Source organism: Streptomyces sp. NPDC058678 (genome assembly GCF_042714835.1).
In the GTDB taxonomy this organism is placed as follows: Bacteria; Actinomycetota; Actinomycetes; order Streptomycetales; family Streptomycetaceae; genus Streptomyces.
Genome location: NZ_JBHXSG010000033.1, coordinates 57,672 through 111,920, shown reverse-complemented (window position 1 = coordinate 111,920; position 54,249 = coordinate 57,672). Strand labels below are relative to the sequence as shown.

The window sequence follows — 54,249 nt, the reverse complement described above, 5'->3', positions numbered from 1 at the left end:
CTCAGCGCAGCGCTCAGTACTGCTCGGTCTCCACGAAACCCGCGTCCGCGTCGTCGTCCGCACCGAGTGCGGCGGCGGCGGTCGGGTCGAACCCGGGCGGGCTGTCCTTGAGGCCCAGGCCCATACCGGCGAGCTTGGCCTTGACCTCGTCGATGGACTTCGCACCGAAGTTGCGAATGTCGAGCAGGTCGGCCTCGGAACGCGCCACCAGCTCACCCACGGAGTGGACGCCCTCACGCTTGAGGCAGTTGTACGACCGGACGGTGAGCTCGAGCTCCTCGATCGGCAGGACCAGGTCGGCGGCCAGGGCGGCGTCCGTCGGGGACGGGCCCATGTCGATGCCCTCGGCGTCGATGTTGAGCTCGCGGGCCAGACCGAACAGCTCGACCAGGGTCTTGCCGGCCGATGCCATGGCGTCACGCGGACGCATGGCCTGCTTGGTCTCGACGTCGACGATCAGCTTGTCGAAGTCGGTGCGCTGCTCGACACGGGTCGCCTCGACCTTGTACGTGACCTTCAGCACGGGGCTGTAGATGGAGTCGACCGGGATACGGCCGATCTCCTGGCCCACCTGCTTGTTCTGCACGGCGGAGACGTAACCGCGGCCGCGCTCGACCGTCAGCTCCATCTCCAGCTTGCCCTTGCCGTTGAGCGTGGCGAGGACGAGGTCGGGGTTGTGCACCTCGACACCGGCCGGGGGCGCGATGTCGGCGGCGGTGACGAGACCCGGGCCCTGCTTGCGCAGGTACATCACGACCGGCTCGTCGTGCTCCGAGGAGACGACCAGCTGCTTGATGTTGAGGATCAGGTCGGTGACGTCCTCCTTGACGCCCGGCACGGTGGTGAACTCGTGCAGAACGCCGTCGACGCGGATGGACGTGACCGCCGCACCCGGGATCGAGGAGAGGAGCGTACGGCGCAGGGAGTTGCCGAGGGTGTAGCCGAAGCCCGGCTCCAGCGGCTCGATCACGAACCGGGAGCGGAACTCGTCGACGACCTCTTCGGTCAGGGACGGACGCTGAGCAATCAGCACGAGGTGTTGCCTCCAGTGGTTAGGCGCCCGCTACGTGACGCCGTGGTTACCACGAAGGGTACGGGCGATACGGATGCGACTCCGGGAAATAGCACGTGGAGTGGTCCATCAGCAGCAGTGACGGCGACGGTACCCAAGATCGGCACGGGGACGGCGGCCCCCAGGGCCTCAGCGTGCGGTGCGCCAGTACCTGGGATGGCGCCATGCATGTCACCAGGGGTGCCGTTCGGCACAGCCACCTGGGTGCATCCCCCTCCGGCGGCGGCCTTACCCCCTCCGCCCGCGAGCAGTTGACTCCCGGAGACGTACGACATTCCGCTGCCGCCACCGTGATCCTCGCGCGGGTCACGGCCGACACCTGGCAGCGCCTCGCCCCGATAGCCCTCCCCGCCCGGAAGCACAGCGCGCACCGGGGCCGAGTCCACGTCCTCCAGGACGGCATCGCCCACCAAACCCAGGCGCTCCTCCTGACCGATGCCGAAGCCGCCGACTGGCTCACCGCCACGGCGGACGGAGAGATCTGACCGCGAGTAGCGAGTGTGAGCGGGGATGTGAGGGCGACTCGGCAGGGGAGGGGTTGGGGAGACAGCCTCTCGGGCTCTTCGCCGTCCATGGTCGGCGAAGAGCCACTCCCGACGCCCCATGTGATCTTCGCGCCGTCCTGAGGGTGTCTTGCTGTTCCAGTTGGGGGCAGGCGTACTGGAACGCCCGCCCCCTAAATGGAGAACCCGTCATGACGACCTCCCGCGAGCAGCGGACCGCGTCTGACGACACGCGTGACGCCACGGTGGCCCGTCTTGAGCAGGAGATCGCCCAGCTGCGGCATGCGGTCGACTCCCACGCGACGGTCGACCAGGCCATTGGTGTCCTCGTCGCGGCCCACCGGCTACCGCCGACTGCCGGGTTCGAGGTGCTGCGCGAGGTCTCCCAGCACACCAACATCAAGCTGCATTCGGTCGCGGAAACCCTGATCGCCTGGGCGCTGGGGCAGCCGCTGCCGGAGCCGGTGGTCCTGGAGCTGGACGCTGCGGTGCACCGGCGCTCGCATCGAGGGCAACCCAGGGCCAGTCCGAGTGAAGCGGTCAGGTGTTCAGGGCCTGCTCGATGGTGGGGTGGCAAGGGATGACAGCGTCGACGCCGACCAACTGCAGGACACGCAGGACCGACTCTTGGGCGCCGGCTATGCGCAGCCACCCCTGCGTACCACTCACCTGCTGGTAGGCGGCGACGAAGACGTTGATGCCGCTGGAGTCCATGAAGGTCACACCGCTGAGGTCCGCCACGACGCGTGGCGGCGGCACGGTGCCGTCCTCTGACAGCAGGGCCTCGCTGAGGGCGTCCTTGACGTCGTGGTCGATCTCGCCCTGCACGGTCACAACAAGGACGCCGTCGACCACTTTGCGCTCGACGGAGAGCCGGTCGGGCCGGTCCGCCTTCTGGTTGTCGGTCACCGTCTCCTCGACTGAGCTCAGGCTTGCCCCGTGCGCGGACGATTCTGCCCCACCGCCATGGCGGGAGGCACCCAGCTGGATGTGCCGAACGACACTTCTGTTGCATGCATGATGCCGTCACGGGTACTGGCGCGCGTCAAGGGGGAGTGAGGGCAACACATGGGATCCCATGCCGACGGTGACAGCTGTACCGGGGCGGATGAGCACCTGATGCGCGCCGGCTACGCCCTGGACGGAGACGACGGCTGTATCGCCGATGCCCGCCACCACGCCGTCGCTTTTCTCGACCAGGCCCACGCCGACCATCACCTGACCGTGCCCGCACGCACGAGGGACCTCACTCAGCTGGTGGTCAGCGAGCTGGTCACCAACGCCCTCAAATACGCCCCCGGCCCCGTTCTGATGGAACTGCGTATTACTGCCCACGCCGTGGACGTCGTGGTGTGGGACAGCGACCCCACCGTTCCCGCGGCCCGGGCCTCCGATCCCGGCAGGATCGGCCAGCACGGCCTGGAGATCGTCGAGGCCGTCACCGAGGACCTGTTCATCGAGCAGGAGCCGGTCGGCAAGCGCATTACGGCCCGCATCGCTCTGCCCGACATCCCCAGCGATAGCGCCGCGCGCAGATAGACGTCGCAGCCCGGCTCTCATCCGGCACGGGTGCGGGCCCGAGCCGGGGCCGGGAGCCCTGGCATGTCCCCTTCCGGGGCTCCTCATCGCCTTGAGTGCACTTCCCCAGTCAGATCATGCGGTGCGTCGCCTGGGCGTAGAACGGGCCAAGTCGTCCGCCTGCACGACTCCCACCCCCCTGATGGCATGACGGGCCCACGCGTCATCGCAGGAACGAACATGGCGCCTGCCCCGGGGAACAACCCCGGGGCAGGCGCCATCGCTGTGCCGCCAGTGCCTGCTGGGTGCGCACTGGCCGTTCCCACCTGACCAGCTGAAAAACCCAAAAGGCGGCCCGGGGCGGTCCGGCCGCGCTCCCTTGACGTGGCAGGTGCTGACCACCCTGAGTGAAGCCGCCCGGCCAGGCAGACAAAGAGCAGGGACGTGGTGCCGCAAGCGGGTCACCCGGCCGTGTGGGACAAAGACACCAGAAGGCAGGCGCTCAACGTCGGTGGAGCAGCCAGCCGCCTGGCGCGGTGCGCCGCTACGAGTGTCGTGCGCGAAGTGATGCGTTCTTGGCGTCGTGACATGAAGCCCGAAGATTGGGGGCAAGCGCGATGGAATGCAGGGAAACCAGATGTATGCCACGAGCAACGCACGCGGTCGGCCTGTACAGGAAGGCGCCTCACAGCGGCGGGCCGGGGGAAGGCATCGGCGCCCTGGGCGACGAGGGGGCCGGTGGCATCGCAGGCTTCTGGCCTACCGCGGCGTCGAGCTGCTGCCCTCTTCCGCTCTAGAGGGTGGGGGTGAGGAGTGTTTGCTGCTGGTGCACATCCGCAAGGTGGTCGGGCGGGTGACCTATCGAGCGTGCGAAGAGTGCGCCGAGGGAGTGATCACCGATGTCGTCCTCGACGAACCGTTCCGTGCCTGCGGGCTGGGCACCAGGGCGCTGTCGCATCTGCGCTCCCGGCATCCCGGTGTCACCTGGCACACCACGCTTGAGAAGCGCCTCACTCGCGATCTGCTGCGCCGGATGCGCATCCCCAAGGCGAATGTGGGTGGGACCTGCTCCCACCTTCGGTCTGAGGTCGTCGTTGCCCCTGCCGGTAGTTGAGCGGCGAGGTACTGCGGCGGAACGGTCGTGCACTGGGGCTCGGCGGCGGGACGTGGTGCCGGCGGCAAGAAAAGAGGCGTGTGTGCCGGACGGCGCGGGGCTGGCCGCGGTCCCAGCCTCGACGGCATCTCTCTTGGTCCATGGGCCCAACGCGCCGTCAGCGGTGCATGGCGCACGACGCGAGCTCGCGTATCGGAAACGCCCAGAGCGAGCGCGACCAATATGTTCGGGCCGGCACTCGTGGCTGACCGCTGGTCACCGATGCCGGTGCCGCCGCTCCTGCAGCTTCTTCATCTGCTCCTCAAGGAGTTTGTTGCGCCCCCGGGTCTTGTGGCGCGCCTTGCTGCTCTGCCCGCCCCGGCCTTTGTGTAGCAGCTTGTCAGCCATGTCCTTGGCCCGCTGCCTCATCTCTTCTGCGCCCATGACCGCACCTCCGGCAATGCTGTTGGTCCTCTGCTCAGATTGGCATCCGATGAGGGTTCTCGCATCTGGCAGCGGCGTCATAGTGCCGCGTTCAAGATGCCGATTCCCGCGTTCCATCAGGCCTCTCGCCCGCCGGATCGAGGGCTTGGGCCAACCGCACCAACCCCGCCTGCCAGCGGATGGCATCAATTGCCTCAGTCAGCTGGTCACGCAGCACCCGGCAGCTGCTACCTGAGGCAGTTCGCGTCCTGAATCCCCACGCGCGGTAGGCGGGTAAGCCCAAAAACACGAACGCCGTTGTACGGCCGGCCCGGCGCTCCGCAGAACCTATGCCGTCTCCTCGACAACCCGGGACAGGTACGCCTCCGACCCGCCGGTCACGGGCAGCGTGGTCGAAGAGGGCGTGGCAGATGCCCAGGAGCGGAGATGCCGGGCAGGCCGTGCGGGTGGCCCCCGTGATCAGCCGGTTGTTCTCCAGGGCGTCCGTGGCCGCCGCCTGGACGGCGAGATCACGGGCGAGCAGCCCGGGCGCCTTCATCCGAGGGCGCTCGGCCCTCTTCTCGACGCGGCGGTGAGCAAGGGCCAACGGCCGGCCGCCTAATGAAGCGTGGCCACGAACTTCCCGAGGCGGGCGATCCCCTCGCGGAGGTCGTCGGCCGACGCCGCATAGGAGAGGCGGACGTGGGATTCCGCCGTGCGGACGCCGAAGTCCCGGCCGGGGGTGAGCGCCACGTGTGCCTCCTCGAGCGCGCGTTCGCAGAACTCCCACGAGGTGAGTCCGGTGTGGCCGACGTCGAAGTAGACGTAGAAGGCGCCGTCGGGCGGGACGGGGACCGGCAGGCCGATCCGGGCCAGGCCGTCGAGGACGAGCGCGCGCCGCTCGGCGAACTCGACCCGGCGTTCCTCGCAGACCGCCAGGGACTGCGGGGTGAAGCAGGACAGAGCCGCATGCTGCGCGGGAGTGGAGGCGCACAGGAAGTAGTTCTGGGCCAGGCGCTCCAGCGCCGGCACGAGAGCCTCGGGGACGACGCACCAGCCCAGCCGCCAGCCGGTCATGCCGAAGTACTTCGAGAAGCTGTTGATGATGATGGCATCGGGGTCGTACGACAGCGCGCTGGGCGGCGGCTCGCCCTGGGCGTCGTGGTCGCCGAGGTCGAGGTAGATCTCGTCGACGATGCGCCACGCGTCGCGTTCGCAGGCGAACGCGCAGATCGCCGCCAGCTCGTCGGCCGGGACGGAGGTACCGGTCGGGTTCGACGGGGTGGCGATCATGACGCCGCGGGTCCGGTCCGTCCACAGCGACCGTACCGACGAGGCGTCCAGCTGGAAGCGGGACTCGACGGTGGTCGGAACGAGCGTGACGTCCGCGCCGAAGCTCTCGACGATCTGCCGGTTGCACGGGTACGACGGGTCCGCGATGAGGACCTCGTCACCGGTGTCGACGAGGGCGGCCGTGGCCAGCACCAGGGCGGCGGAGGCACCCGCGGTCACGACGACCCGGGCGGGGTCGACCTCGACGCCGTGCCGGTCCCGGTAGAACCGGGCGATCGCCTGCCGCAGGGCGGGCAGCCCGAGCGCCGCGGTGTAGGTCATCGGCCTGCCGTCCATGGCCTCGCGCATCGCGTCCAGTACGGCCGGGGGCGCGCCGAAGTCCGGTTCACCGAGGCTGAGTTTGACGACGTGGTGGCCCTCGGCCTCCAGCGCCGCGGCACGCTTGCCGAACTCCATGGCGTAGAAGGGGGCGACGGCCTGGGCGCGTTGCGAGATCCTCATGCGGCGGCCTCCGGCTGGATCGCGTGCTGAAGGGGCACAGTTTATGCGCTGAGCTGGGCGCGAACGTGTGTGGGGCGGGTGCCGGCCTCACGGCTCGGAGGTGGCACCCGCCCCACGGTCGGTGATCGGCCCGCGGCCGGTGATCGTGCCGTCAGCAGCAGCGGCTCTGCGGGTGGCTCTCCCGGTGGAGTGTGCGTCGCACCTCGTACTCACGGCGGGTCGGTACCGGCGCGAGCGGGTGATGGCGCCGGTGCCGGTCGCAGTGGCGGTCGTACTCGGCCTCGCCCGTCAGCTCGCGCAGGTACCAGCGCACCGCCCGGGCCCACTGCCGGACGCTCATGAGCGGACTCCCGCCAGTGGTTCGGCGGCCTGCTCGGGCACGTCGATGCGTGACTCGATGTACGGCGCCTCGGTGGTCGGCAGCGGAGACGGGGACCGTACGGCCTTCACGCACACCACCGCCGCGTTCACGATCACCACCGCGACCAGCAGCAGGAAGACGGTGATGAGTACGCCGTCGACGGTGGAGTTGGTGACCACCGTGTGCATGTCGTCGACGGTCTTGGCGGGCGGGAGGATCTGACCGGCGTCGATGGCGTCGGCGTAGCGCGCGCGCTGGGTGAAGAAGCCCACCTTCGGGTCGTCGGAGAAGATCTTCTGCCAGCCGGCGGTGAAGGTGATCGCGACCACCCACGCCAGCGGGACGCCGGTGACCCAGGCCCAGCGCAGCCGCCCGGACTTGATCAGGACCGTGGTGCAGACGGTGAGGGCTATGGCGGCGAGCAACTGGTTGGCGATGCCGAAGAGCGGGAAGAGCTGGTTGATCCCGCCCAGCGGGTCGGTGGCGCCGGTGTGGAGGAAGTAGCCCCAGGCGGCGACGACGAGGGCGCTGCACAGCCAGATGCCGGGCTTCCAGTTGACCCGGCCGAGGGGCTTCCAGACGTTGCCGAGCATGTCCTGCAGCATGAACCGGCCGACGCGGGTGCCCGCGTCGACCGTCGTCAGGATGAACAGGGCCTCGAACATGATCGCGAAGTGGTACCAGAAGGCCTTCATCGCCGTGCCGCCGAAGACCCCGGAGAAGATCTCCGACATGCCGACGGCCAGGGTCGGCGCGCCGCCCGACCGGGCGATCAGGGTCTGCTCCTCCACCGCCCTGGCCGCCTGGGTCAGCTGGTCGGGGGTGATGGTGAAGCCGAGACCGGCCACCGCGTGGGACGCGGACTCGGCCGTCGTGCCGAGCAGACCCGCGGGGGCGTTCATCGCGTAGTACAGGCCGGGTTCGAGGGTGGCCGCGGCGATCAGCGCCATGATCGCGACGAACGACTCCATCAGCATGGCGCCGTAGCCGATCATGCGGACCTGGGATTCCTTCTGGATCAGCTTCGGGGTGGTGCCCGAGGCGACCAGGGCGTGGAAGCCGGACAGCGCGCCGCAGGCGATGGTGATGAAGAGGAACGGGAAGAGGGAGCCGGCGAAGACCGGACCGGCACCCGAGGTCGCGAACTCGCTGACCGCGTCGGCGCGCAGCACGGGGGCGGCGACCACGACGCCGACCGCGAGCAGCGCGATCGTGCCGATCTTCATGAAGGTGGACAGGTAGTCGCGCGGCGCGAGCAGCATCCACACCGGCAGGACCGAGGCGACGAAGCCGTATCCGACCAGGCAGAAGACGAGGGTCGTCGGGCTGAGGGTGAAGGCGTCCGCGAGCGAGGAGTTCTGGATCCAGCCGCCGCCGATGATGGCGAGCAGGAGCAGCGCCACCCCGATGAAGCTGGTCTCGACGACCCGGCCGGGGCGGATGCGGTGCATCCAGAAGCCCATGAACAGGGCGATCGGGATGGTCATGGCGACCGAGAAGGTGCCCCAGGGGGAGTGTGCGAGGGCGTTGACCACGACCAGGGCCAGCACACCCAGCAGGATGATCATGATGGCGAAGACGGCGATCAGGGCAGCCGCGCCGCCCGCCCGGCCGATCTCGTCGCGGGCCATCTGCCCCAGCGACTTGCCGTCCCGCCGCATCGACAGGAACAGCACCACCATGTCCTGCACGGCCCCCGCGAAGATCACCCCGGCGACGATCCACAGAGTGCCGGGCAGGTATCCCATCTGGGCCGCGAGCACCGGCCCCACCAGCGGTCCGGCGCCGGCGATCGCGGCGAAGTGGTGGCCGAGCAGGACCCGGCGGTCGGTCGGCTGGAAGTCGACACCGTCCTCCAGGCGCTCGGCCGGGGTGGCCCGGCGGTCGTCCGGCTTCAGCACGCGGCGGGCGATGAAGCGGGAGTAGAAGCGGTAGGCGATGGCGTACGAGCCGAGCGCGGCCACCACCAGCCAGACCGCGGAGATCTCCTCACCGCGGGCCAGGGCCAGGACGCCCCAGGCGACGGCGCCCATCAGTGCGACGGTGCTCCACAGGAGGATCGACCGTGGCGACAGGCGGGACCGTACGGGCGGCGGCTCCTGTGGCGCCGGGAGAGCGGATTCGGGCATGGCTGACGTAGGCATGGCGGCTCCTCACCTCGGGGGTGATGTCGTGAGAGGACGTGCGTGAAGATCAGCGACAGGGAAGTGACTCCCGCCCGCCCGGATCAGGGATCGCGGTGTTCGTGCCTGGTCAGCGCGTACGCGCCGAGCAGACACAGGCCGCACCCCGGCACCCAGGCGAGCTGGTACCAGTAGAAGAACGGCGTTCCCGCGAGCCGCGGGCTCGCACCGGCGTACCAGGGGACCCACAGCAGCCCCGCCGCGGGCGCGAGGAGCAGAACGGCGACGGCGACGCGCCGCAGCCGGGGATGACCGGTCCGTACCATGACCTGCGCTCCTCTCCCGCTCGCTGTGGGTCTGTGCAAGAGTTGCCCACCCGCCGGAAGTGGTTGACAGCGGATTTCCAGAAGATTTCCGCCGGTGTTCCGTCAACCGAACCAGCCGTCTGCGCAACCAACCGGTGAGATCCAGGCACACCAAGGACGGTGACCCATGGCCGACGGCGCCATGACCGCGACGTTTCTCGCCGTGATCGGCGGAGCGTCGCTGCTCGCCGTGACGGCACGCCGTCTGCACCCCAGCGACCGGCTGCCCTCCCTGGAGGGCTGGGCCCTGGCCGACCGGAGCCTGGGCCCGGTGTGGACCTGGTTCCTGCTCGGCGGCACGGTCTTCACCGCCTACACCTTCACCGCCGTCCCGGGACTGGCGTACGGCAACGGGGCGCCCGCCTTCTTCGCGGTGCCGTACACGGTGATCGTCTGCCCGCTCGCCTTCGTGCTGTTGAGCCGCCTGTGGACCGTGGCCCGCCGGCACGGCTACATCACCGCCGCCGACTTCGTGCGCGGACGTTACGGGTCGCCGCCGCTGGCCCTGGTGGTCGCGCTGACCGGGATCCTCGCGACGATGCCGTATCTGGCGTTGCAACTGCTGGGCATACGCGCGGTGTTGACGGCCGGAGGCGTGTACCCGCGCGGCGCGGGCGGGGACCTGGTGATGGTGGCCCTCTTCGCCGGGCTCGCGGTGGCGACGTACCGGCACGGGCTGCGTGCGCCGGCCGTCATCTCCGCGCTCAAGGCGGTGGCCGTGTTCGTCTCGCTCACCGCGGTCTGCTGGCTGGTCCTCGACCGGCTGGGAGGCCCCGGGCCGGTCTTCGACGGCGCCGCCCGACGGCTCGACGGGACGGACGCGGCGCACTCCGCGCTGCTGCTGTCGCCCGCCCAGCAGCCGGCCTACGCCACGCTCGCCCTCGGCTCAGCGCTGGCCCTGCTGATGTACCCGCACGTCCTCACGGCCGGGTTCGCCGCCGACGGCCCCCGCACCCTGCGCAAGGTCTCCGTGGCGCTGCCCGCCTGGACGGCGCTGCTCGCGCTCTTCGGCTTCCTCGGGGTCGCCGCCCTCGCGGTGGGTGTACGGGCGCCCGAGGGCGGCGCGGAGGCCGCCGTGCCGATGCTGGTCGACCGGCTGATGCCGGGGCCGTTGGCCGGGCTGGTGTTCGCCGCGATCACCGTGGGGGCGCTGGTCCCGGCCGCCGTGATGTCCATCGCCGCCGCCACCGGCTTCGTCCGGAACGTGTACGTCGAGTACGTCCACCCGACCGCCACGCCCAAACGGCAGGTGCGCATCGCCAAGACGGTGTCGCTGACCGCGAAGGTCGGCGCGGTCGCGTTCGTGTTCGGGCTGCGCGACCAGGACGCGATCAATCTCCAACTGCTCGGCGGGGTCTGGATCCTGCAGATCTTCCCCGCCGTGGCCGTCGGGCTGTTCACCGGCCGGCTGCATCCACGGGCGCTGCTGGCCGGCTGGGCCGTGGGCATGGCGGCCGGAACCGTCCTGGTGGTGAAGGAGGGGTTCTCGTCCGTCGTGCCGATCGGCTTCGGCGGCCCGTCCGTGGAGATCTACGCCGGGCTCGTCGCCCTCCTGCTCAATCTGACCGTCGCCGTGGCCGCGACCCCGGCCCTGGAACGTCTCGGCGTCCCGCGCGGCGCCGACCTCACCGACCTACCGACCCGCCTGGCCGTCAGGCGGCGCCCCGAGACGGGAGCGAACAACCCGTGAGACGCAGACAGAACATCCCCCTCACGCTGCCGCCCGTGCCGCCGCCCGCCCCTTCGGCCGATGCCCTCGTGCCCGCGGTGAGCGACCCGGCCGACGTGGAGCGGGAGGCCGCCCTGGCCCGCCTCTTCGAGCTGCACTACGCCTCCATGCTGCGCCTGGCCGTGCTGCTCGGCGCGGACGACCCGGAGAACGTGGTGGCCGAGGCGTACTACCAGATCTACCGCAAGTGGCGGCGGCTGCGGGACACCGCGGCGGCGGAGGCGTACCTGCGCTCCACCGTCTGCAACCTGACCCGGATGCGGATACGCCACCTACAGGTGGCCCGCAGACATGTGGAGAACCCGCCGGAGGAGGTCGTCGCGTCCGCCGAGAGCACCGCCCTGCTGCACGACGACCAGCGGGTGCTGATCGACGCCCTCCAGCAGTTGCCGGCCCGGCAGCGTGAGGCGCTCGTGCTGCGGCATTGGCTCGGGCTGAAGGAGAGCGAGATCGCCGCCGCGATGGGCATCTCCTGCGGGTCGGTCAAGACACACACCGCGCGCGGCATCGCCGCCCTGAGTCACGCGATGGAGGCTCGGCGATGAACGACACGGGTCGAGGCCGCACCGAGAACGACCGCACGGACGCTGAACGCATGGCGACCGAACGCATGGCGACTGACCGCACGGACGCTGAACGTGCGGGCGCTGAACACACGGAGATCGAACGTACCGGAAGCGGACGCACCGCAAGCGGAGGCACGGGGAAGGACCGCACGGAGCGGGACCGCATGGAACACGAGCGCGGCCGGGCGCCGGAAGGCGTCGCGGACCTGGGCCGCACGGAACGAGAACTGAGCGAAGCCCTGGAGGCGCTGGCCGGCGGCGTACGGGCCGCGCCCGACGCCTACCGCACGGCCCGCGGCGAGTGGCTGCGCCGCGAACGCCGCCGCCGGCTCGTCCTCACCGTCCTGATCGCCGTCGTCTTCACCCTGGCCACGCTGATCGGCCTGTGGGTCCTCAACCAGGCTCCGACCGACCCCGGCGTCATTTTCTCCGGCGCCGGAAGGGCCGTGGTCCACGGCGGAACGACGGTCGGGCCGGGATAAGGGGCGCGCGGCACGGAGTTGGGGCCGGCCTGCTTGTCGGTGGGCGGGTCTACTGTCGTGGACACCGGAACCCGGCCTTGATCAAGGGAAAGCAATGACCACACTCGACAACCGTCCGAATACGGCACTTCTCGTCGTCGACGTGCAGAAGGGCGTCGTCGAGGAAGCCCACGAGCGCGACACGGTCGTCGCGAACGTCGGCAGCCTCGTCGAGAAGGCGCGGCGGGAACGGGTCCCCGTCGTCTGGGTCCAGCATTCCGACGAGCAGATCGTGAAGGGGAGCGACGGCTGGCGGATCGTCCCCGAGCTGACTCCGGGCATCGGCGAGCCGCTCGTCGAGAAGAACTACGGCGACTCCTTCGAGGACACCATGCTCGAGACCGTGCTGTCCGGCCTTGGAGTCGGGCGACTCGTCGTCGTCGGCGCATCGACCGACGCGTGCATCCGCTCGACGCTCCACGGTGCGCTCGTCCGCGGATATGACGCGACCCTTGTCAGTGACGCCCACACGACGGACGACCAGACGGCGTGGGGAGCGCCGCCGCCGGACCAGGTCATCGCCCACACGAACCTGTACTGGACCTATCAGACGGCGCCGGGACGGACGGCCGGGACCGTCGGGACCAAGGACGTCGACTTCGGCGGTACGGCCTGACAGATTGGATCTCAGGCGAGTCTTGTGCCTACGGTCGAGACGTCGCCCGCCGGCGGCAGTAAGCAGGGGTGAACATGATTCACCCAAAGAGAGCCGCGCGATCACCGTCCGTCACGACAACGCCCCTTCCTGTTCGAGACGGACCGTGCTGGAGGAGATGACGATGGCGAACATTCTTTTCGTGATGACCGGTGCCGACCGGTGGACCCTGGCCGACGGCAGTACGCACCCCACGGGCTTCTGGGCCGAGGAGGCCACCGCCCCGTACCAGGCCTTCAAGGCCGCCGGACACGAGGTCACCGTGGCCACCCCCGGCGGCGTCGTCCCGCCAGTCGACGAGGGCAGCCTCAGCTCCGACGCCAACGGCGGCCCGGAGCAGGCCGCCAAGATCCGCGCCGTGGTCGAGACGGCCCCGGAGTTCCAGTCCCCGATCACGCTGACCGACGTACGCCTCGACGACTACGACGCGGTCTACGTCCCCGGCGGCCACGGTCCGATGGAGGACCTGGCCGTGAACGCCGACTCGGGCGGCATCCTCACGCGGGCGCTGGGCAGCGGGATGCCGGTCGGCGTGGTCTGCCACGGCCCGGCGGCGCTGCTCGCCTCGGTCAAGGAGGACGGCACCAACGCCTTCGCCGGTTACCGCATCACCGCTTTCACCAACACCGAGGAGCAGCTCGCCGGCAACGCCGAGCGCGCCAAGTGGCTGCTCCAGGACCGCCTGACCGAGGCGGGGATCAAGGTCGAGGTCGGCGAGCCCTGGGCCCCGCACGTCGAGGTCGACCGCAATGTCGTCACCGGCCAGAACCCCGCGTCGGCCGCACCCCTCGCCACCGAGCTGCTCAAGAAGCTGGCCTGAACCCCCTCCCGTGACCACAGCACGGCACGGACGGGGCGGCGGCCGTCCCGTCCGTGATCCCCGCGCTTGTCGCGCTAGGTGCGATCGCCCTTCGGCTTGCCCCGCTGGTCCGGGGTGCCGTGCGGCGGCGGGCTGAAGGGCTGCGGCGAGGTCGCGGGCGACACCCGGGAGCCGGTGTGGGACGCGGCCTGCTCGGGACGCAGGGCGCCCGGGTCGCCTGACGTCGGCTCGGCGCCCGCCTCCAGTTGCTCCAGACGTGCCGTCAGTACTGCGGTCACCGGGACGCGGTCGGCGTGTGTCCGCTCGTACGCCAGCAGCTCCTCGACGTCCTGCGCGGTCAGTGACCGTACGCGGCTCTCCAGGCCGCCGATCGGCAGCTGGTCGTAGTCGGGCAGCGGCAGGCTGTCGCGGCCGGAGTCGGCCATGGATCTCACTTCCCTCTGTTGCCCTCTGTTGCTTCGCCCGCCACGAGTGCGTGAGGGCCCCTGTGAACGCGGTGCTTCGACCGGCTCGGCGCCGTCGGTGCCGGTGTCAGCCCCCGCCCGTCCCGCCGCTGCCGAAGGAACCGCTGCTGCCCTCGTCCCAGCGGGGCCGGTCCTTCGCCTCGCTGGTCCGGGTTCCGGCGTTGCCGTGGCCGGGCAGCTGGTGCGGGGTGAGGCGGTGGTCGCTCCGCGGGACCTCGTCGGGTTCCCGGTGCTCCCGTACCTCTCGCACCGGACCGCCCTCCGGCGGCCGTGGCTGCTCCTCGGGCGTCGGGCGAGGCAGCTCCCGGCGCTTGACGCGGACACCCAGAGCGAAGGCTCCGATCAGCACCGCCACGACCACCACACCCGCCACGACCAGGCCGATGCCGAGAGCGCCCCGGCCTGCGGCGATGTCCATCCATGAGGTATCCATGGCACGCGAGTACCCCTGGGCACCGCAGGTGAACCGACACCCCGCCCGCTCGGGCCGCAGCCCCCGGGACCGCGCCGGAACCCTTGAAAACACCGGGTTTGGCCCGCTCGGCGGCGGCTACCCGACCGAGGTGACATCGACGACATCCCAGCAGGAGCTCTTCCGGTTCCTGGAGGACAGGTTCGCCTGCGCCCAGGCCTGCACCGAGTGCGCACGGGCCTGTGCCCTGCGTGCCAGCCTCGTGGATCCGGACGCCACCCAGGAACAGGAACTCGTACGACGCAAGGGCATCATGTGCGCGGAGGTCTGCGACGCGACCTGCCGGGTGCTCTCCGAGCAGAACCACCTGGACGAGGAGGGAATCCGCGTCCAGCTGGAGTGGTGCCGGTCCGTGTGCCTGGAGTGCGCACACGTCTTCGACCAGTACTCAGGTGCCGAGGAGAGCGCGAAGGCGTGCCGGGAGTGCGCGCAGGCGTGCTCGGACTTCATGGCCACGCTGGTCTGAGAGCCCGGACGACCAGGGCGTCCCAGGTGCCCGCACGCATGCCCATTCCCAATTTCTGAAACACGTTCTACGGTGTGCGCCGTCAGGACCGGCCTGGGAGCCTGGAGGCGCCGTGCATCTCGATCACACGCCCGAGCAGCAGCGGCTGCGCACCGAATTGCGCGTCTACTTCGCCGGCCTGGTGGGAGATGCCACCATCACCGACCGGGCCGCCCAGAAGCGCTTCTACCGCGACACCATCCGCCGCCTCGGCAGGGACGGCTGGCTCGGCGTCGGCTGGCCCAAGGAGTACGGCGGCCGGGGCCTGACCGCGATGGAACAGTTCATCTTCTTCGACGAGGCCGCCCAGGCCGGTGTGCCACTGCCGCTGATGGCCCTGAACACCGTGGGCCCGACGATCATGCGGTACGGCACGGAGGAGCAGAAGTCGTACTTCCTCCCGAAGATCCTCTCGGGCGAGATCGACTTCGCGATCGGCTACAGCGAGCCCGACGCCGGCACCGACCTGGCGTCCCTCAAGACCCGGGCCGTCCGGGAGGGCGACGAGTACGTCGTCAACGGTCACAAGATCTGGACCACCAACGGCGACACGGCCGACTGGGTCTGGCTCGCGGTCCGCACCGACCCCGACGCGCCGCCGCACAAGGGCATCACCATGCTCCTGATGCCGACCACCGACCCCGGCTACTCCTGCACCGTCATCAACACCCTCGCCTCGCACGACACCACGGCCAGCTACTACGAGAACGTCCGCGTCCCCGTCGCCCACCGGGTGGGCGAAGAGAACGGGGGCTGGCGGCTGATCACCAACCAGCTCAACCACGAGCGCGTCACCCTCGCCGCACACGGCACCATGGCGATCCGCGCCCTGCACGACGTCCAGCGCTGGGCCATGGAGACCAAGCTGGCCGACGGCCAACGCGTCGTCGACCTGCCCTGGGTGCGCCGCCTCCTCGCCCGCACCCACACCAGGCTCGACGCGCTCAAACTCCTCAACTGGCGGATGGTGAACGCCGTCCAGGACGGCACCCTCACCCCGCAGGACGCCTCCGCGGTCAAGGTGTACGGCTCCGAGGCCCGCCGGGACGCGTACGCCTGGCTCATGGAGATCGTCGGCGCCGTCGGCGCGCTGAAGGAGGGTTCGGCGGGCGCGGTGCTCCGGGGCGAACTGGAACGCGGCTACCGCTCGGCTGTCATCTTCACCTTCGGCGGCGGCAACAACGAGATCCAGCGGGAGATCATCTCGTGGATCGGGCTGGGGATGCCGAGGGTACGGCGCTAGCCGGCTTGTGACGAGGATTTGTGTGCCGCACCTTCGCCGCCTGGCAACGCGTGCAGAGCACGCCCAACTCGTCGACGAGGTTCTCCCGTTCGCGGCCAAGGCCTGGGCCGACCTGCAAACGCTCGACCACGGCGCGGTCCGGTTCGAACACGACCGCTACCTGAAGATGTGGGCCCTGACCCAGCCAAAGATCGAAGCGGACTTCCTCTTCCTTGACGAAGCCCAGGACACCAACCCCGTCCTGGAACAGGTTTTCAACGCCCAGCGCGGCCACGCCCAACTCGTCATGGTCGGCGACTCGGCCCAGGCCATCTACGGATGGCGCGGCGCCCGCGACGTGATGACCGACTTCGACGCCACCGCTCTCACTCTGACCCGCTCCTTCCGCTTCGGCCCTCTCCTCGCCGAACAAGCCAACCGCTGGCTCGAACTTGCGGAGGCACCCATCCGCCTGACCGGAAGCGAGACCATCTCCACCGAGGTCGGAGACGTGACCAACCCGGATGCAGGGCTGTGTCGCACCAACATCGGGGCCATGGCTGAAGTCATGCGCCTCCTCTCCGAGGGGCGCCGCGTCGCCTTGGCTCGCGGCGGGCACACGCTCGCCTCGCTGGCGCTCGCGGCTCGCGACCTCAAGGAGGGACGCCGCACCAGCCACCCCGAGCTGGTTCTCTTCGTCTCGTGGGGCGAAGTGCAGGACTACGCGACCTATGATCCGGCAGGCGGCGACCTCCAGCCCTTCGTCGACCTTGTCGACACGCACGGCCCCGACGCCATCCTGGCCGCAGTCGACGAGCTCACCGCCGAGGACCATGCCGACGTGACCGTGTCAACAGCTCACAAAGCCAAGGGGCGTGAATGGCCAACCGTCCGGATCGGCGACGACTTCCCACCTCCCAAGGACACCGGCCAACACGACGCCGAGGGCCGTCCCATCCCGGAACCCGTCAACGACACTGACGCCCGACTCGCATACGTCGCCGTCACACGTGCACGCCGCCGACTCGACCTAGGAGGATTGTCCTGGGTCGACACACATCCCGCAGCTTCAAGTCCCAAACGGAACTCATCTGCTGGCGGCCCTTAGCGCGACGAGTCCGTTGGCGGCGTCGACCTGGCACTGGATTGCCAGCAGATTCTTCGTCTGCTGGTGGTACGGCGCGCGCGAGCCCGTGAGCTGCGGCGATTATGTAACGGGCGACTTGCGGCTCGTCTGGCCCGCGTATGGTCCGGATCTTGGTTGTTCCATCGAGTTCGTGTCCGGCTCCAGGGCCTCGCCGTCGCCGAGCGTGCGCTGGAACCAGCCGAACTGCATGTCGTGCACGCGTCCCCGCATGCCCATGAAGTCGGAGTGCGCGCCGAACCCGAAGTTGACGTCACCGACCACGTGCCGCCAGTTGGTGTGGGATCACGGGCCCATGATCAGCGTGGCGGGCCGGCCGGCGCTGCGCATGGCGGTGAAGTTGCCGAGCGTGCCCTGGGCGAAGATGTCGTACCAGCCGCCGAGTTGGAAGGTGGGCAGGTCGACCTCGTCGTGCCGGCCCGTGACACTGCAGGACCGCGCCAAGTCGGGCTCCCGGCGGGACCGCTCGTAGCCCAGCTCGGGCAGGTCGTGCCGGGCGAACGCGGGAAACCGCCCGGCGCGCAGCTCCGCGTAACCGCCGCTTGCCAGGCCGTCCAGATCCCGCACGAGCCCGGTGATACTGCTCACGAGTCCCTCGAGGTCGGTGCGGTGACGGCGCATCAGCGTGTCGGCGCCCTGCATGAGAGACCAGGGCACGGTGATGCCGAGTTCGATCGCGCCGCCGCGCGTCCACAGGCCGTCGTCCGGATCGGACCACGTGATCAACGGTGCGATCGCCTTCAGCTCCGGCGGCTTCGACAGCGCCGCCATCCACTGGGTGTTGCCGAAGTAGCTGCCGCCGCACATGCCGACGGAACCGTTCGCGCCGGGAAGGGCAGCGGCCCACCGCACGGTGTCGTAACCGTCGCTCTCCTCGTACGTGAACGGCTCCCAGTCCCCCTCGGAGGCGAACCGGCCACGGGTGTCCTGGATGACCACCATGAAGCCACGCCTGGCCGCCGCCAGGGGATCGAGCATCATGGCCAGCAGAGGCGACTGCTTGCCGTACGGCAGTCGGCTCAGCAGCACCGGCCACGGCCCCGTACCCCCGGGCCGGTAGACATCGGCGCGCAGCACGGTGCCGTCACGCATCTCCGCCGGAACATCGAACTCGATCTGAATCTCTGCCACGCGCTGCTCATTCGCATGCCCACGACGCTGCCAGGCACATGGTCGAACCTGGTCCCCGTCCCGCACTACACCCGAACGGGGGTGGCTACGGCGCTCTCGGGGCGGTCACGCCACCGCGTTCAGCAGGTCGGCCAGCAGGTCGGGCCGTTCCAAGGCGATGAAGTGGCCTGCTCCCGGCACCTGCGTGAAATCGGCGGCCGGCAGCAGCTCCTTGTCGGCTTGCCGGTCCGATGGCCGCGACCAGTCCTTCTCCCCGTAGACGAGGTGGACGGGTGCCTTGACCTCGGGGTAGCGCGAGCGGGCGGCGATGAGACTGGGCAGGCTCTGGTACACGGCCCGGGCGACGTTCGGGTAGCCGGGGCGGCGGCCCACCTGGAGGAGTTCGTCGACGTAGTCCGCCCGCAGCGCGGTCTTGTCGACCAGCCCGCCCTGCAGGATTCGGCGGAGGGCGGCCTTGGGCTCCACCCCGGCGACCACCGGGCCCACCCCCGGAGTGAGGACACCGCCGACCACCACACGGGCGAGAAGACTGGACCGGGCGATTCCGTCGCGGAAGTCGTACGTGTTCACCGCGACGACGCGCCGGACCCGCTCGGGCAGGTCGGCCGCGGTGGTCAGGGCGAGCACCGCCCCCATGGACTCCCCGACCAGGGTCACGTCGTGGAGGTCGAGTTCGGTCAGGAGCCGCTTGACGCCCGCGCGCATGGCCGGCTCGTCGTACGACGCGCCGGGCACGATCTCGGAGTAGCCCATCCCCGGCAGATCGAGGGCATACACGGTGTACTGGTCCGAGATCAGGGGGATGAGGGAGCGGAAGTGCTCGGCCTGGGTGCGCACGGTGTGCAGCAGGACCACGGGAGCGCCGGTGCCCGCTCTGAGGTAGCGCAGGGTCCCCTCGTCGCTGCGGTGTCCTGCGCGCGGGGCGATGGTGTGGCTGGTGGTTCCCGGGATGTGAATCGTGGGACGTGGCTCTGGGCTGGGCATCTCGCTGGCTTCCCTTTGTGTGAACTGCTGCAGACGGGTGATTCGGACAGGGCCCGCCCGAAGGGGGCGTGACCACGGACCAGCTCTTGGATTCATTGAGAAACCGACCGGTTTCCATCACGGTAAACCGATCGGTTTCCGAATGCAAGGCTGAGGTTGCCATCCGCAGCAATAGGGTCAGCGCACAGGAGGGACGCGAGAGTGCCATCCGCGCAGCGGTCGCCGATTCCGCACTCAAGGGCTACTACGGCACGTCTAAACGCTCCAGCTGCAGGTGTAGGGCTACGCCGCCGTGGCCAGCCGCCGAGGCCAAGGGCAATGCGGCCAAGTGGTCCGGGCCGACTGGATGAGGCCCTGGGAAACCGCGTACCTGCTGTTGGGCGCTGATGTCGACGAGACGACGGCCTTCCTGGCGCGCGGCACGCCCGTCAGCACCCTTACGGCCACCGGGCTCCCCTCGATTGCGGGGGCTCAGGGGCGGGAGCCATTGGCCTGGGGGGGCACGGTCACGGCGCCTGCTCGAAAGGGGATGCGTCAGTGCATGCCTGCTGCGTCGAGCAGGGTGGTCACCGTGGGTGTGACGAGCCCTGTCAGTTTGTCGGCTCCGATCCCCGCGCGGGCGCTGGCGCCGTCGAAGACCAGGCTGAGCTGTCGGGCCAGCAGGTCGGGATGGCTTGCCCCGCCCTGTTCGGCCTCGGCACGGAAGAAGGCGGTCAGATTCTCTTTGATCCGGTGGGCCACCTGGCTTGCAGGGTGGCTCTGGTCTTTGAGCTCGATCTGAGCAGCCAGGTACCGGCAGCCTTGGAAGTCGGGCGCACCCGCCTGCTCCTCCAGCTGGTCGAAGACGTGCAGGATCCGCTCGCGGGGTGAACGGCCGTCGTCCGCCGCCGGCAGGAGCCCGGCCGCGAAGGCAGAGGCGCGTTCCCCCAGGCTCGCCGCCAGCAGTTCGTCCTTGCTCTCGAACAGCTGGTACAGGGAACGCTTCGACACCCCCGCCGCCTTGCACAGCGCCTCGACGCCGATGTCGACACCGTCTCGGTGGGTGAGCGTGGCCGCCGCCTCCAGCAGCCGCTCTCTGGTACTTGACTTCACTACGGTGGTCATGCCGCGAGGTTAACCCGATGTGGACAAATTGAAAACCGATCGGTTTACGGCGCTTTACCGGGGCGATCTCGCGCCGCCCACGGACCTGCGCGTACTACATGGCAGTAACAGGCGAGGAGAAGGCTTCCAGTGGTGGGTCGGGCCGGGACTGTGCGACGTTCGGTGAAACTCCCGGTCATGGAAGGTGCATCGATGACCAGTGGGAACGTGGCCGAGCAGGAGGCTGTCGAGTCGGCAGCGGCTGTGTCGGCGAAGGCGCGCGGCCAAGGCGGCCGTCGCGGCCAGTGACGAGCAGCTGACCGAATGTCGGACCTGGGCGTGGCGATCTCCAAGGCCGTCGCCGACGGTGAATCGGTGACTTGCTCCGGCCTCAACCACGGACTGCACGCCCGCATCAGGCAGCTCTCCGGCCGGTAGAAGGCCGTCGGACTCCTGAAGCGGCTCAACGGGGAGCCGGTGCGACAGAAGCAGAGCTCCGCCCCGATCGACGCATTGGGCGGCGAGGCGGCCGAGAGTCCGGCTCCGGCGCCTGGCGCGCCTCTATGCGCTCGGCCACCCACACCAACCACTACTCCACCGGACTCGCGCTGGCCCAGAACGTTCGCTTCCTCTGAGGGGGCTCGCTCCTTTCAGTGGAACCGCCGCCCCAGGTCGCTGCCGCCGTCCCGGGGCCGGGCCCTCGTGGACCCGGCCCCGGACAGTGCGGTCACGCGTGCCCCGCGGGGCGTGGGCCGTCGTGGGGCTGCGGCGGGACGGGCCGGTTGTTCAGGTCCACCGACAGGAAGATGTCGTTCGCGACAGGGTTGCGCATCTCCTCGGCGAGCTGGCCGATGAGTCCGGCCGTGCGGGCGAGCAGGGCGAAGGCGCGGAGCAGGTCCAGCGGAAGACCGAGGTCGGCGAGTGCGGCACCGCAGACGCCGGCGCCGTTGAGCGGCAGGGTGCTGCCCAGCACCTGGGGGTGGACCCGGCCGATGGCCGCGAACAGCGACAGGTGCGGGCCGAACAGGCCTTCCTCCGTGGCGAGTTGGAACAGCCTCGGAGTGCGGGGGTCACCTTGTTTGTGGACGTGGTGTCCGAGGCCGGGGATGAGCCCCCGGGCCTCTCTTCGGGAGCGTACGGTGGCCAGGGCGAGTTCGTCCCAGCCGGCCTCGTCGGTCGGGTGGCCGTTCTCCAGCGTTGACAGGGCGTCATGCAGGAAGCGGCCGCAGTCCTCGGTCACGCCGAGGAAGCGGGAGCCGCCGCCGAGAAGCCCTGCGGCGATGGCTCCCTGTATCGAGTCGGGGGCTGACAGGTATGTCAGCCGGGCCGTTATGGCGGTCGGGGTGAAGCCGTGGTCGGCGAGTGCGGCGAGCACCGCCTCGAACACCCGTGTCTCCCCGGAGGTGGGGCGGCGCTGCGTGGCCAGCCAGAACGCCAGCTCGCCGAATCCCACCTCGCCCATCACATCGGCCGCGAGGTCCTGGCCGAGCAGGGTGATGCTGTCCAGGGAGGACGCACCGAGGGCGGTCGGGTACTCGGGCGCATTCGGTTTCTCAGGCATTCTCGTCCTCCGGATCGTCCCCCACTCCGTCCTCCAGCCACTTGCGTAGTTCGGTCCGGTGCTCGTCCAACTCGGGCGGGGGCAGGCGGTAGGCGGCGGGCGTCTCGGAGAAGCGGATCGGGTGCCGTGTCGTGGGTACGGCCCGGTCTCCCTCGCCGACCTCGACGACCGGGTCGAGTCCGAAGCGTTCGGCCATCGCGAATCCGCCCTCGATGGTGTTGATCGGTCCGCAGGGGACCCCGGCGTCGACGAGCAGATCGAACCACTCCAGGGCGGTCCTCGTCTTCAGCCGATCGAGCAGGAGGGGCCGGAGTTCCTCCCGTCGCTCGGTGCGGTCGGCGTTGTGCCGGAAGCGGGGATCGTCGGCGGTCTCGGGGATCCCGAGTACTTCGCACAGCTTGCGGAACTGCCCGTCGTTGGCCGCGGTGACGATCAAATCCTGGTCGGCCGTCGGCAGCGGTTCGTAGGGGAAGACGCTGGGGTGCGCGTTGCCCATCCGATGGGGCACGGTGCCGCCGGCCACGTAGGAGGAGCTGTGGTTGACCAGCCCGGTCAGTGCCGACGAGAGCAGGTTCACCTCGACGAGCTGGCCCCGGCCGGTCGCGTCGCGGTGCCGCAGCGCGGCGAGGATACCGATAGCGGCGTGGTTGCCCGCCATCACGTCGAAGACCGAGATCCCCGCCCGGTACGGCGGCCCGTCCGGATCACCGGTCAGGCTCATCAGCCCGGAGATCGCCTGCACCATCAGGTCGTAGCCGGGTACGTTCCGGCCGGGTCCGGCTCCGAAACCGCTGATCGACGCGTACACCACGCCCGGGTTCCGGGTGCTCACCGAGGCGTGGTCGAGGCCGTACCGGGCCAGTCCGCCCGGCTTGAAGTTCTCGATCACCACGTCCGCGCGCCGAGCGAGCTCCCTCGCAAGCCGCGCGTCCGCCTCGTCGCGGAAGTCGAGCGCGAGCGACCGCTTCCCGCGGTTGATCCCCAGGTAGTAGGTCGACACACCGTCGCGCGCCGGCGGCGTCCACGTGCGAGTGTCATCCCCCTGGGGGCCCTCGACCTTCACCACGTCGGCCCCGAGATCGGCGAGCAGCATCGTCGCGTACGGACCGGCGAGGATGCGGGAGAAGTCCGCCACGAGCAGCCCGTCGAGCGGTCCGCGTGAGCCGCCTGAACCGCCGCTCATGGGCTACGCCCCCTCGTTCTGCACGGCGACGCCCTCGCCGCGGTACTCGCTGTAGGTGTACGGGTTCGAGATCACCTCGGTTGTCGGGATCTCCGGCTCCACGGCCTCCCGCCACGCGTCCTCGCCCATGGTGGTCCGCGCGTAGTCCACGGTCGCGGTGACGGCGGTGCGGGCCCGTTCCAGGTCAACGCCGACCAGTTCGTGCGCGTACTTCACCACGGTTCCGTTGACCAGCACGGTGTGCACGTCGGCGCGGGTGGCCTGGTAGACCACGTGCCCGTAGGGGTGCAGGATCGGGTACATCGCCGGGGACCGGTCGTTCTTGAGCAGGACGAGGTCGGCCTTCTTGCCCGGCGTCAACGAGCCGATGGTGTCGCTGAGGCCGAGCACTCCAGCGCCGCCGATCGTGGCCCACTCCACGACGTCCCGGGCCCGCAGGCTGTGGTGCACCACCGTCTCCCCGGCCGCGTGGGCCGCCATGTGCTCCCGCGTCCGGTCGGCCGACAGCGTGGCGCGCATCGCCGAGAACAGATCGGCGCTGAACCACACGCTGGTGTCCATCGACAGCGACACGGGGATGCCGTGGCGCCTCAGCCGCCAGGTGGGAGGGTAGCCCTGGCCGGCGTTGTGCTCGCTTTCCGCCGACACCGAGACCGTGCCGCCCGAGGCGGCGATCCGGTGGTACGAGTCCTCGCTGAGCGTCGCCGAGTGGACATAGGTGACGTCGGGCGTCATGAACCCGTGGTCCCACATCAGACGTATGCCGTTGTCGTTCGTCGCGCCCCAGACGCCCGCGTGGGTGGTGACCGGCAGCCCGAGCTCGCGGGCCGCCTCGAACGCCGCCTTCTCGGGGAAGGCGTCGTCACCGGTGACGTCGAAGGCGAGCTGCAGGCCCAGCATGTCGTCCCGCCCGGAGAAGTGGCGGTCGACGAAGGACCGGAATTCCTTCGAGCGGGCCCACTCCCAGGGGGCGCCGAGCAGGTTGCCGTAGGCCAGCACGAAGCGGCCCGGCACCGCGCGCAGCGATTCGACGGCCGCGTCCCCGTGCTCGGGCGTCTGCAGCCCGTGCGACCAGTCCACCGTGGTGGTCACACCCGCGTCGAGCGCCTCGATGCCGGACAGCAGGTTGCCGGCGTGGATGTCCTCGGGGCGGAAGATCTTGCCCCAGGTGAGGTAGTAGAAGACGAAGTACTGCGACAGGGTCCAGTCGGCGCCGAGTCCGCGCAGCGCCGTCTGCCACATGTGCCGGTGGGTGTCGACCATGCCGGGCATGAGGATGCCGCCGGCGCAGTCCACCACCACCGCGTCGTCCGGTGCCTGAAGGTCCCTTCCGACCTGCTCGATCAGCTCGCCGCGGACCAGCACGTCGCCGCGGTCGAGCAGGCCGATCGCGGGGTCCATGGACAGGATGGTCGCGTTGCGGAACAGGACGGGGCGTCCGGGGGTGAAGTCTTCTCTGCGTGGTTGTTCGATCGTCATGTGGTCACCTCGTTGTGGAGTCCGTGGTCCGGGCCCGCAGAACACGGGAGCGGGCGGTCAGTGGTACGGCCGCGGTGGCCAGGCCGAGGGCCAGTGCCGCGCATCCCCATGCGTAGCCGTCGAGTTCCGTCAGCCCGAGGGCGTGGTCGAGTGACCAGGCGCCGGGGCTGGTGAAGGCGAGGACCGCGGCCACCGCGCCGTAGGAGAAGGGCACTTCGCAGCCGCCCTGCTGGGCCCAGAAGCCGTTCGGCGCGGTCGCCGCCGCCGCGACCGCCATGGTGCCGACGATCACCGCGCAGCCGCCGGGAGTCAGCAGCCCGGCCGCGACCGAGACCGCTCCGGCGAGTTCGGCCGCCCCGGCGACGAGCACCATCCGCCGGCCGGGCACGAAGCCCCACCGGTCGAAGACGGCGGCGGTCCCGGCCCGCCCGGCACCGCCGAACCAGCCGAACAGTTTCTGGGTGCCGTGACCGAACAGCAGCGCGGCGAGCAGCAGCCGCAGCAGGAGCAGCCCGAGATTCACGGCTGCGGCTCGTCCGTCGTCCGGGGCTGCAGCACGAAATCGAACTCGGCGCGCAGGTACGGCTCGTCGATGGTGCCGCCGTCAGGGGAGGAGCCTGCCGGTTCCTCGGTGAAGCGCACGATCAGCTCGTCCTTCGTGCCGAACACGACATCGGTGTCGAGGAATTCGGAACCCTCCCGGAACAGATGGGTGATGAGCTTCTCGTGGCCGGGGTGGTCGATCAGGAAGTGGACGTGCGCGGGACGGAAGTGGCTGATGTCGGTCCTGCCGATCAGGTCACCGACCGGACCGTCCATCGGAATCGCGTAGCCGCGCGGCGCGATGGTGCGCACGCAGTACGTGCCGTCCGCCCGCGTCCGGTACAGCGCGCGCAGCCGGGCCTCGTCGATCTCCGGCAGCTGCGCCTCGTAGGCGCCGTCGGCGTCGGCCTGCCACACGTCCAGGACGATGTCGGGCAGAGGCGTGCCGTCGAGGTCGAGGACCCGGCCGGTGATGAACAGCGGCGTGCCCGGGATGCCGTCCGACATGTCGGCTCCGAAACCGGCCGTCGGAGAGCCGTCGATGTGGAACGGACCGAGCACCGTCGCCGGAGTGGCGTCCGCCGAGAAGTGGTGGTTCAGCTGGACGACGAGCGTGCTAAGACCCAGGACGTCGGAGGCGAGGATGAATTCCTGACGCTTGTCGTCACTGATCCGGCCGGTCGCCGTGAGCCATTCGACGGCAGCCGCCCACTCCTCCTCCGTCAGCCCGACCTCGCGGGCGTACGCGTGGAGGTGCCGCACCAACGCTGTCATCAGCTCGGCGAGCCGGGGCGAGTGCGCCGTAGCCCACCGCTTCACCACCAGGTCGCTGAGGTTGTCCTCCGTCACGAAGGCCATGGAGTCCTCCTCGATTCGTTCCGGCCTCGACCTCGACCGCTGTACGGACATGAGTCCGTACAGCGGACACACTGGCGCATGGTTGACTCGTAAATCAAGCCCTTGGGTGGCCGCGTTGGAGCCAGGGTTGGGTTGGGTCGATCGGACTGCTGTCCGCACCCGGGCAATGCGTGGCCCGTCACCGACCGGTGACGGGCCGAGGAACCGCGAGGAACCGCGAGGGATCGCGAGGATCCGGAGAGGTCAGAACATCGTGTTGTCGTTGGCGGAGGTGGCCGGGACGTCCTGTACGGCGTCCCAGTGCTCGATGATCTTGAGCTTGCCGTTCTTCTGCTTCTCGACCCGGAAGATGTCCACGACCGACTGACCGCGGTCCTCGGGGCTGAGGCGGTAGTGGGCGTGGATGGCGACGTAGTCCTTGTCGGCGATGACGCGCTTGCGTTCCACGATCAGGTTCGGGAACTGGCGGAAGAAATTGGTGAACTGCTCACGCAGGCCGGCCGAGCCGCTGGGGATGGTCGGGTTGTGCTGGTAGTACTCCGGCGCGAGGTACCTGACGGCGTCGGGGTTCTTGTCGACGAGGAGGGTGTCGAAGTAACTGGTGGCGATCTTCTCGCTGAGAGACGTGCTCCAGCGCGGGCCGCTGGGCTGGTTCGTGTGCGGGTTGCTGACCGTGCCGAACATGTCGTTGCCGTTGACGCTGGTCGCCGGTACGTCCTGGACCGTGTCCCAGTGCTCGGTGATCATGCCGCTCTTGGGGTCGAAGTTGAAGATGTCGACCACGGCCGCGCCACGGGTGCCGGGCTCGTAGACGGGGTTGGAGTGCACCAGGACCAGGTTGCCCTGGGCGAGGACCCGCTTGACGTTGTACTGGTGGTCCGGGAAGCGCGCGGTCCAGTCGCGAATGAAGTTCTTGATCGCTTCCCGGCCGTTGGGGGCGGAGGGATTGTGCTGGATGTAGTCCTCGCTGATGTACCGGTCGGCGACCTTGAGGTTGCCCTCCTCGAAGAGCTGGGTGAGGACGTGGACGGCGACGCGCTTGTTGCGCTCCTGCGTGGCGGGGCTCGTGCAGGAGGCGTCGAGGCCGAGACTCAGGCCGCTGTGGGACGGCGCGGAGGCGGTGGCCGTGGCGGCGGGTGCGAAGCCGGCCACGGCTCCTACGGTTGCCGCAGCCAGGAGGGTGGCCATGGCCTTACGGGGCAGCCGGGTGGTGCTGTACATGGGGGTCTCCAATGCTGTGCGGACGGCGGTGAACGAGTCGGCGGGTGTCTGGTGGGAGATCGGGAGTAAAGGGCGAGGGTGCCCGTGTGGGCTCAGGCGCGGTCGAAGGCGAGGAGGAACTCGATGTTTCCCTCGTCCTCCACCGTGATCCCGCCGAAGTTGGGTGCGTCGACGCCGTAGTCGGCGAAGGTGACCAGGATGGAGCCGTTGACCCGGAAGCCGTCGGCGGTGCGCTGGGCATCGAGCTCGAAGGAGACCGAGTTGGTCTCACCGTGGACGGTCAGCTCACCTGAGGCCTTGGCGCTGACCTGCTCGCCCACTGCCGGCGCAGAGCCGAAGTCGACGGGCTCGGTGAGCTCGAAGGTGGCCTCCGGGTACCGCTCGGTGTTCATGACCCGGCCGCGGAACTGGCCGTCGCGCTGGTCGGAGTCGCTCTTCACCGAGGCGAGGTCGACGGTGAAGGATCCGTTGACAGCCCGGTTGCCTTCGATCTCCAGCTCTCCGGTGACCTTTTCGGTACGGCCCACCGCCGTGACATTCTGGCCGAAGAGGACCTCGTCGACCCGGTAACCGGCCTGCGAACCGCTGCCCACCCGCCAGGCACCCTCGACATCCTCCCCGGCCTGCTCCCCGGAACCCGAGGAACTGCCGGAGGAGTTCGAGCCTGGCGGGTCGTCGAGCGAGAGGGCGGCCGGTGGCTTGTCCTGGACGTAGTTGATGTAGATGTAGGGGCCCGCCGTGCACAGCACGGCGACGGTGGCCACACCGGCGATGAGCCAGCGCTTCCAGTGCCTGCGGATGCTGCCTGCCATGGTGTCCCCTATATGTTTCGCAATTCAACTGAAATTTCAAGTATTTGGTCGCGGGTCGCCCTGGGGCGCGAGGGGCCGCTACGGGCGTGCGCGGGCTCAGCCGTGGCCGGCGAGCGGGATGGGGTCAGTCCAGGAGTTGCTCGGAGACCTGCCAGAGTCGCTCGGCCGCCTCCGGATCCAGGGCGTGCGGCGCGACCCCGGTGTTGGTGCCCGGCTGGTGCAGTGGTGCCTCGTTGCAGTCCTCGAAGTACCGGCCGCTGATGCCGTCGAGCAAGGGTGAGGTGGCCAGCAGGACGGAGGTCGCGGCGCCCTGTTCGACCGATTTGAAGGACATCTCGGGCAGGGGCGTTCCTTCGCCGAGGAGGGCTCGCAGGTGGGTCATGAACAGGCCCATCTGGGCGTCGTCCATGTGGCGTCCCAGGTTGGTCTGGATCCCTCCGGGCATCAGCGCGTTGACCGTGATCCCGTCGGCGGCCCATCGCCGGCCGGCCTCGACCGCGAACAGCACGTTTGCGGTCTTGGACTGGCCGTACGCCAGCCACGGATCGTAGGGCCGCTCGGTGAAGTGGAGGTCGTCGAAGACGACGGGTGAGAACAGGTGCCCGCTGGAACTCACCGACACCACCCGGGCACCGCCGGCCGCCGCGAGTGCCTCGTGCAGCCCGGTGGTCAGGGCGAAGTGCCCCAGGTGGTTGGTGGCGAACTGCAACTCCCAGCCCTGGGGTGTGCGGCTCTCCGGGGCCGCCATGACCCCGGCGTTGTTGACGAGGATGTGCAGCGGGCCGTGCCAGGCGGCGGTGAACGCGCGGACGGACGCCGGATCGGTCAGGTCCAGCACGGCGACCCGTACGCCTTCGGAGCCGGTGGTGGCCCGGATGTCCTTCGCGGTGCGATCGCCGGCGGCGGTGTCCCGCACGGCCAGCGTGACCTCTGCCCCGGCGTCGGCCAGCGCTCGGGCGGTCTCCACGCCGATGCCGGACGCCGCCCCGGTGACGACAGTGCGGCGGCCCGTGAGATCGATGCCCGCGATGACGTCGGCAGCCGTGGACCGGCTGGTGAACGGGGTGGTGATGCCTGTCCTCGTGGCCATTCTCGCAATGCTCCCTGTTTGCTACCCTCGAAACCGGAGGTGCCTCCGATTACTCAGACCTTAAGCGGAGGGTCCTCCGATTGTCCATAAGGAAGGAAAGCTGTGACCGCCACCACACGCGGACTGCGTGCTGACGCGCGACGCAACCGGGAACGCCTGCTCGAAGCCGCAGGGCGCGCGTTCTCCGAGACCGGCACCGACGCGTCCCTCGAGGCCATCGCCAAGGACGCCGGCGTGGGAATCGGCACGCTCTACCGGCACTTCCCCACCCGCGAGGCCCTGCTCGAGGCCGCCTACCGCAACGAACTCGCCCGGGTCTGCGACAGCGTCACGGAACTGCTCGCACAGCTCCCGCCCGACCAGGCCATGCGGAGGTGGATGGACCTGTTCATCGACTACCTGGCCACCAAGCAGGGCATGGGGGACGCACTGAAGGCCGTCATCGCCTCCGGCGACGAGGATCCGTTCGCCGAGAGTCTCGACCGGATCAGCACGGCCATCAGCACACTGCTGCACGCCGGGGCCGAAGTGGGAGTTCTGCGCTCGGACGTGGACCCGCTCGATGTCGGGTTCAGTCTCGGGGGTGTCCTGCTGATCACGAGCGACAAGGGGCTGCGCGACCGCGCGGGCCGCATGCTCGACCTCCTGCTCGACGGGCTCCGCTACCGCTCCGGCTGATGCGTCCGGTCGGGGAGGACGTCCGGGCTCGGCCCCGCCGGCCGGCACGCCTGCGGCGGTCCACACCGACTCAGAGAAATACAACAGGAGAGCACCATGGGGCTGGGTGCCACATCACCCGAGCGGCACGGGCGCTGGCCCAGCTGGGCTGACGGCGTATCACCGGCTCAGGTTCTCGAACAGCACCATCCCGGCCGCCGTGTTGGACGCCGGTACGTGGTAGGCCTCGTACACACGGCGGATCCGGGGTCCCAGCGCGCCGCGCATGATCAGCCACATGATGAGCTCGATGCCTTCGGAGCCGGCTTCGCGGATGTACTCCTCGCGCGTCAGCGCGGCCAGTTTCTCGGGGTCGTGCTCGATCGCGTCGAGGAACATCCGGTCGAAGTCCTGGTTGATCAGTCCCGCTCGGGCGCCGGCGAGCTGGTGGGACATGCCGCCGGTGCCGAAGACGGCGACCTTGAGGTCCTCGGGGAAGGAGCGGATGGCCTCGCCGAGCGCGCGGCCGAGGTCCAGGCACCGCGCGGCGGTCGGCTGCGGATACTGGATGACGTTGACCAGGAGGGGGACCACCGCGCAGGGCCAGCGTTCGCCGGGGTCGGGGCAGTACACCGACAGCGGAACGGTCAGGCCGTGGTCGACGTCGAGTTCCTGGTAGACGGTCAGGTCGAAGGAGGCGTCGATCAGGCTCTTGACGAGGTGGTCGGAGAACTCGGGAGCGCCCGTGACCGTGGGCACCGGGCGGCTGCCCCATCCTTCGTCGGCCACCCGGTACGACTCGGCCGTCCCGAGCCCGAAGGTCGGGGTGACGCTCATGTCGACGGCGTTGGCGTGGTCGTTGTAGATGACGACCGCGACGTCAGGGGTGTGGCGGGCCATCCACTGCCGCGCCGGCGTGTATCCGTCGAACAGCTTTTTCCAGTACGGGTCTTGCGTCTTCCCGTGGTCCATGGCCGCACCGATCGACGGCACGTGCGAGGTCGCCAGACCCCATGTCACCTCAGCCAAAGTTCCGCCCTCCCGCTTTCAGCGCCTGCGTGAACTCCTCGGTGGTCATGCCGGTGAACACCCCGCCGAGGTACTGCATGGACTTCTGGTCGACCATGGCGAGCTTGAAGACGTAGAAGATGGAGCCGCCCAGTTCCATCATCCGGTTCCAGTCCCGCCGCAGGACGGCGTCCCGCTGCTGGGCCGTGAGCCCGTACGTCTCGCAGTACGCGGCTTCGTCGGCTGTGAACCTCTCCCGGTTCTCGGCGTCCTTGAGGGACCCGCAGAGCCGGTTCAACGCTCGGCCGCGGCGGTTCTCCGCGGCGTCGAAGACATAGGTGCCGGGGACCCGGGGTGTGGTGCTGGACATGCCGTTTTCTCCTCTCCAGTGTTGATGACGGTCAGTGCAGGAGCCCGCCGCCGTCGCAGACGAGCGTCTGGCCGGTGACCATGGACGCGTCCGGTGAGACGAGATAGGAGACCAGCCCCGCGAACTGCTCCGGGGTGACGAACTCCTTGATCGCCTGCCGGCTCATGGTCGCGGCGAACACCTCGTCGCCGGAGTGCGCCCGGGTGCCCGGGGTGGCCACCTGCGCGGGCGCCACCGCGTTGACCGTGATCCGGTACTCGCCCAGTTCGCGTGCCATCACCCGGGTCATCCCGATGAGCGCGCCCTTGCTCGCGACGTAGGCGATCTGGCCCGGGGACCCCGTGAAGAAGGTGCGGGACGCGACATTGACCACCCGCCCGCGGTGCGGGCTGCCGCGCAGCCAGGGCACGCACGCCTGCACCATGAGCAGCGGGCCGACGGCGTTGACGGCGAAGAAGCGGTGCATCTCCTCCGGGGTCGTCTCCAGCAGCGGCGCCCGGCCGGAGAGCAGGCCGGCGTTGTTGACGAGGACGTCGACCCCGCCGTACGCCTCGGCGATCTCGGATACGGTCCGGCGGGTCGCGGCCGGGTCCCCGACGTCGCAACGCCAGGCCCGGCCGCCCGGGATCGAGCTGGTGCCATCGGGTTCGTCGACGTCGAGGGCGGCGACCGTGAAACCGTCCCCGGCCAGTCTGCGGGCGATGGCGAGCCCCAGGCCGCCGGCGGCGCCCGTGACCACGGCGACCCGGGGGCTGCGGTTCGCCGGGCCGGTCATGGTGCCTTCTCCTGCGGATGGGTGGCGAGTGCCTCGACGGTGATGTCCATCCACTTCCACATCGGCAGGGAGACCAGCGCGTCATGCAGCTGTGCCGGGTCGGCCGCCTCGTACAGGCCGATGGTCGCGTTCCGGCCAGGCACCCGCCACAGCCGCTTGAGGATGCCGGCCTCCCTGAGCTGCATGGCCCGTTCGCGCTCGCCCTTGCGCAGCTCCTCGCGTACGTCGTCGGGGGTGTTCGGGGGCAAGGTGTTCTCGGTGCGGACGAGGAATTCCACGGGGATGTCCTTCACGGGGTCAGGCTGCCGCGATCTCCAGCAGCAGTTCGGCGAGTCGGCCGGGGGCGGTGACCATCGCTTCGTGTCCGGTGGCGATCTCGTGGACCGGCCAGCCGCGGGCGGCGGCGCGCTCGGCGTGCGGGGTGAACACCCGCATCCAGTCGGTGCACTCGACGAAGGCACCGGGGACCTGGTCGGCCTTGCCGGTCAGCCGCAGTGGCTCGGTGTAGGTCAGCCACGGGTGCGGGGTCAGTCGCGGGCCGAGCCAGTCGAGGTCCGCCTGGTCCTCGACGCCGAGCACGCTCAGCGAACGCACCGGGATGAGCCAGCCGAACCCGGGCCCGGCCACGGACTCCCGGTAGTGCCCGGCGATGCGGTCGGGCAGCAGATCGATCGCCGCGTCACCGTCGTCGCCGACGAAGGCGTCAAGGTGGACCCGCTTCGCAAGCCGGTCCGGGATCCGGTCCGCGACGCCGGTGACGACCTGGCCCGCGTAACTGTGGCCGACGAGCACGACATCCCGGGCGTCGTGGGCCTCGATCAGCGCCACCACGTCCTCGACGTGCGTGCCGAGTCCGATCTGCGGACTCAGCAGATGGGCGCGGTCGCTCACCCCGCTCAAAGTGGGGGTGTGCACATCGTGTCCGGCCGCGCGCAGCAGCGGGGCGACACGCTGCCACACCCAGCCGCCGTGCCAGGCTCCGTGGAGCAGTACGAAGACGTGGCGGCCGCTCATGCGGACGCCCGGGGACGCGTGCCGCCGGCCTGCCGTTCGCGGGTGAGCATCTTCGCCACCGCCCGGCGTCCGCGGAGTGCGGCGAGATCGGACTTGATGCTGGACTCGGCGGTGCCGCCCGGGTCGGTGGCGTACATGATCTCCTGCGCCTCCAGGGCGTCGACGTCCTCCTGCATCACGGCCAGTTGCTGCTCGTGCTGGAACTTCGTGAGCTCCTGGTCGTCGATGAGGTAGTCGCGGCCGAGCGCGTAGAAGTCGTGCGTCTCGTTGCCGCGCCCCGGCGTCATCCCGTACAGCACCTTCATGTGGAAGCCGTCCGGCTCCTCGGTGCCGGTGGCCGCGACGCGGATGTTGAGGACGAAGATGCCCGGCGGGTAGAAGTCGCCGTCCTGCCAGCGGTCCACCGGAGAGGTCAGTCCGCAGGACTTCTCGTAGAACGGCGGCGCCTCGATGCCGATCATGCGGCGGCTGAAGCCGACCCGGTCGCCGTCCACCGTCACGTCGATCGGGGTCGCGGCGACGGCGGCGTTTCCGATGCTGGTCGGGTGCAGGAACGTCTCGTGGGTGAGGTCGAGCAGGTTCTCCAGGAGCAGCAGGTGCCGGGCCTTCAGCGGGACGACCCCGTGCACATGGGTCCAGTTCGGGTCGTTCAGCCACGAGGTGTCGGGCAGGAGGCTCTCGTCGGCCAGTTCGGGGTCCCCGGGCCAGATCCATACGGCGCCGTCCCGCTCGACCAGGGGGAAGCGGCGCAGTGCCGCCTTGGGCTTGTCGGCCTGCTCGGCGACCCCGACACACACGCCCTGGCCGTCGAAGCGGTAGCCGTGGTAGTCGCACTGGAGGGTTCCGTCGTCGTCGAGGTGGCCCAGCGACAGCGGGTACTTGCGGTGGGGGCAGCGGTCCTCGACGGCCGTGACGGTCTGGTCGGGCAGCCGGTAGAAGCAGACCGGGATGTCGGTGATCCAGCGCTGCTTGAGGGTTCGGCCGATCTCGTCGGACCAGGCTCCCAGGTACCAGCCGTTGCGCACATGCTGTGTCAATGTCATCGCGGGTCCTTTCTTCGGCGTCGGCCGTCCGGCTCGGGCGTGTGCCGGGTCGGTGATGGGTACTGAGGTGTACCGGTCCGCTTGCGACCGACAGGGCGCTGTCCGGACCGAGTTGGGGGTGTCAGAGATCCAGGACGAGGCGTCCGCCGCGCGCCCGGGAGACGCAGATCAGCATCGTGTCGTTCGCGGCGCGCTCGTCCTCGGTGAGCAGTGAGTCGCGGTGGTCGACCTCGCCCTCCAGGACGGAGGTCTCGCACGAGCCGCAGATGCCTTCCTCGCAGGACGACAGGACAAGGACGCCCGCCTGCTCCACGGCCTTGAGGACCGACAGCCCGGGCGGCACGGTCAGCGTCGTCCCGGACGCCCGCAGTTCCACCTCGATCGGCTGCTCGGCCTCATCGTCAGCCGCCTGTCGCACGTCCGCCGCGGCGAACCGCTCGACGTTCAGCGCTCCGACCGGCCAGCCGGCGCAGTGTGCCTCAACCGCGTCGATGAGCCCTGCGGGGCCGCAGCAGTACACCAGGGCGGACGGGTCGGGATCGCCGAGGTAACCGGCGAGGTCGAGCAGACCGTACTGGTCCTGCGGACGTACGGTCACGCGCTCGCCGTAGCCCTCCAGTTCGGGCAGGAACGCCATGGACGCGCGCGTGCGGCCCCCGTAGAGCAGGGACCACTCGGCCCCCGCCGCCTCGGCCTCGGCGATCATCGGGAGCAGGGGGGTGATGCCGATGCCGCCGCCGACGAACAGGTACCGGGCCGCCGGCCGCAACGGGAAGTTGTTGCGCGGGCCGCGCACCCGGAGTTCGCCGCCCTCCGCGAGGTGGTCGTGGATCCACTGCGATCCGCCGCGTCCGTCGGGCTCTCGGAGCACCGCCACGCGCCAGCGGGCCGTGTCTTTCACCGGGCCGCAGAGCGAGTACTGCCGGGTGACGCCCGTGGGCAGGACGACGTCGATGTGTGCTCCCGGCTGCCAGGGCGGCAGCGGTTCGCCGGAGCTCGCTGCGAGCTCCAGCGACACGACCCCATCCGCCACCGTCTGGCGGGCCAATACGGTGGCGGTGCCTTCGAACTCGGTGCCGCGCCGGGCGGCGGACGGCGTTCCGGCCTCGGCGAAACCGAGGGTGTGCGTATCCGGGGCGGCGGTGGGGGGGCTCGTCACGTTCGTCATCTCCTCGGTACGGTCGGCAGGGATCGCTCCGGCCGCGGTCGGCGGCGCCACGATCGACGCTAGCCACCGGACAACGCCCAGGTCATCGCTCGAATGACCGGATCGGGGCGGCGCATGGTCGTGGCCCCGACTACGTCATCCGTCGCGCGGGCCGGGTATCCCGGCACGCCCGTCGAGCTGCGGAGCCTGGTCGAGATGTATCCGCACCTGGCTGTCGTCCTCGTTCCAGAGGGCTTCCACGACGGCGTGCAGCTGTCGGACGTCGGTGCGCCACATCGGTACGCCGTAGCGGTCGTCGCGTGTCAGCGCGTCCTCGGCGACAGCATCGGCCAACAGGCTCCAGCGGTCGTACGTCGGGGCCGGTCCGTTCGCCCCGTCGGGTTCGTCCGCGAACTGCACGTAAAGGGACGTGTCCCGGAAGGGGACCCAGATGTGCGTAGCCCCACGGACACCCGTCCCGCCCTGTGCCGTCACGCCAAAACACCCGTCGTCTGCGGGTAGAGCCGCACGTACGCCTCTCCCATGGTTCCGTGCGAGAGGCCGAGGTTGGGGCCGGCGTTGCGCTTCAGCTGGACGCCGCGCCGCTTGGCGAGGTCGGTGTAGTAGTCCCACATGTGCTGCTGGGCGGCCAGGCACTCCATGGCCTTGCGCTTCTTGTCGAAGACCGGGGTGATGTCCAGCAGGACGTTCGGCTTGAAGTCGCACTGCTCCGGCTGGTGCGGCTCGAAGAAGAACACCGGGGGAGCGCCGAGCGGTACGCCGGGCGCGTCGTAGCCGACCGCCTGGGCCAGCACGCGTGCCTGGAGCGCCATGCGGGCGGCGGCCGGATGGTCGCCGTTGTAGGGATCGGCGAGGGTGTGGGTGAGGACGACCGCGGGGTCCACCTCCCGGTACACGCGCACGATGCGTTCCACCAACTCCGGTGTCTCCAGCAGCGGGTAGTCCCCGGCGTCCAGGAACTCGATCTCCGCGCCCAGGGCGGCCGCGGCGTTCGTGGCTTCGGTGCGGCGCAGCGCCTTGATCTCGTCCAGGGCGAGACCGTCCCGCCAGGCACGGGCGGACTCGCCGCGCTCACCAAAGCTCAGGCACAACACCTTTGCGCGCTGACCGCGTTCGGCGGCGAGGGCTATGGCGCCACCGGCCCGCCAGACGAAGTCGCCCGCGTGCGCGCTGATCACCAGCAGCGCCCCTTCGGACGGAGTGGAGGTGTGGGAGGTCATCAGGACTCCTTGGGATCGAGTGGGGTGGGCGACGTGATGCGAAGTGCCGTGCCCTGTGGAGGGCGACTGAGCACCGTGAGCCTTCCTGTGGAAACCGACGTCACCGGTGCGGTCCGGGACGCGCTCCTGAGCGGTGAGTACGTGCCGCGACAGCGCCTGATCGAGGCGGACCTCTGCGAACGGTTCGGCGCCGGCCGCGCCGACGTCAGGTCGGCACTCCGGCTGCTGGCGGCGGAGGGGCTGGTCGAGATCCAGCGCAACCGCGGAGCGCGCGTCCGGGAGAACAGCTTCGCCGAGGCCGTCCGGATCACGGAGGTGCGGATGGTCGTGGAGGGGCTGATCGCCGCTCGTGCGACGGAGCGGGTCGGCCGGGCGCAGGCCGAACAACTGCGTGGCATCGGCGCGAGCATGGCTAGGACGGTCACCGACGGCGAACTGATGACGTACAGCGACCTCAACGCCCGTCTGCACCGCTGTGTGCGCGACATCGCCGGCCATGAGACGGCCGACCAGGTTCTCGAACGGCTGCGGGCCCAGGTGGTGCGGCACCAATTCGTGCTCTCCCCGGTGCCGGGGCGGGCCCGTGTGTCGCTGCCCCAGCACCAGCGGATCATCGAGGCGATCGTCGCCAAGGACCCGACGGCGGCCGAAGCGGCCATGCGGGACCATGTAGCCAGTGTGGTGGAGGCCCTCCGGACGCTCGAAGCACGCCGGCACCGCGCGAGCTGAGGCGGAAGCCACGGTCAGATACCGTCGCCCGCGCCGGCTTCCTGGGCCGTCTTCCTGGCCCAGGCGGTCTCGAGCTTGCCGGTCGGGGTCCGCGGCAGTCTGTCCGTCAGGACGATGGAACGCGGCACCTTGTACCCGGCGAGACTCTGCCGGACCAGGTCGCGCAGTTCGTCACCGGTGACGGTACTGCCCGGCTGGACCGCCACGACGGCCGCCACACGCTCGCCCCAGGTCTCGTCGGGGACGCCGACGACGGCACAGTCCGACACATCGGGGTGCGCCAACAGAACGTTCTCCACCTCCTGCGGGTGCACCTTTTCCCCGCCCGTGTTGATCACGCCCGAACCACGTCCGAGGAACCGGATCGCGCCGTCGGCCTCAAGTCGAGCCAGGTCGCCGGGGATCGCGTACCGGACCCCCTCGATGGTGCGGTACGCCTTCGCGCTCTTCTCGGTGTCCTTGTAGTAGCCGAGCGGCATGGGCCCGCAATAGGCGAGGACGCCCGTCTCGTCGCTGCCTGGTTCGAGAAAGCGGTCATCGAAGCCGATCACCCGCGTCGCCGGAACGGGGCGGAAACGCGAGGGCAGATCCTCTACCGAGTAGGTGATCGCGAAGGCGAAAGGGCCCCCTTCGCTCGATGCGATGGCTTCGGTGATGGTGACGTCGGCACGTTCGTGCAGTGCCCTCTTGAGCGGATCGCTGAGCGCGGTGCCGGAGCTGATCATCCTGCGCAACGAGCGCAGGTCGTGCGGCGTCCCGGCTTTCTCAGCCCGCAGGAGTTCGTCGACGAGCGGGCGGCACACGGCGTTGCCCGCGATGATGGCCGTATCGACCTGCTGCTCGGCGATCATGTGCCAGACATGTTCCGGGTCGAGGCCGCCCGATCGTGCGGTGACCGCCCGGCCTCCTGTCATCAGGGCGCCCATGGTGTTGAACAGCCCGGTGGCGTGCATCAGGGGTACGACGGGCATCGTGGTCGGCGCGCGGCCTTCGTGGCGTGCCTTGACGGCGATGGCCACGGCCTCGTCGAGGCTTGCGGGGAGTTCGGTGACTCCGAGCGGGTGGTAGAACGGGACCACGTGGGCGCGCAGCAGGTCGCTCAGCTGCCATATGACGCCCTTCGGCTTGCCCGTGGTCCCGCCGGTGTACATGAACAGCTGGTCCGCTCCGGGCCGTCGCTGAGGCTCGCGCGGCGCGTGCGCGGTCAGCAGCTCCTCCAGTTCGGGCACCGCGGGCCCGCCCGGACCGTCGGCGGGCGGCTCGCCCACCCTCACCAGCAGCTTCAGTGTGCGCACATGCTTCGCGGCATGCGTGACGCGGTCGGCCAGGGCGCCGCTGAAGACGACCGCGGCGGCGTCGGCGTCGGTCAGGAGTTCGGAAAGTTCCTCGCCGGTGTAGCGGTAGTTGGCGTTCACCGGTACGGCACCGAGCTTGAAGGCGGCGAAGACCGTCTCCAGGTAGGTGGCCCCGTTGAACAGGTAGCAGGCCACGGTGTCTCCCTCGCCCACTCCGGCCGATTCCAGTGCGGCGGCCAGCCGTGACGCGCGCTCGTCGAAGTCGCGGTACGTGGTCTCACGGCCGGGTTCCGTGATGGCGACGGCGTCGGGCAGCGCGCGGCAGACCGCCTCCCAGATCGTGCCGATGGACACGTTCACGTCTCGGACCTCCTCGTCCTCGATGGCTTACGCGGAGCGCACGGCCGAGCAGGCCGCTCGTAGGGCCCCGCGGATCCTTTCGGGGGAGTAACGATCCGCGGGGCGTCCTCTCAACCTAGGCAGGCGCCCTCCCCGCGGGGAACGCGAGCAATGACTGAAGCGGCTCGGCGCTTCGACCTGCCGACGAACAGGTCGAATGACGTAGGACCACCTCGAATACGCCGGGCTACGATGCTGTGGCCGGGCGCAAGTCGCCTTCGTCCCCAAACCGGCCGACGCGTACGACGCAGGCCCGCGGTTTTCGAACGCGTCCCTATCGCACAGCAGGTCTGCGGGGCGGGTTCTTCGTCGATGTTGAGGGAGATCGGTCATGTCCGCGTCGCCGCTCGTGGGGTGGGACGACATCGCCGCCGTCGCGCCGGACGGACTCGCCGTTCTGGACTGCGTGGGCCGGTTCGTACGGCTGAACCCGGCGGCGGCCGCGCTGCTTCGGGCGGAAGCAGAGGGCGACCTCATCGGTGCGCCGTCCCCGTTCACCCTGGTGGAGGGAGCCGCCGAGTGCCGCGCGGGGCTGCTGGAGGTCCGGTCGGACGAGCAGGTGGCCCACTGGGAGCCCGCCCGCGGACCCCGACGTGAGTTCGCGTACCGCGCCCGCAGTCTGCCGGCCGACCCGAAGTTCACGGTGGTGTCATTCCGCGACGTCACCGACGAATGGCACCGGCAGCGCAGGATCGCGGCGATCGCCCGGACGTCGATCGCACTGGCCTCGGAGGGCTCGCTCGGCTCCACACTGGACGCTGTGGCCCAGCAGATCGTCCAGGCGGACGGCCTGGCCGGCGTGCAGATCCTCACCCTCGACAGCACCGGCCGGGAACTGCGGCTGATGGGCTCCGCGGGGCTGCGCCACTGGGACGGGTTCCTCGACCGTCTGCTGGAGTGCCGTGACCGGGGCGCCCGGCTGTCCATGCTGGACGCCCTGAAGGAACGCAAGCCGATCGTCGTCCCGCACCGGTGGGCCCAGATCCGCGAGGACCCGGCCTGGGAACCGCTGCACGGCTACCTCGGCGAGCTGAACTGGGACTCCTTCGTCAGCGTGCCGTTGATGGCGCGCGGTCGTCCCGAAGGGGTACTGAACGCCTACTTCGCCCCCGGGCAGGAGATCGGTAGCCGGACACTGGAGTTCCTCGCCGCCATGGCGGAACACGCTGCCCTCGCCGTCGACTACGCCACGCTGCTCCAGCGTGAGCGCGAGGGTGCCCGCCGCAACGAGCGTCAGCGCCTCGCCCGCGACCTGCACGACTCGATCGTCCAGCAGGTGTTCTCCATCGGTATGCAGGCCAACGCCGCCGGGGTGCTGGGCGCGCGGGGCGAAGCGGTGTCGGCGGAAGCGGTCCGCGCCTTCGCGGACGAAGTCGGGACTCTCTCGCGAACCGTCCTCGCCGACCTCCGGGCCATGGTGCACGAACTGCGTCCAGCCTCCTCCTCCCTCCGGCTCGGCCTTGAGGACGCGGTGACCACGCTTGTCAAAAGCACCGAGAACCGGACGGGCCTCAGCATCCGGCTGGAGTTCGGACAACAAGTGGACACGGTCGAACCGGAACTGGCCGAGGACATGTACCGGATCGTCGCGGAAGCCATCCACAACGTGGTCAAGCACGCGGAAGCCACCACCGTCACCATCCGCCTCGCCGTACACGACCACACACTGACCGCCGCCATCCGCGACGACGGACGCGGAATCGCGGAATCCGGCGGGCGACGGGCCGCACCGGAGAACGAGGACGGCGAGGCGACCGGTGCCACCGGACACCACGGCTACGGACTGACGACCATGCGGGAAAGGACAGAGCGATGGGGCGGCACCATGAGGATCAGATCCGACGAGAGGAGCGGCACGACCGTACGGGTCGTCATGCCCCTTCCGGTACGAGTGCCGGAGTCGCCCCCGGACTCGGAGGGAGCACGGAGCATCCCGTCGGCGGTTTCGCTCCGAGAAGCGGAGAACCCCGCCCGGTCCGGGTCCTGATCGTCGACGACCACGCCGTCGTACGCCGCGGAATCCGTGCCTACCTCGAGGTCCTGGACGACATGGAAGTGGCCGCGGAGGCCGCCGACGGCCAGGAGGCACTCACCCGGCTCGACGCGATGGCCGCCCACCGGGAACTGCCGGACGTGGTCCTGATTGACCTGCTCATGCCTAAGATGGACGGGGTGACCGCGATCGGAGCGATCAAGCAGCGCCACCCCGGTCTCCGGGTCGTGGTGCTCACCAGCTTCGGCGAGATGGAACGCGTTCACGCGGCACTCGCCCAGGGAGCCGCCGGCTACCTGCTCAAGGACGCCGAAGCGGGCGAAGTGGTCGCCGCGATCCGCGCGGCCGCCCGGGGCGAGGTCTTCCTCGACCCCGCGGTGGCCAGGGGACTCACCCAGGAGATCGTTTCGCCGCCGACCGGGCTCGCCTCGCTCACCAGCCGGGAACGCGACGTCCTCGTCCTCGTCGCCGAGGGACGGTCGAACCAGCAGATCGCCGACGAGTTGGTGATCAGCGAGCGCACCGCCCGCACCCACGTGAGCAACGTCCTGCGCAAACTCCGGCTCACCTCCCGGACCCAGGCCGCGTTGCTCGCGGTGCGGCAAGGACTGGTGCCTCCGAAGGGCTGACCGCCTTGCCGACCGCGACGGATGTCCCGGACCGGCCGGGACACAGGTCGGCCGCAGGTGCCGTCATCAGCGGGATCCTCACGGGCCCAGGCGTTCCTACGCTCAGGGGAGTCGCCCTATCGCCCCCAGTTCAGGAGGACAGCATGCTCGACGGCAAAGTCGCCATTGTCACAGGTTCGGGCCGAGGCCTGGGACGTGCCTATGCTCGCGCGATGGCCGCGGCGGGTGCCGCCGTCGTCGTGAACGACCTGGACGCCGATGTGGCCACGGAGACGGTCGACCTGATCACGGACGCGGGCGGAACGGCCGTCGCCCATGTCGGTGCGGTCGGAGGTTCCGAGTTCGCCGACGCGCTGGTGCGGCGCGCGGTCGACGAGTTCGGCCGACTGGACGTGATGGTCACCAACGCCGGTGCGCTGCGCGACCGGACCCTGCGCAACGCCACCGACGACGACTTCGACCTCGTCGTCAACAGCCATCTGCGCGGTACGTTCACCTGCGGTCGCGCGGCGGCTGCCCGCTTCCGCGAACAGGGCGAGGGCGGTCGGCTCATCCTGGTGGGATCACCGGCTGGGCAGCGCGCCAGCTTCGGCCAGACCGCGTACTCGGCATCCAAGGGCGCGATCGTCGCGATGACGCGCACCTGGGCGCTCGAGCTCGCGAAGATCGATGTCACCGTCAACGCCATCGTGCCGACCGCGCTGACCCGCATGGTGGCGACCATGCCCCGGGTCGGTGACCTCGTGGCGAAGGTCGATGCCGGGGAGCCCGTTCCCGACGCCATCCGGAGGCAGGGGCTGGGATCGCCGGAAGACGTGGCACCGGTGATCGTGTACCTCGCGTCCAAGGAGTCGGCCCACGTCACCGGTCAGGCCATCGCGGCGGGAGGCGACCGGATCGCCCTGTGGACGCACCCCGGTGAGGTCGAGGAGCGGTTCGGGCAGGGCGGCTGGACCGCCGGATCGGTCGCGGAACTCTTCTCAGGCGCCTATGCGGACCGACTCCAGGACTTCAGGCCCACACCCCTCGATCTGGAAGCCGTTGAGGAGGCGTGACGCGCACGCGGCCCCTCTTAGGGGTCCTTGCACTATGCCCGCCCGGGTCGCGCGGCCTGGCACCGCACCTCGCCGCGTTGCCGAAACGCCCACGTGGCTCCTCCCCCACTCTCGACTTCGCTCGAGCGGGGGCACCCCATCGAGGGCGCTCCGGCGCCTTGCGATGCACGGCACCAGACCACGCGACCTGATCGGGCGCTCATAGTGCAAGGACCCCTTACGGCCCTCAGGTCCGTGCCAGGGGCAGTGGCTGCTCAGGTCTGCGGGACGGCGGCGACGCGGGCGAAATCCGCGCTGATGTCTCCCGCGGTCTGCAACAGCAGCGGTAGATGCTCCTCGACAAGCCGCTCGACCGATGTTTCGGCCGCGTGGCAGTTGACGTTGAGTGCCGCGATGACCTGGCCGGAGCCGTCACGCAACGGGGCCGCGACCGACCGAATGCCGGGCGCCAGATGTTGGTCCGTCAGTGCCCACCCACGTGCCCGCACCTCGCGCAGGACCGCGTCGCGTTCGCCGGGGTCGGGATGCCAGCACGGCGTCAGCCCCGAGCGCGAGGGTTCGGCGAGCACCCCTTCCAGCTCATCGGCCGGCAGGGCCGCCAGCAGTACCTTTCCCAGGGAGGTCTGCAGTGCCGGAAACCGCGTTCCGATCTGCACCGACAGGGTCACCAGCTTCGGGACGGCCACCCGGGCCACATAGATGATGTCCGATCCATCCAGCTGAGCCACGGAGCACGACTCGTCGGTCCGCTCCACCAGCCGCTCCATGTGGGGCCGCGCGATGTCCCACAAGCCCATGGAGCGTACGTAGGCGACCCCGAGTTCGAGCACCCGGGGGGTCAGCGCGAACCCTGTCTCGCACGAGCGCACATAGCCGAGTTCCTCCAGAGTCAGCAGAATCCTCCGGGCGGTCGGCCTGGCGAGTCCGGTGGCGCCGGCGACCTGAGCCAGCGACATCCGCGGGTGCCCCGGCCGGAACGCGGCGATGACTTCCAGCCCCCGCGCCAGTGCCTCGATGAAATCCGGTCCTGTTCCGTGGCGTGGCACGTGGCTCCTCGGCTGCGGTCGGGGTGGTCTCTAACCGGTCAGCCTAACGTTTGTCCGTGATGCGGACAGCGGTGCCAGCGAGGCTTCCGCATCCGAGGGGTTGACACGGTCAATTGTCCAAAGTGACCCTGAGCCCACCATGTCCGCCATACGGATGATTGTCCGCCAGGCGTCGCAAGTCCTTCTTTCCCGCGCTTCTTGATCTTTCCTGGAGAGTCGCATGTCCGAAAGAATCCATACAGCACCGCAGGAGACCGGGGCGGCGCCCGTCCGGACCGGACTGATCATCGACGGCAAGACAGTCGAGACCGAGCAGTGGACGGCCGTCCACAACCCCGCCGCCCCCGACCTGGTCGTCGGCCACGCAGCCGCAGCGACCCCCGAGCAAGCCCGCGCGGCGGTCGCGGCCGCGGATGCCGCGTTCCCCGCCTGGGCCGCGATGCCCGCCCGTCGGCGAGCGGAGATCATCAGTGAGGCGCTCACCCTGCTCGAGGGAAGCGAGGCCGAGCGGGCGGCCTTGATGACCCGCGAGAACGGCAAGATCTCCTTCGAGAGCCAGATAGAGATGGGCGTCTTCGTCGCGCGCACGCGGGCGGCGATCGACCTCGCCGACTCCCTCGACCAGGTACGGCGCCTCGAAGGCCCGCCGCTGACCTCGCACATCCACCGCCTCCCCATGGGCGTGGTCACCGTCATCGTGCCGTTCAACTGGCCGATCGCGATCCTCGGAGCGAGCCTGCCGTACGCGCTGCTTGCCGGGAACACGGCCGTGGTCAAGCCCCCGCCCACCGTGCCGCTGGCTATGGTGCGCACGCTGGAGCTGTTCGCCGCAGGGCTCCCGGCCGGGGTGCTGAACGTCGTGACGGGCAGCAACGAAGCGGTCGCCCCGCTGCTTACCGACCCTCGCGTACGGAAGATCGTCTTCACCGGCAGCACGGCCGCCGGCAAGCACGTCATGGCCGCCGCCGCACAGAACCTCGCTTCGGTGACGCTCGAACTCGGCGGCAACGACCCCGCGATCGTCCTCGACGACGCCGTACTGGACCAGGAGCACATCGGACGGCTCGTCCAGGGCGCCTTCCTGACGAGCGGCCAGGTCTGCATGGCCGTCAAGCGGGTGTACGTCCACCGCTCCCGCTACGACGAACTCGTCGACGCGCTCTCCTCCGCCCTCGACACCCAGCGTGTGGGGCCCGGAGACGATCCTGCCTCGACCATGGGCCCCCTCAACAGCGCCGCCCAGCGCGACAAGGTGGCCGCCATGCTCGCCCAGGCGGCCGGAGCCGGAGCCGAGGTGCGCGAACTGGGCACCCTGGCCCCCGGCGCGGCCACCTCCAAGGGTCACTTCCTGCGCCCCACCCTCGTCCTCGACCCGGACACCGGCCTGCGGATCGTCACCGAGGAACAGTTCGGTCCCGCCCTGCCGATCCTGCCCTTCGACGACATCGATTCCGTGGTGGACCGGGTCAACAACGACTGGTCGGGACTGTGCTCCTCGGTGTGGAGCGGCGATCCCGCCCGTGCGGCCGCCCTCGCGGAACGACTGCGTACCGGTACCACCTGGATCAACCACGCCAACGCCGTCGCGTGCGACGACCGGGCTCCGTTCGGCGGCTTCCGGCAGAGCGGTATCGGACGCGAGATGGGCCCCGAGGGCCTGCTCTCCTTCACCGAAGCGCACACCATCACGACGCACGGATAGGAGCGGCACGTACGGCTGGACCCCACCCACTTCGAGCGGGCGGGGTCCAGCCGTGCTCTGGCCGTACGTCACACCAGGGACACGGACACCGCGTTGTAGGAGGTGTTCTCGTCCCGGTTCGGGGTGGTGAAGCGAGAGTTGGGAAGGTACAGCTGACCCCTGTAGGCGGCGGCCGTGGTGGGCTCGTCGAAGCGGTCGTCCTTGATTACGCCGATCCTGGTACCCCGCGAACCCGACCGGTTGAGCCGGATCACGTCCACCTGGTTGCTGCCCGGCTGGACCACGTAGAGAGTGCGGCCGATGAGCACCAGCCCGTCGCCGCTGGGCAGTGTGGTGTCACCCAGGTCTACCTTGCGGGCTACGCCGGTGCGGGGGTTGACGCGCATCAGCGAACCGCCGTCCACGGCCGCGTTGGTGACGAGCAGGGCGCTGCCGTCGGGGGTGAGTGAGATGCCGTTGGACGTGAAACCGGACTGCACCCAGTCACCGCTCAGCGTAAGGCTCTCCGGGGCGCCGATACGACCCTTCCTGCCGAGCGGCAGCTTGAAAAGCCGCGCACTGAACGACTCGGTGAACCAGGCGGCGTCGCGGGTGAGCAGGACGTCGTTGACGAAACTGTTCTCTCCGGCGACGACGTGGTTGGCGAGCGGCGCACCACTGTGGGCGTCGACGACCCGCAGTTCGCCACTGCTGCCGCCGGCCAGGAACAGCCGGCCCCAGGAGTCGACCTTCAGGCCGACCGTCATGCGCCCCAGGCCGCGGTGGACGACCTTGCCCTTGCCGCTCGTGAGGTTCACCCGGTACACGCCGCCGGTGGCGATCGATCCGAAGTAGGCGTATGGCGCGGAGCCGATCGCGACTCCCTCCGGCCCCCAGCCGTTGGGCAGCGAGAACTCCCCGGGCCAGGATCTGGCCGTGCCCGGGGCGGCCTGTGCCGTACCACCGATCAGGGCCGTCGCTCCCAGGGCGATGCCCGCGCCGAGAAGCTGCCTGCGTGCGAGAGAACTTGTCATCGATCGTCCTTCCACGGAAAACAAGACGGGCCGTGCCGGTCCGGCTGGGCTCCTGGACCAATTCTTGAGAGTTCAAGTACCTGTGCACAGCGACGAATGTCCTGACTCTCCTCGGTCCATCGGACGGAAAGCTGCCGGGCCGGTGGGAGCACGGACCGCGAAGGCGCGCCACTCGACAGCAGGCCGACCTGACAAGGCTGAACGTCGTGCCCGGGATACGTCATTCGTCCTTACTTCCGGCGCTCATCTCCCGGGTCTCTGTCCAGGCGGGCACCGCTGGGCCATCATCCGAAAACCTGCCGGCCGCAGTGGCGCGACCGGCGTGAGCACGGTGACGGCTGAGCGCCGCACCGGGAGGGCGAGCGGGCCATGAGCGTGCAGCGACCGCACATCGAACCGGGCAGGCTGTTCATCGGCGGAGAGTGGCGGGACGCGGAGTCCAAGGAGCGGCGCGACGTCATCGACCCGTCCACCGGCAAAGTCGTCACCACGGTCGCGGAGGCCGACGGGACCGATCTCGCCGTCGCGGTGGCCGCCGCCCGCCAGGCCTTCGACGCGGGGCCGTGGCCCCGGACGCCGGCCCGCGAGCGCGCCCGCGTGCTGCACCGGGTGGCCGATCTGGTGCGCGAACGGGCGGACGAGCTCGCCGCCGTGGAGAGCCTCGACGTCGGCAAGCCCGTCTCGCTCAGCCGAGCGGTCGACGTGGAGACCGTGGCCGAGACGTACGAGTACTACTCGGCGCAGGCGCAGAGCCTCGACGGGGCCACGCGGCAGCTCCCCATACCCTCCCACGCCTACACCCGCAGGGAGCCCATCGGCGTGGTGGGGGCGATCACCCCGTTCAACTTCCCGTTGATCCTGAGCACGTCGAAGTTCGCCCCCGCCCTGGCGGCCGGCAACACCATCGTCCACAAACCGGCCGACGAGACCCCCCTCAGCGCGCTGCTGATGGCGGAGATCCTCGCCGACGCCGGCGTTCCCGCGGGTGTGGTGAACGTCGTCACCGGCAGCGGCCCCGTCCTGGGTGAGGCACTGCTGCGTCATCCGGGCGTCGACAAGATCGCCTTCACCGGGTCGACGAGGGTCGGCCGCCTGGCGGCGAGCACGGCCGGCGAGCAACTCAAGCCGGTCACCATGGAGTTGGGTGGCAACGCGCCGCACATCGTCTTCGAGGACGCCGACGTCGGGAAGGCGATCGGCGCGATCATCAAGGCCTTCGTCTTCAACACCGGACAGTTCTGCATGGGCGGACCCCGGCTGCTGGTCCACCGGTCCCTGTACGACACCACGCTGGGCATCCTCGCCGATGCGGTTCCGGCGGTCCCCGTCGGCGACCCGTTCGACCCGGCCACCGTCGTCGGGCCGATGGCCGGCGAGCGGCACGTGGAGAACGTCGAGCGCTTCGTGAAAGCGGCCGTCGAGGACGGCGGCCGCGTCGTCGTCGGCGGTGAGCGCATGGAACTCGACGGCGGCTACTACTACAAGCCCACCGTCATCGCCGGCCTGGACAACGACGCCCGCACCGTCCAGGAGGAGATCTTCGGCCCGGTCCTGACCGTCCAGCCCTTCGACACCGAGGAAGAGGCGATCGCGCTGGCGAACAGCACGCCGTACGGACTCGCCGCCGGTCTGCAGACCGGCGACCTGGCGCGCGCCCATCGGGTCGCCGCGCGACTGGACGCCGGCATCGTCTGGGTCAACGACTGGGCCATGCTCGATCCCGCCGTGCCCTTCGGCGGCGTCAAGCAGTCCGGCTACGGACGCGAATCCGGGCCGGAGGCGCTGCAGGCGTACACGAGGACCAAGTCGGTCGTTATTTCCCTCGTCTGACCCCTCGACAGGGCCCGCTCCGAGCGCCCGGCCGCCGCCGGCGGGCCCTCCCGGCCGGATCGGCCGGGAGAACTCCGTCCCCGGCTCTTAAGAGCCGGAGTGAGCCGGGGGCATGGCGGCCTGGCAGTAGGCGTCGTCGCCCGGGCCGTGGACGCCACCGTTGAAGGTGACCCCGTACGGGCGGTTCGGCGCGAAACGGCGGGCGGTGGTGAAGCCGACCGCGTCCTCGTTGTGCATGCCGTTGACGACCCGGGCGCTCAGGTGCCAGCGCAGACCGTGGTCGGTGCTCAGGTCTGAAGAGGGAATAGGCGGTGAGATCGGCGTGGGACCGAGGCGGTGGACCGCCCTCGACGGCCTCAGCACCTGCCTGAGCGGCGTCACTTTGCAGGAAGGTGAGCCCGCAGCTATCGTCATATTCAACAATGCAACTAGGTGCCTAGTTGTTTAGCGATGGCCGTGTGCCACTTCCATCAGCAGCGTTGACGAGAGGCGGTCGGCCCCGTGTCGAGCAGTGGGTATCTGCGCTATGTCGCCCTGGGTGACAGTCACACCGAGGGGCTCGGGGACGGCGACGACGTCCGTGGTTTTCGGGGCTGGGCGGACCGGCTCGCCGAGCAGGTCGCCCGCCACAGCCCCGGCCTGCTCTACGCCAACCTCGCGGTGCGCGGCCGTAAAGCCGGTCAGGTGCGCGCCGAGCAGCTGGCTCCGGCTCTCGCGATGCGGCCCGACCTCGCCACCGTGGTGGCTGGGGTCAACGATGCGTTGCGCCCGGGCTGCGACCTCGACGAGGTGGCCGGGCATGTTGAGGCGATGTTCGCCGCCCTCACGGCGCAGGGCGCCACCGTCGCGACCCTCATGTTTCCCGATGTCGGGCGTATCACGCCGTTGGCCCGCCCGATCGGTCACCGTGTTCTCGCACTCAACGCGCGCATCCGGGAGGCCGCCGACCGCCACGGCGTGGTGGTGGCGGAGACGGCCGCGCACGCGGCGGCGACCGATCCGCGGTTGTGGAGTGCTGACCGGCTGCACGCCGGCCCGCTGGGACACGCGCGCATCGCGGCTGCCGTGGCCCAGGCGCTCGGTCTGCCGGGCAGCGACGACAAGTGGACCCTTCCCCTTCCGGCCGAGGGGACAGACATCTCTGTCTGGAGGACCGTGGGTGCCGAAGTGCGCTGGGCCGGCACCTTCCTCGGCCCTTGGGTCGGCCGCCGCCTGCGTGGCCGCTCCTCCGGCGACGGCCGCCAGGCCAAGCGGCCGGCGCTGCTTCCGGTGGCCGCGTCCGCTGGGGACACCTCCCCATCGGTGTGATGCTCTGGCTTGCGACGACGCCGGCGGCTCCTCGGCCGGTGGCAGCAGACCGACCTCGGGAGTGCGGATCGTCCAGTCGATCAAAAGTCCTCCCAGGGTGGAGACAGGATCGGCTGGAAGGTGGTGGACGAGAAGGAGATGACGGAGGAGCTCGGCAAGGGCAAGCTGTTCGGCGCCCTCGTCGCCCCGCGACTTCACCTCCACCGTCGCCGCACTCACCAGCCCCGAGGCGGCGCGCAACGCCGTCCGCCCGACACTCACCGTGCTGGCCAGTCGGCCTATGCGCAGGTAGGCAGGGAGCTGACCGCTCAGGCAGAGCTGGCCGTTGCCGTGCTCCTGCTGCTGACCGACCCGACCGTGGCACAGGTCGGGGACGGGCATCCGCTCGACTCCCACAGCGGCCTGGGCCTGAGTGCCTTCTCCTACTCGCTCGTCCTCGTCGTCTGCGGCATGCTCGCCGCCGATGTCATCAGCGGCCAGGTGGACCACGCCCTCGGCTACACCCACAGCGACATGGGCACGCTGCGGATCCACAGCCCGCTACTGCGGGCGACCCGGGTACAGACCCTGGCCCTCAGCAGCACGCTCATGCCGGGTATGGCTGTTCATCACGATCTTCTACATCGCCATGGCGGTACCGACGTCCGGCGCCACGGTCCCCCTCCAGGCACTCCCCGGCTTCCACCGCACCCTCGGCGAGTTCCAGCCCCTGCGTCAGATCACCGGCGTCGTCCGCTCCATCCTCTACTACGACGCCCAGGGCGACGCCGGACTGCCCCGAGGCTGGGTGATCCTGGGCTTGGGACTCGCGGTCGCGTGTCTCTTCGGCTTCGGCGTGACCCGGTTCTACGACCGCAAGGGACCGCATCGCAATCCCGCCGACAAGGAACCGCAGTCGGTCCTCGCTCGGACACAGACCGACGACCCCTGAGAGGCCGGGCTGCTCACGACCTTCCAGCTCCTCACTTTGTTGACTAACTGTGTGGGTGGGGCCGCCGCAGTCAGCCGTCGGCCCGGAGCGCGGTCGTGCGCTGTTCGAGCCTGCGCAGCGCCATGTCCCCCCACTGGAGGTTCTCCCGCTCGAACGACATCCCGCGCAGCAGGGTGAGATACGGGCCGATGCGCTCGGCCTCGGCGAGGTACGCCTCCTCAGAGCGCCCGTCGAGCAGGCGCTGCCGGAGCCGCTCGTAGCGGGCCAGCTTGGCGGTGGCCCACTCCATGCGCTCGGTGATGGCGGTCCGGACCGCTTCCATGTCGCCCGCGTCCAGGCACTGCACCTTGACAAGCAACTCGTCCCGGATCACCGCCGGTTTACCCAAGGGCTCGGCGGTGTAGGCGTGGACGGCCTTCCGCCCGGCCTCCGTCAAGGAGAACAGTCGCTTGTTGGGGCGGCGCTTCTGCTCGACGACGCGGGCCGTGACGAGCCCTTCGGCCTCCATGCGATCCAGCTCCCGGTAGAGCTGCTGAGGCGTCGACATCCAGAAGTTGGCGACCGTCGCGTCGAACGCCTTCGCGAGGTCGTACCCGGACGCCTCGCCCTCCAACAGCGCGGCCATCACCGCGTTCCGCAAAGCCATGGATGCACGCTAGCAGATTAATCAACAACGTGACTAGTAGTCACTCCTTCCCTGTAGACAAGCCATAACAGGCCCTCTAATCTCCATCACACCTATTCATATTGCTGAGTATCAGAGGTGGGCTCATGCATCCCTTCCGCAAGGCCGTCGAGAGCGGCGACCTGGACGCCGTGGCCGCTCTGCTGGCCGACGACGTCGTCTTCACCAGCCCCGTCACCTTCAAGCCGTACCCGGGCAAGGCGATCACCGCGGCGATCCTGCGCGGCGTGCTCCGGGTCTTCGAGGACTTCACCTACATCCGTGAGATCGCCAACCCCGACGGCCGCGATCACGCCTTCGTCTTCACCGCCACCGTCGCCGGCAAGCAACTCCAGGGATGCGACTTCCTGCACTTCGACGACGACGGGAAGATCGACGAGTTCACGGTGATGGTGCGCCCGCTCTCCGCCGCCCAGGCGCTCGGCGAGGCCATGGGCGCCCAGTTCGAGCAGATCGCCCGAGAGGCCGCTGAACAGTAACCACGACGACGGACTGTGACGCGGTGATCATCGGCGCGGGGCAACGCCGGACTGACCGCCGCCACCCTCCAACGCTGGGCTGCGCACCCTCCTGGCGGAGCGCCACAACGTCCCCGGCGGCTGCGCCACCTCCTTTCGACGAGGCCGCTTCGAGTTCGAGACGGCGCTGCACCAGCTGTCCGGAGTCGGCCTGGAAGTCCAGCCGTACACGCTGCGCGGGCTGTTCGAGAAGCTGGGCGTCGCTGACTCACTGTTGTTCGTCCAGGAGCACGACCCGTATCGCGCCGTGGTACCCGGCCGGCACGATGTGACCCTGCCCGCCGACTGGGCCGGCGCCGCGGACGCCCTGGAGGACGCCTTCCTCAGCAACCGCGCCCGCGTCGAGCGTTTCTTCGCGCTCGCCAGGGACGTGACGGAGCCGTCACGGCACACGACCTCGACGCCCGGATGCTCGCGCAGCCATGCTTCCAGCGTGTCGGCGGTGCGGTCGGGCAGCACGTCGATCCGCTCATAGGTCTCGGCGTCGATCACCACGGTGGCATAGCGGTGCCGCCGGCGCAGAGTGAAGTCGTCGACGCCGATCACGCGGGGCGTCCGCCCGGTGGGCAACGGGATGCGCAGCAGGGCGCGCAGGGCCGTGTGGCGAGCAGGCCCGCCGCGAGTATCGCCAGCAAACGAGATCCCGCCCGGCCCGCTAACTCCTTCACCACAGCCTTGACTTACCTGGTCAGACGGGCCGTGCGTCGCTGGTGACGCTCAAACACTCCGGGCATTTGCTCGCGGAAGGGCTGCCGGTAGCCGCGCGTGCGACACACCAAGTGCCGCACCCGCACACGGATGTCGAGGACGGCTGCCCGTCCGCCGCCTCTGCTCGACGAGATCGGGCGCTGCGCGGACGAGACCAGGCGGACGTTCACCGACGGTGTGCTGGTCGTCATGGGCGACATCGGTGCCCGCCTGGCGCCTGACGATCCGCCCTCCGCGCGCGAAGGCGCTCAGCGTCTTCGTCATGATGGTTGGGACATTCCATGGCCCGTGAGCGCCGGCGCCGAGCCGGTCGGCCACGTCCGCCTCGGCTACGCCCGAGCCTCGACCGCCCGGCAGTCCCTGGACGCACGCTGGACTCCCTCGCCGAGGCCGGCGTGACCCGGGTCTTCTCCGAGAGGATCTCCACCCGCGCCACCACGCGCCCCGAACTGGAGGCCGCCGTCAAACTCGCCGGAGAGATCCGCTCCTCCGGTGTACGCGTCACCCTCCCGAGGAGCTGAAGGCCAGCGACGTCGGTCTGGAGTTCCTCACCGGGGAGCTTAAGGGCTCCCACGATCCCTCCGGTAATCGTGTTCACCGTGCTGGCGGCCATGTCCGGGATGGAGCGCGAGTACATCCGCGACCGAACCCTGGAGGGCCACGAGAGGGCGCGGAAACGCGGCAAGACCATCGGCGGCGCCAGCGTCGCAGACGAGGCCATGCTCTTTATGGCCTCCACCTGCGCGAGCAGGAGATGAGCCTGCGCAACATCGCCAAGCGCCTCGTCATCACCACCGGCAAGAAGAGAGGCCAACGTCCGTCCCCAGCGACCGTGATGCGGATGCTGCGCGAGCACGACGAGCGCACGGCCGCGGCCTTGGCGACGCAGAGGAATCACCAAGGGCCTCAAGATCAAGTACTGGCGGCTTTGGGCTTACCTCGGCGCTACCCCTATCAGCGCCCAGCGTTCGTCGGACAAGTCGCTCTTGTAGGACTTGCGGTCGCTCACCCCGTCACTCCATCACTGCCAAGCGCGTCGACGGGCCAAGAGTCCCGATAGCCACACGATCAGGGCGACACCGAATCTGACATCAGATCACGTACCGCCCTCTAACAGGAGTACCCGCCTCGTGACCGTTGGCCAACGCATGCGCTGACAGTCGAGGGCGCCCGGAGCCACTTCAGCCGACCCCGGGCAGGTTCGACTGGCCCCTGGTCGTGGTGTCGGCGGTCATGGTGGCCCCAGGAGACGGTTGAGATCAGGGGGGGAGTCTTGGAGGTCAGCGCCGGGTCGGTGGCCTTCAGCCGGAGGAGCAACCGGTGAACGACGACGAACTGATGGCCCGCCTGGTTGTAGAGGCCCCGCAGTGTGGTGGTGGCCTCGGCGTCGCCGTAGCACGGCGGGAGCTTGCGGTCCTTGGCGTAGACGAGGTCTGGTGACCCTGGATTGCCAGCGCTGAACCGTGCCGTGGAGCTGGATTTGGAGCAGGCCCTGCGCAGTGTCGTGGAGGCCGCGGCCGTGCTGGTCGATGCGGAGTACGCGGCGTGGACGTCCAATCACAGCAGTAGCCGGGCCAGGACCGGATTGCTTTCAATGGCGTCACGGCCGGCCATGGAGACTCCCTCGGCAGTCGCGTCCGTCTGGATCGGCACGCGGATCGGATTCCGCCGGGCTGCACGCTCATAGCCCTTGACGATGTCCTTGGCGCTCTCGATCACGCGCTGATCGATCTTGGGTTTCCGGGCCACCTTGCCCCTCCTGTCACCGGTACCTCGCGACCAGCCTACGGAGGGGTGCGACAAGGGTGTGCCATGCCTTGAGTAAATGAACCGAGGATCCCGTGGGTCAAGATCACGC

General features: G+C 69.6%; 60 protein-coding genes and 2 pseudogenes. 25 read left to right on the top strand and 37 right to left on the bottom strand.

The window, feature by feature from the left end:
* Positions 1–13: 13 nt before the first annotated feature.
* Positions 14–1,033, bottom strand: coding sequence for a DNA-directed RNA polymerase subunit alpha (locus tag ACFWWR_RS27665; protein WP_384305897.1), 1,020 nt, complete (start codon positions 1,031–1,033; stop codon positions 14–16).
* A gap of 203 nt (positions 1,034–1,236) precedes the next feature.
* On the opposite strand from ACFWWR_RS27665, the gene ACFWWR_RS27660 reads away from it, so the two are divergent.
* Both ACFWWR_RS27660 and ACFWWR_RS27655 read left to right on the top strand, forming a co-directional pair.
* Complete coding sequence (locus tag ACFWWR_RS27660) at positions 1,237–1,557, top strand: hypothetical protein (protein ID WP_384305894.1); 321 nt, start codon at positions 1,237–1,239, stop codon at positions 1,555–1,557.
* 209 nt (positions 1,558–1,766) lie between these two features.
* A complete protein-coding gene (locus tag ACFWWR_RS27655) occupies positions 1,767–2,159 on the top strand; it encodes an ANTAR domain-containing protein (RefSeq protein WP_383863381.1) in 393 nt (130 codons plus the stop codon).
* Here ACFWWR_RS27655 and ACFWWR_RS27650 read toward each other — a convergent pair.
* Positions 2,116–2,484 carry an STAS domain-containing protein gene (locus ACFWWR_RS27650; protein ID WP_383863378.1) on the bottom strand — a complete coding sequence of 123 codons (369 nt, stop codon included), beginning with the start codon at positions 2,482–2,484 and terminating at the stop codon, positions 2,116–2,118. The two genes, ACFWWR_RS27655 and ACFWWR_RS27650, sit on opposite strands and share 44 nt — an antisense overlap.
* A gap of 159 nt (positions 2,485–2,643) precedes the next feature.
* Between ACFWWR_RS27650 and ACFWWR_RS27645 the strand changes: the two genes are divergently transcribed.
* On the top strand, positions 2,644–3,114 hold the full coding sequence (locus ACFWWR_RS27645; protein WP_383863375.1) for an ATP-binding protein: 471 nt from the start codon (positions 2,644–2,646) through the stop codon (positions 3,112–3,114).
* Between the two features lie 805 nt (positions 3,115–3,919).
* Positions 3,920–4,207, top strand: a complete 288-nt coding sequence (locus ACFWWR_RS27640) for an N-acetyltransferase (protein WP_384305903.1) — start codon at positions 3,920–3,922, stop codon at positions 4,205–4,207.
* Between the two features lie 255 nt (positions 4,208–4,462).
* Here the strand turns inward: ACFWWR_RS27640 and ACFWWR_RS27635 are convergent, their stop codons facing one another.
* The 5 genes from ACFWWR_RS27635 to ACFWWR_RS27615 all read right to left on the bottom strand — a co-directional run bounded on the left by ACFWWR_RS27635 (position 4,463) and on the right by ACFWWR_RS27615 (position 9,213).
* A complete protein-coding gene (locus ACFWWR_RS27635; protein WP_383863372.1) occupies positions 4,463–4,630 on the bottom strand; it encodes a hypothetical protein in 168 nt (55 codons plus the stop codon).
* Between the two features lie 597 nt (positions 4,631–5,227).
* Positions 5,228–6,403 carry a pyridoxal phosphate-dependent aminotransferase gene (locus ACFWWR_RS27630; RefSeq protein ID WP_383863369.1) on the bottom strand — a complete coding sequence of 392 codons (1,176 nt, stop codon included), beginning with the start codon at positions 6,401–6,403 and terminating at the stop codon, positions 5,228–5,230.
* A 151-nt stretch (positions 6,404–6,554) separates the two neighbouring features.
* A complete protein-coding gene (locus tag ACFWWR_RS27625; RefSeq protein WP_383863366.1) occupies positions 6,555–6,743 on the bottom strand; it encodes a YbdD/YjiX family protein in 189 nt (62 codons plus the stop codon).
* Positions 6,740–8,893, bottom strand: a complete 2,154-nt coding sequence (locus tag ACFWWR_RS27620) for a carbon starvation CstA family protein (RefSeq protein ID WP_383863632.1) — start codon at positions 8,891–8,893, stop codon at positions 6,740–6,742. The genes ACFWWR_RS27625 and ACFWWR_RS27620 overlap by 4 nt, the downstream gene beginning before the upstream one ends.
* A gap of 98 nt (positions 8,894–8,991) precedes the next feature.
* Positions 8,992–9,213: a DUF3311 domain-containing protein gene (locus ACFWWR_RS27615; RefSeq protein ID WP_383863363.1), complete on the bottom strand. Its 222-nt coding sequence runs from the start codon at positions 9,211–9,213 to the stop codon at positions 8,992–8,994.
* Between the two features lie 166 nt (positions 9,214–9,379).
* Here ACFWWR_RS27615 and ACFWWR_RS27610 point away from each other — a divergent pair, with 166 nt between their 5' ends.
* The 5 genes from ACFWWR_RS27610 (at position 9,380) to ACFWWR_RS27590 (ending at position 13,543) form a co-directional block, all read left to right on the top strand.
* On the top strand, positions 9,380–10,942 hold the full coding sequence (locus tag ACFWWR_RS27610) for a sodium:solute symporter (RefSeq protein ID WP_383863360.1): 1,563 nt from the start codon (positions 9,380–9,382) through the stop codon (positions 10,940–10,942).
* Entirely contained in the window at positions 10,939–11,526 is a 588-nt protein-coding gene (locus ACFWWR_RS27605; RefSeq protein ID WP_383863357.1) for a SigE family RNA polymerase sigma factor, read from the top strand. The genes ACFWWR_RS27610 and ACFWWR_RS27605 overlap by 4 nt, the downstream gene beginning before the upstream one ends.
* 185 nt (positions 11,527–11,711) lie before the next feature.
* Positions 11,712–12,029 carry a hypothetical protein gene (locus tag ACFWWR_RS27600; protein WP_383863355.1) on the top strand — a complete coding sequence of 106 codons (318 nt, stop codon included), beginning with the start codon at positions 11,712–11,714 and terminating at the stop codon, positions 12,027–12,029.
* Between the two features lie 94 nt (positions 12,030–12,123).
* Entirely contained in the window at positions 12,124–12,684 is a 561-nt protein-coding gene (locus tag ACFWWR_RS27595) for an isochorismatase family protein (RefSeq protein ID WP_383863352.1), read from the top strand.
* A gap of 163 nt (positions 12,685–12,847) precedes the next feature.
* A complete protein-coding gene (locus tag ACFWWR_RS27590; RefSeq protein ID WP_383863349.1) occupies positions 12,848–13,543 on the top strand; it encodes a type 1 glutamine amidotransferase domain-containing protein in 696 nt (231 codons plus the stop codon).
* A 74-nt stretch (positions 13,544–13,617) separates the two neighbouring features.
* On the opposite strand, the gene ACFWWR_RS27585 is transcribed toward ACFWWR_RS27590, so the two are convergent.
* Together ACFWWR_RS27585 and ACFWWR_RS27580 are read right to left on the bottom strand one after the other, a co-directional pair.
* On the bottom strand, positions 13,618–13,968 hold the full coding sequence (locus ACFWWR_RS27585; RefSeq protein WP_383863346.1) for a hypothetical protein: 351 nt from the start codon (positions 13,966–13,968) through the stop codon (positions 13,618–13,620).
* A 106-nt stretch (positions 13,969–14,074) separates the two neighbouring features.
* Positions 14,075–14,425 (bottom strand): DUF6479 family protein, encoded by a 351-nt coding sequence (locus ACFWWR_RS27580; protein WP_384305891.1) that lies wholly within the window; start codon positions 14,423–14,425, stop codon positions 14,075–14,077.
* A 145-nt stretch (positions 14,426–14,570) separates the two neighbouring features.
* Here ACFWWR_RS27580 and ACFWWR_RS27575 point away from each other — a divergent pair, with 145 nt between their 5' ends.
* The 3 genes and pseudogenes from ACFWWR_RS27575 to ACFWWR_RS27565 form a co-directional block, all read left to right on the top strand.
* A complete protein-coding gene (locus tag ACFWWR_RS27575; RefSeq protein ID WP_383863629.1) occupies positions 14,571–14,945 on the top strand; it encodes a four-helix bundle copper-binding protein in 375 nt (124 codons plus the stop codon).
* 112 nt (positions 14,946–15,057) lie between these two features.
* Complete coding sequence (locus ACFWWR_RS27570) at positions 15,058–16,227, top strand: acyl-CoA dehydrogenase family protein (RefSeq protein ID WP_384305888.1); 1,170 nt, start codon at positions 15,058–15,060, stop codon at positions 16,225–16,227.
* 1 nt (position 16,228) lies between these two features.
* Positions 16,229–17,314: pseudogene (locus ACFWWR_RS27565) on the top strand (UvrD-helicase domain-containing protein); the annotation flags it as partial.
* A gap of 99 nt (positions 17,315–17,413) precedes the next feature.
* Here ACFWWR_RS27565 and ACFWWR_RS27560 read toward each other — a convergent pair.
* The 12 genes from ACFWWR_RS27560 to ACFWWR_RS27505 all read right to left on the bottom strand — a co-directional run bounded on the left by ACFWWR_RS27560 (position 17,414) and on the right by ACFWWR_RS27505 (position 29,295).
* Entirely contained in the window at positions 17,414–17,614 is a 201-nt protein-coding gene (locus tag ACFWWR_RS27560; protein ID WP_384305885.1) for a hypothetical protein, read from the bottom strand.
* Between the two features lie 21 nt (positions 17,615–17,635).
* On the bottom strand, positions 17,636–18,481 hold the full coding sequence (locus tag ACFWWR_RS27555; RefSeq protein WP_383863337.1) for a CocE/NonD family hydrolase: 846 nt from the start codon (positions 18,479–18,481) through the stop codon (positions 17,636–17,638).
* Positions 18,482–18,586: 105 nt separating this feature from the next.
* Positions 18,587–19,465, bottom strand: a complete 879-nt coding sequence (locus ACFWWR_RS27550; RefSeq protein WP_383863334.1) for an alpha/beta fold hydrolase — start codon at positions 19,463–19,465, stop codon at positions 18,587–18,589.
* A gap of 534 nt (positions 19,466–19,999) precedes the next feature.
* A complete protein-coding gene (locus ACFWWR_RS27545; RefSeq protein WP_384305882.1) occupies positions 20,000–20,569 on the bottom strand; it encodes a TetR/AcrR family transcriptional regulator in 570 nt (189 codons plus the stop codon).
* A 706-nt stretch (positions 20,570–21,275) separates the two neighbouring features.
* Entirely contained in the window at positions 21,276–22,109 is an 834-nt protein-coding gene (locus ACFWWR_RS27540; protein WP_384305880.1) for a citryl-CoA lyase, read from the bottom strand.
* A complete protein-coding gene (locus ACFWWR_RS27535; RefSeq protein ID WP_384305877.1) occupies positions 22,102–23,292 on the bottom strand; it encodes a CaiB/BaiF CoA transferase family protein in 1,191 nt (396 codons plus the stop codon). Before ACFWWR_RS27535 ends, ACFWWR_RS27540 begins: the two co-directional genes overlap by 8 nt.
* A 3-nt stretch (positions 23,293–23,295) precedes the next feature.
* On the bottom strand, positions 23,296–24,771 hold the full coding sequence (locus ACFWWR_RS27530; protein ID WP_384305875.1) for an amidohydrolase family protein: 1,476 nt from the start codon (positions 24,769–24,771) through the stop codon (positions 23,296–23,298).
* Positions 24,772–24,775: 4 nt separating this feature from the next.
* Positions 24,776–25,294, bottom strand: a complete 519-nt coding sequence (locus ACFWWR_RS27525; RefSeq protein WP_384305873.1) for a DoxX family protein — start codon at positions 25,292–25,294, stop codon at positions 24,776–24,778.
* On the bottom strand, positions 25,291–26,172 hold the full coding sequence (locus ACFWWR_RS27520; protein WP_384305871.1) for a dioxygenase: 882 nt from the start codon (positions 26,170–26,172) through the stop codon (positions 25,291–25,293). Before ACFWWR_RS27520 ends, ACFWWR_RS27525 begins: the two co-directional genes overlap by 4 nt.
* Positions 26,173–26,415: 243 nt before the next feature.
* Positions 26,416–27,393, bottom strand: a complete 978-nt coding sequence (locus tag ACFWWR_RS27515) for a nuclear transport factor 2 family protein (protein WP_384305868.1) — start codon at positions 27,391–27,393, stop codon at positions 26,416–26,418.
* Positions 27,394–27,485: 92 nt separating this feature from the next.
* The gene (locus ACFWWR_RS27510; RefSeq protein ID WP_384305866.1) at positions 27,486–28,205 is read right to left on the bottom strand and encodes a YceI family protein; all 720 of its coding nucleotides are present in this window, start codon (positions 28,203–28,205) and stop codon (positions 27,486–27,488) included.
* 124 nt (positions 28,206–28,329) lie between these two features.
* On the bottom strand, positions 28,330–29,295 hold the full coding sequence (locus tag ACFWWR_RS27505; protein WP_384305863.1) for an SDR family NAD(P)-dependent oxidoreductase: 966 nt from the start codon (positions 29,293–29,295) through the stop codon (positions 28,330–28,332).
* Positions 29,296–29,397: 102 nt separating this feature from the next.
* Between ACFWWR_RS27505 and ACFWWR_RS27500 the strand changes: the two genes are divergently transcribed.
* Complete coding sequence (locus ACFWWR_RS27500) at positions 29,398–29,973, top strand: TetR/AcrR family transcriptional regulator (protein WP_384305860.1); 576 nt, start codon at positions 29,398–29,400, stop codon at positions 29,971–29,973.
* Between the two features lie 159 nt (positions 29,974–30,132).
* On the opposite strand, the gene ACFWWR_RS27495 is transcribed toward ACFWWR_RS27500, so the two are convergent.
* From ACFWWR_RS27495 to ACFWWR_RS27455, 9 genes are all read right to left on the bottom strand, one after another.
* Positions 30,133–30,972, bottom strand: coding sequence for a class III extradiol dioxygenase subunit beta (locus ACFWWR_RS27495; protein ID WP_383863626.1), 840 nt, complete (start codon positions 30,970–30,972; stop codon positions 30,133–30,135).
* Position 30,973: 1 nt separating this feature from the next.
* A complete protein-coding gene (gene ligA / locus ACFWWR_RS27490) occupies positions 30,974–31,330 on the bottom strand; it encodes a protocatechuate 4,5-dioxygenase subunit alpha (RefSeq protein WP_307673254.1) in 357 nt (118 codons plus the stop codon).
* A 31-nt stretch (positions 31,331–31,361) separates the two neighbouring features.
* Positions 31,362–32,105 carry an SDR family NAD(P)-dependent oxidoreductase gene (locus tag ACFWWR_RS27485; protein WP_384305856.1) on the bottom strand — a complete coding sequence of 248 codons (744 nt, stop codon included), beginning with the start codon at positions 32,103–32,105 and terminating at the stop codon, positions 31,362–31,364.
* Positions 32,102–32,398 carry a muconolactone Delta-isomerase family protein gene (locus ACFWWR_RS27480; protein WP_384305853.1) on the bottom strand — a complete coding sequence of 99 codons (297 nt, stop codon included), beginning with the start codon at positions 32,396–32,398 and terminating at the stop codon, positions 32,102–32,104. The genes ACFWWR_RS27485 and ACFWWR_RS27480 overlap by 4 nt, the downstream gene beginning before the upstream one ends.
* 4 nt (positions 32,399–32,402) lie before the next feature.
* A complete protein-coding gene (locus ACFWWR_RS27475; RefSeq protein ID WP_383863298.1) occupies positions 32,403–33,119 on the bottom strand; it encodes an alpha/beta hydrolase in 717 nt (238 codons plus the stop codon).
* Positions 33,116–34,162 carry a Rieske 2Fe-2S domain-containing protein gene (locus ACFWWR_RS27470; RefSeq protein WP_384305850.1) on the bottom strand — a complete coding sequence of 349 codons (1,047 nt, stop codon included), beginning with the start codon at positions 34,160–34,162 and terminating at the stop codon, positions 33,116–33,118. The genes ACFWWR_RS27475 and ACFWWR_RS27470 overlap by 4 nt, the downstream gene beginning before the upstream one ends.
* Before the next feature lie 121 nt (positions 34,163–34,283).
* The gene (locus ACFWWR_RS27465) at positions 34,284–35,321 is read right to left on the bottom strand and encodes a PDR/VanB family oxidoreductase (RefSeq protein WP_384305847.1); all 1,038 of its coding nucleotides are present in this window, start codon (positions 35,319–35,321) and stop codon (positions 34,284–34,286) included.
* 144 nt (positions 35,322–35,465) lie between these two features.
* Positions 35,466–35,804, bottom strand: a complete 339-nt coding sequence (locus tag ACFWWR_RS27460; protein WP_384305845.1) for a hypothetical protein — start codon at positions 35,802–35,804, stop codon at positions 35,466–35,468.
* Complete coding sequence (locus ACFWWR_RS27455) at positions 35,801–36,550, bottom strand: PIG-L deacetylase family protein (protein ID WP_384305843.1); 750 nt, start codon at positions 36,548–36,550, stop codon at positions 35,801–35,803. The genes ACFWWR_RS27460 and ACFWWR_RS27455 overlap by 4 nt, the downstream gene beginning before the upstream one ends.
* A gap of 75 nt (positions 36,551–36,625) precedes the next feature.
* On the opposite strand from ACFWWR_RS27455, the gene ACFWWR_RS27450 reads away from it, so the two are divergent.
* Positions 36,626–37,279 carry a GntR family transcriptional regulator gene (locus tag ACFWWR_RS27450; protein WP_384305841.1) on the top strand — a complete coding sequence of 218 codons (654 nt, stop codon included), beginning with the start codon at positions 36,626–36,628 and terminating at the stop codon, positions 37,277–37,279.
* A gap of 14 nt (positions 37,280–37,293) precedes the next feature.
* On the opposite strand, the gene ACFWWR_RS27445 is transcribed toward ACFWWR_RS27450, so the two are convergent.
* On the bottom strand, positions 37,294–38,934 hold the full coding sequence (locus ACFWWR_RS27445) for an AMP-binding protein (RefSeq protein ID WP_383863284.1): 1,641 nt from the start codon (positions 38,932–38,934) through the stop codon (positions 37,294–37,296).
* Positions 38,935–39,304: 370 nt separating this feature from the next.
* On the opposite strand from ACFWWR_RS27445, the gene ACFWWR_RS27440 reads away from it, so the two are divergent.
* The 3 genes from ACFWWR_RS27440 (at position 39,305) to ACFWWR_RS27430 (ending at position 42,650) form a co-directional block, all read left to right on the top strand.
* A complete protein-coding gene (locus tag ACFWWR_RS27440; protein WP_384305838.1) occupies positions 39,305–40,960 on the top strand; it encodes a GAF domain-containing sensor histidine kinase in 1,656 nt (551 codons plus the stop codon).
* A complete protein-coding gene (locus ACFWWR_RS27435) occupies positions 40,957–41,595 on the top strand; it encodes a response regulator (protein ID WP_383863623.1) in 639 nt (212 codons plus the stop codon). The genes ACFWWR_RS27440 and ACFWWR_RS27435 overlap by 4 nt, the downstream gene beginning before the upstream one ends.
* Before the next feature lie 143 nt (positions 41,596–41,738).
* Complete coding sequence (locus tag ACFWWR_RS27430; protein WP_383863278.1) at positions 41,739–42,650, top strand: SDR family NAD(P)-dependent oxidoreductase; 912 nt, start codon at positions 41,739–41,741, stop codon at positions 42,648–42,650.
* 254 nt (positions 42,651–42,904) lie between these two features.
* Here ACFWWR_RS27430 and ACFWWR_RS27425 read toward each other — a convergent pair whose 3' ends face one another.
* Entirely contained in the window at positions 42,905–43,696 is a 792-nt protein-coding gene (locus tag ACFWWR_RS27425; RefSeq protein ID WP_383863275.1) for an IclR family transcriptional regulator C-terminal domain-containing protein, read from the bottom strand.
* A gap of 220 nt (positions 43,697–43,916) precedes the next feature.
* Between ACFWWR_RS27425 and ACFWWR_RS27420 the strand changes: the two genes are divergently transcribed.
* Positions 43,917–45,398 (top strand): aldehyde dehydrogenase family protein, encoded by a 1,482-nt coding sequence (locus tag ACFWWR_RS27420; RefSeq protein ID WP_384305835.1) that lies wholly within the window; start codon positions 43,917–43,919, stop codon positions 45,396–45,398.
* A 68-nt stretch (positions 45,399–45,466) separates the two neighbouring features.
* On the opposite strand, the gene ACFWWR_RS27415 is transcribed toward ACFWWR_RS27420, so the two are convergent.
* Positions 45,467–46,411 (bottom strand): superoxide dismutase, encoded by a 945-nt coding sequence (locus ACFWWR_RS27415; RefSeq protein ID WP_383863269.1) that lies wholly within the window; start codon positions 46,409–46,411, stop codon positions 45,467–45,469.
* 369 nt (positions 46,412–46,780) lie between these two features.
* Here ACFWWR_RS27415 and ACFWWR_RS27410 point away from each other — a divergent pair, with 369 nt between their 5' ends.
* Complete coding sequence (locus ACFWWR_RS27410; protein ID WP_384305833.1) at positions 46,781–48,241, top strand: aldehyde dehydrogenase family protein; 1,461 nt, start codon at positions 46,781–46,783, stop codon at positions 48,239–48,241.
* An 87-nt stretch (positions 48,242–48,328) separates the two neighbouring features.
* Here the strand turns inward: ACFWWR_RS27410 and ACFWWR_RS27405 are convergent, their stop codons facing one another.
* On the bottom strand, positions 48,329–48,622 hold the full coding sequence (locus tag ACFWWR_RS27405; protein WP_384305830.1) for a hypothetical protein: 294 nt from the start codon (positions 48,620–48,622) through the stop codon (positions 48,329–48,331).
* 120 nt (positions 48,623–48,742) lie between these two features.
* On the opposite strand from ACFWWR_RS27405, the gene ACFWWR_RS27400 reads away from it, so the two are divergent.
* Positions 48,743–49,549, top strand: a complete 807-nt coding sequence (locus tag ACFWWR_RS27400; RefSeq protein ID WP_384305828.1) for an SGNH/GDSL hydrolase family protein — start codon at positions 48,743–48,745, stop codon at positions 49,547–49,549.
* A 628-nt stretch (positions 49,550–50,177) separates the two neighbouring features.
* Positions 50,178–50,480 carry a hypothetical protein gene (locus ACFWWR_RS27395; protein WP_384305825.1) on the top strand — a complete coding sequence of 101 codons (303 nt, stop codon included), beginning with the start codon at positions 50,178–50,180 and terminating at the stop codon, positions 50,478–50,480.
* Between the two features lie 70 nt (positions 50,481–50,550).
* Here ACFWWR_RS27395 and ACFWWR_RS27390 read toward each other — a convergent pair whose 3' ends face one another.
* Positions 50,551–51,126 carry a PadR family transcriptional regulator gene (locus ACFWWR_RS27390; RefSeq protein ID WP_384305822.1) on the bottom strand — a complete coding sequence of 192 codons (576 nt, stop codon included), beginning with the start codon at positions 51,124–51,126 and terminating at the stop codon, positions 50,551–50,553.
* A 125-nt stretch (positions 51,127–51,251) separates the two neighbouring features.
* Between ACFWWR_RS27390 and ACFWWR_RS27385 the strand changes: the two genes are divergently transcribed.
* Positions 51,252–51,644, top strand: a complete 393-nt coding sequence (locus ACFWWR_RS27385; protein WP_286259155.1) for a nuclear transport factor 2 family protein — start codon at positions 51,252–51,254, stop codon at positions 51,642–51,644.
* A 408-nt stretch (positions 51,645–52,052) separates the two neighbouring features.
* Here the strand turns inward: ACFWWR_RS27385 and ACFWWR_RS27380 are convergent.
* Positions 52,053–52,483 (bottom strand): annotated as a pseudogene (locus tag ACFWWR_RS27380) (transposase); the annotation flags it as partial.
* On the opposite strand from ACFWWR_RS27380, the gene ACFWWR_RS27375 reads away from it, so the two are divergent.
* The 3 genes from ACFWWR_RS27375 to ACFWWR_RS27365 all read left to right on the top strand — a co-directional run bounded on the left by ACFWWR_RS27375 (position 52,482) and on the right by ACFWWR_RS27365 (position 53,149).
* Positions 52,482–52,790 (top strand): hypothetical protein, encoded by a 309-nt coding sequence (locus ACFWWR_RS27375; RefSeq protein ID WP_383863658.1) that lies wholly within the window; start codon positions 52,482–52,484, stop codon positions 52,788–52,790. The pseudogene ACFWWR_RS27380 and the gene ACFWWR_RS27375 sit on opposite strands and share 2 nt — an antisense overlap.
* Positions 52,787–52,912: a hypothetical protein gene (locus ACFWWR_RS27370; RefSeq protein ID WP_383863254.1), complete on the top strand. Its 126-nt coding sequence runs from the start codon at positions 52,787–52,789 to the stop codon at positions 52,910–52,912. Before ACFWWR_RS27375 ends, ACFWWR_RS27370 begins: the two co-directional genes overlap by 4 nt.
* A gap of 69 nt (positions 52,913–52,981) precedes the next feature.
* Complete coding sequence (locus tag ACFWWR_RS27365) at positions 52,982–53,149, top strand: recombinase family protein (RefSeq protein ID WP_383863251.1); 168 nt, start codon at positions 52,982–52,984, stop codon at positions 53,147–53,149.
* A 799-nt stretch (positions 53,150–53,948) separates the two neighbouring features.
* Here the strand turns inward: ACFWWR_RS27365 and ACFWWR_RS27360 are convergent.
* Positions 53,949–54,140, bottom strand: a complete 192-nt coding sequence (locus ACFWWR_RS27360; protein ID WP_383863653.1) for a hypothetical protein — start codon at positions 54,138–54,140, stop codon at positions 53,949–53,951.
* Positions 54,141–54,249: the final 109 nt, after the last annotated feature.

What these genes read in the sequence shown, in the direction of transcription:
- ACFWWR_RS27660 (WP_384305894.1), top strand. Translation starts at nt 1,237, where the DNA reads ATGCATGTCACCAGGGGTGCCGTTCGGCACAGCCACCTGGGTGCATCC.
- ACFWWR_RS27545 (WP_384305882.1), bottom strand. Translation starts at nt 20,569, where the DNA reads ATGACCACCGTAGTGAAGTCAAGTACCAGAGAGCGGCTGCTGGAGGCG.
- ACFWWR_RS27395 (WP_384305825.1), top strand. Translation starts at nt 50,178, where the DNA reads ATGGCGGTACCGACGTCCGGCGCCACGGTCCCCCTCCAGGCACTCCCC.
- ACFWWR_RS27585 (WP_383863346.1), bottom strand. Translation starts at nt 13,968, where the DNA reads ATGGCCGACTCCGGCCGCGACAGCCTGCCGCTGCCCGACTACGACCAG.
- ACFWWR_RS27620 (WP_383863632.1), bottom strand. Translation starts at nt 8,893, where the DNA reads ATGCCCGAATCCGCTCTCCCGGCGCCACAGGAGCCGCCGCCCGTACGG.
- ACFWWR_RS27615 (WP_383863363.1), bottom strand. Translation starts at nt 9,213, where the DNA reads ATGGTACGGACCGGTCATCCCCGGCTGCGGCGCGTCGCCGTCGCCGTT.
- ACFWWR_RS27455 (WP_384305843.1), bottom strand. Translation starts at nt 36,550, where the DNA reads ATGACCTCCCACACCTCCACTCCGTCCGAAGGGGCGCTGCTGGTGATC.
- ACFWWR_RS27410 (WP_384305833.1), top strand. Translation starts at nt 46,781, where the DNA reads ATGAGCGTGCAGCGACCGCACATCGAACCGGGCAGGCTGTTCATCGGC.
- ACFWWR_RS27535 (WP_384305877.1), bottom strand. Translation starts at nt 23,292, where the DNA reads ATGAGCGGCGGTTCAGGCGGCTCACGCGGACCGCTCGACGGGCTGCTC.
- ACFWWR_RS27550 (WP_383863334.1), bottom strand. Translation starts at nt 19,465, where the DNA reads ATGCCCAGCCCAGAGCCACGTCCCACGATTCACATCCCGGGAACCACC.
- ACFWWR_RS27470 (WP_384305850.1), bottom strand. Translation starts at nt 34,162, where the DNA reads ATGACATTGACACAGCATGTGCGCAACGGCTGGTACCTGGGAGCCTGG.
- ACFWWR_RS27530 (WP_384305875.1), bottom strand. Translation starts at nt 24,771, where the DNA reads ATGACGATCGAACAACCACGCAGAGAAGACTTCACCCCCGGACGCCCC.
- ACFWWR_RS27420 (WP_384305835.1), top strand. Translation starts at nt 43,917, where the DNA reads ATGTCCGAAAGAATCCATACAGCACCGCAGGAGACCGGGGCGGCGCCC.
- ACFWWR_RS27485 (WP_384305856.1), bottom strand. Translation starts at nt 32,105, where the DNA reads ATGACCGGCCCGGCGAACCGCAGCCCCCGGGTCGCCGTGGTCACGGGC.
- ACFWWR_RS27515 (WP_384305868.1), bottom strand. Translation starts at nt 27,393, where the DNA reads ATGTACAGCACCACCCGGCTGCCCCGTAAGGCCATGGCCACCCTCCTG.
- ACFWWR_RS27540 (WP_384305880.1), bottom strand. Translation starts at nt 22,109, where the DNA reads ATGCCTGAGAAACCGAATGCGCCCGAGTACCCGACCGCCCTCGGTGCG.
- ACFWWR_RS27580 (WP_384305891.1), bottom strand. Translation starts at nt 14,425, where the DNA reads ATGGACATCGCCGCAGGCCGGGGCGCTCTCGGCATCGGCCTGGTCGTG.
- ACFWWR_RS27390 (WP_384305822.1), bottom strand. Translation starts at nt 51,126, where the DNA reads ATGGCTTTGCGGAACGCGGTGATGGCCGCGCTGTTGGAGGGCGAGGCG.
- ACFWWR_RS27635 (WP_383863372.1), bottom strand. Translation starts at nt 4,630, where the DNA reads ATGGGCGCAGAAGAGATGAGGCAGCGGGCCAAGGACATGGCTGACAAG.
- ACFWWR_RS27630 (WP_383863369.1), bottom strand. Translation starts at nt 6,403, where the DNA reads ATGAGGATCTCGCAACGCGCCCAGGCCGTCGCCCCCTTCTACGCCATG.
- ACFWWR_RS27415 (WP_383863269.1), bottom strand. Translation starts at nt 46,411, where the DNA reads ATGACAAGTTCTCTCGCACGCAGGCAGCTTCTCGGCGCGGGCATCGCC.
- ACFWWR_RS27520 (WP_384305871.1), bottom strand. Translation starts at nt 26,172, where the DNA reads ATGGCCTTCGTGACGGAGGACAACCTCAGCGACCTGGTGGTGAAGCGG.
- ACFWWR_RS27645 (WP_383863375.1), top strand. Translation starts at nt 2,644, where the DNA reads ATGGGATCCCATGCCGACGGTGACAGCTGTACCGGGGCGGATGAGCAC.
- ACFWWR_RS27610 (WP_383863360.1), top strand. Translation starts at nt 9,380, where the DNA reads ATGGCCGACGGCGCCATGACCGCGACGTTTCTCGCCGTGATCGGCGGA.
- ACFWWR_RS27385 (WP_286259155.1), top strand. Translation starts at nt 51,252, where the DNA reads ATGCATCCCTTCCGCAAGGCCGTCGAGAGCGGCGACCTGGACGCCGTG.
- ACFWWR_RS27655 (WP_383863381.1), top strand. Translation starts at nt 1,767, where the DNA reads ATGACGACCTCCCGCGAGCAGCGGACCGCGTCTGACGACACGCGTGAC.
- ACFWWR_RS27625 (WP_383863366.1), bottom strand. Translation starts at nt 6,743, where the DNA reads ATGAGCGTCCGGCAGTGGGCCCGGGCGGTGCGCTGGTACCTGCGCGAG.
- ACFWWR_RS27475 (WP_383863298.1), bottom strand. Translation starts at nt 33,119, where the DNA reads ATGAGCGGCCGCCACGTCTTCGTACTGCTCCACGGAGCCTGGCACGGC.
- ligA (WP_307673254.1), bottom strand. Translation starts at nt 31,330, where the DNA reads ATGTCCAGCACCACACCCCGGGTCCCCGGCACCTATGTCTTCGACGCC.
- ACFWWR_RS27595 (WP_383863352.1), top strand. Translation starts at nt 12,124, where the DNA reads ATGACCACACTCGACAACCGTCCGAATACGGCACTTCTCGTCGTCGAC.
- ACFWWR_RS27505 (WP_384305863.1), bottom strand. Translation starts at nt 29,295, where the DNA reads ATGGCCACGAGGACAGGCATCACCACCCCGTTCACCAGCCGGTCCACG.
- ACFWWR_RS27430 (WP_383863278.1), top strand. Translation starts at nt 41,739, where the DNA reads ATGCTCGACGGCAAAGTCGCCATTGTCACAGGTTCGGGCCGAGGCCTG.
- ACFWWR_RS27375 (WP_383863658.1), top strand. Translation starts at nt 52,482, where the DNA reads ATGTCGAGGACGGCTGCCCGTCCGCCGCCTCTGCTCGACGAGATCGGG.
- ACFWWR_RS27590 (WP_383863349.1), top strand. Translation starts at nt 12,848, where the DNA reads ATGGCGAACATTCTTTTCGTGATGACCGGTGCCGACCGGTGGACCCTG.
- ACFWWR_RS27510 (WP_384305866.1), bottom strand. Translation starts at nt 28,205, where the DNA reads ATGGCAGGCAGCATCCGCAGGCACTGGAAGCGCTGGCTCATCGCCGGT.
- ACFWWR_RS27600 (WP_383863355.1), top strand. Translation starts at nt 11,712, where the DNA reads ATGGAACACGAGCGCGGCCGGGCGCCGGAAGGCGTCGCGGACCTGGGC.
- ACFWWR_RS27440 (WP_384305838.1), top strand. Translation starts at nt 39,305, where the DNA reads ATGTCCGCGTCGCCGCTCGTGGGGTGGGACGACATCGCCGCCGTCGCG.